Raw genomic sequence first — 57,480 nt, 5'->3', positions numbered from 1 at the left:
CGGAAGATATCGTTGGCAGCACTCACGCGACTGACCTGGCGGTTCTTGCGGAGCATGATGAACCACGACTGGAACATCATCCCCACCAGCACCAGGATGATCACCCAGGCATCCACCGGCACCGCCTTGAGCAGGAACCCCAGGCTGCCGAAGCCGAAGCCCGACTGTTCTTCATCCACGCCATAGGCCACCAGTTTCGACTCGGCGCCCTGGGCCGTGGCATCGGCCAGCAACAGGGCTGCCGGGCGCGCGACCTTGGACAAGCGCAGTTCGTCCATGGCCCCGGTAAACGGCAGGTGCCCGCCGGCGGCTTCCGGCAAATCGGCACCGATGGCCAGTTGCGAATTGAACGCCGGCATCGCCACTGCGAGGGTCGCGGTCTCACGGCCGTTGACGTACAGCGAGACCTTGTCGCCCTCGGCGGTGAACGCCAGGTGCTGCCATTGGCCGGGGTTCAGCGGCTGGGTCGAGACGGCGCGCTGGCCGTCGATTTCAATAAACGGCATGCCCTGGTTCAAGCCCAGCAACAGGCTGTGGGCGCCCTCGCGACGGGCCACCACCACTTGCTCGCCGCTGGCCTGGTCGACCCGCAACCAGGCGCTGAAAGTGAAGGCGCCGCCCGCTGCGTGTTGCAGCGACGGGCTGGCTGGCAGCAGCAACGGCTGGCCACTGAACTGCAAGGCCCGGCCGATCACGCCGTCGATGCTCGCACCGGTGGCGTTTACGGCAGTGTTGCCGTAGGCCGTGGTGTCCCGGGGCGGCGTGCCGTTGGCGCCGTCGAAGTGGTAGAGCGCGGTGTAGTTCGGGTCGAAGGTCAACTGGCCGTTGGCGGTGGCCGGCGCCTTCTGGTTGCCGTAGTACATCCACAGGTCCTGGCGCTGGCCGCCTTCGACCTTGGGCACATCGACCCAGATCAGCGCCATGCCCATCAGCGGGTCGAAGCTTTCGATCTGGTGGTTGAACACAGTCTTGTCATCGGCGCTGACAAAGCGCAGGTCGGCGCCGTCGTCCTTGACCCCGTCAAAGCTGAAGTTGCCGGTGTGCAGGCGCACCAGCAACGCAGTGCGGCCCAGGGCCTGGCTGATGGCTGCGCCCTGGGAGGTGGTGTCCACCGTGATCTGTTTACGGTAGTGCCAATCGTCCTGCCACCAGGCATGGGCGGTGGCCGGGAGCGCGAAGCCCAGGCAGATCAACAGGCTCAGAAATAGGCGTTGCATGTCAGGAGTCTCCGAAAAAAGGGGTCAGAAAGTCGCCTGCACACTGAAGTGCAGTCGCGAGTCCTGTTTCTGGGTATTTGGGCCTTCAAGCAGCGGGTAGCCCCAATCCAGGCTGCCGGACAACCACTTGCTCAAACTGGCGCGGGTGCCGAGGCCGACACTGGCCAGGCTGTATTCGTCTTCCTGCTCGGGCAGCGGGTCATGCAGGCGCAGGCGTGCGCCTTCGGCAAACGCGTAGAAGCGCCACTCCTGCACGTAGCTGCCGAGAAACTTGGCCAGGGACGGCGTGCGCAGCTCCTGGGACAACAGGTAGCCTTCGTCGCCGGTGCGCTCGGCGGCGAGATACCCGCGTACCGACGTAGCGCCGCCAGCGGAATATTGCTCGTTGGACACCAGCGGCCCCGAGGCCAGCTGGAAGCCGGCCTTGGACGCCGACTGCCAGTCGTTGCCGAAGGTGTAGGTGTAATTCAGGTCACCCTTGAGCACCGCAAAACTCGGGCTGGCCTTGTCACGCTTGTACTGGAACTCCTCGGCGTCGCTGCCGTAGCCGAAGAACGCGCGGGTACCCACCACCAGGCTCAAGCCCAGCCCCAATTGCGACTGCTCGGTGTAGCGGTAGCCGTTGTAGCCGAAGGTCAGCGGTGCGTACTTCAGCGGGATATCGTCCGTGCTGCCGCCAAACTTCATCTGCTCCTTGAAGTCCTTGAAGTCGACCCCGGCAGAGAACGAATTGGCCCAATTGCCACTGGCCGGCAGGCTGTAGATCGCCGACACGCCATAGGAATGGCCCTTGCCCAACACGTTGCTGCCGCCGATGGTGGCGATGTTGCTGTCGGACTGATAACCGGAGAACTGCAGGCTCCAGCGATCAGTCAGCGGCGCGGTGTAGGAGCCCGACCAGACCTTGGCGTTGTCGCTGTCCTGGGGCGCGGTGAAGTAGGTCAGGGAAATGCTGTGGCCCAGTTGCCAGAGGTTGTCGTAACCCAGGGTCGCGACGCTGCGCAGCTCCTTGGTGTCGGCGCTGTAGTCGTTGTTCAGGCCGAGGCTGGCGTGCCAGGGGTTCTGGTCTTCCACCTGCAGGTCGACGTCCATGGTGCCGGGGCGCTGGCCCTCGCGGACCAGCGGCGTGACCTGCCGCCCGGCGCTGCGATTGAGGCCGGCGAGTTGGGTTTGCACGCTGGTGAAATCCGGAACCGCGCCCTCCTTCAAGCCGGGTACTTCGTCGCGGATTTCCACCGGCGAATAGTGCTTGGCGCCGACCACGCGGACGCGCCCGACCTTGGTTTCGCTGACCTGCAGGTAAACGATTCCGTCATCGACCTTCTGCTCCGGCAGTTCGACGAACACCGACTGATAGCCGCGTGCCTGATAGATCTTCTGCAGGGCATCCCGGGCGCCTTCGATGTCGGCGAGGGTCTTTTGCGGGCCGAGAAACGGGTACACCGCCTCTTCGATCGCACGAGCGTCGAGCACGGTGTTGCCGCGCACGAAGTACTCGTTGACGTCCACCAGCCGTGCCGGAGGCTCGGGCTGGGTGCCCTGCTCTTCGGCCTGTAGCGGTTGCGCCAGTGCACCCAGCGTCAGCCAGCACAGCGCCAGCGTTGATTTGAACAGATGCTCCACACCGCCCCCTGGTCTACTAAGAATGATTGCCGTCGCCGTTTGCCCGGCGTTTGGCCTGTTCAATTGCTGGATATCGAGGTGCTGCCGTGCCGGGCGAGCCAGGTGTGCAGCAGGGCGAAGTTCAGGGAGAACTCCGGCATGTGCAGCAAGGCGCCACAGAACACTTCACCGATGATTTTCTGGATCAACTGCACCGCCTGCGGGTTGTTCAGGAACGTGGCGATGTCGCGTTGCAGGAGGTTGATGCCCCAGACTTTCTGGTTCAGGTCGAGGCCGACGAACCAGCGGAACAGCAGGTTGTAGTTGAGTTGTTCGTGCAGTTGCTGTTCGTTGGGGACTGAGTACAGGAGTTGCAGCAGCAGGATCTGCAAGACGGTCTGGGGGGCGATCTGGGTGCCGGGTTGGGCCTGGAGCAGGTCGCGGTGGAGGTCGAGGATGTCGTCGATCTGCGGGCGCAGCAAGACCAGTGAATGGCCTGCGGGGATGTAGCTGGAGACTTCCTTGAGCGCGCCTTGCCAGTCGTCCTGGGAGACGATCCATACCCACGGTGCGCCATAGCGGTAGACCGAGACCGGTTTTTTGCGTGCGGCTTCGACGATCTTTGACAGGCGCTGGTCGAGCTCCTGCATGCCGACTTTCGAGTAACGTTCCATAGTTCCCATTCGCCCCACTCCTGGCATCCTGCTTGCGGCTCTGACGTCGCCTTTTTTGGCGGTGTTGAGCGCGTTACATAGCCAAGACGGGGGTCGCTGGGGACTACCGAACTTTTGTCATAAAAGCTTCTTTTTTGGGGCGGGGTGAGGTGGGCATATCCGTTGCTGCGGTCAGGGCTGGTATTGGTTCCGCTCTTACAGCGGCTCACTTTTGGAGTGTTGTGAAGCAAAATCAAAAGCTAAAGCGGGCACGGTTCAAATGTGGGAGCTGGCTTGCCTGCGATGGCATCGCCTCGGTGTATCTGAAAAACCGAGGTGTCTGCATCGCAGGCAAGCCAGCTCCCACAGAAAAGCAGAACCACGGAGTGCGGGCATGCCGAGCCTAGGCGAGGCACCGAGTGGTGGGGCAGAGACCTTTTGGTTACTTTTGGCTGGGCCGGCATTCCGGGCGTTTGCCAAAAGTGACCCGCTGTAAGAGCGGAACCATAGGCGGCCGTTACCTAAATAATGGATATGTACCCCGAACAAAAACCTCAGCGCACCAAGCTAAAATCCAACCGCCCATCACGCACCGGCGGACACCAGTAATACCCCCCAGTCAACGGCTTGCTAATGCGATACAACCCATCAACAATCCCATCCTCAAGCCCACTCATCCGCCGCAGTTGGGCTTCAAACGCATCAAACGAATGCCCAAACGCCAGGAACATCAACCCCGCCTGACCATTCTCGGCCCATGGCATCGACCGCCGCACCACAAACGCCTCCGGGGTAAAACTCTCCTGAGCCGTACGCTTGGTGTGCGCCGACTCCGGCGCGTCCTCCAGCTCCTCATTATCGCCATGGCGCCGACCAATAATGTGGTCCCGCTCCAGAGCTGGCAACGCCGCAAACCCATCCAGATCATGCTGCCACTGCTGGATCGCCGCAAAACTCGCACCACCCTGCGCCACCGCAGCCTCCACCGCCGCATCATCATGCGGATTCTCAGTGCCATCCTCATAGTCGGTCAGATCAAACCCGGTCTTGTAGCGAAACCCCTCGGTCATCTGCACCAGACCAAACCCCGGCGCCAGGGCCTTCTCGAACGCCCGGCTGCGCAACAGCAACTCACCGCGATCCACACCGTGCAACCAGACCCACAGCGCCTGCTGGGTCGACGGATTCTCCGCCCCCGGCCCGCTCACATGAGGGAACGCCCGCAACCCGTCAATCCGGGCGCCAAGGGCATTGACCAGCGGCTCACCAAAACCGACCACCGCACTGGCGTCCACCAACTGCACCAGCGCATCCAGTGCGGCAGGCACGGCATCCAGCGACTCAATGGCAAAAAACAGATGGCGTGCCTGCAACGGCACCGGTGCGGCAAGAATGCCCGGCTGGTACTGACTCATGTGAACTCCTTCAAGAAAGCCGCGCAGTTTACCCGGCGAGCTCACGGTTGTGCTCAAGGTTTTCCAAGGTTCGCGGGTTAATGCGTCTAGCCCTTGCCACACGGGGCGTTGATGGGTGAATCTCTAGTCACGTTTTGCAACCACTCCAGGGGTAGCGACATGACCACCGACAACCTGCTCGCCCAGCTGTTTCCCACTGCCGCCGAGATTCCCGAGCAATTCCGGCTCGCGGCGCCCATCGAACAACGTGATTACCTGGTCGGCGGCCAGTTGCATGTGTGGAACGGCCCTTTGGCCGAAGTACGCAGCCCGGTGCAGTTGCGCGGCACCGACGGTGACACGCCGGTGATCATCGGCAGCACCCCGCTGCTGGACGCCGATACCGCCTTGACCGCCCTCGACGCTGCCGTGGCCGCCTACGACCGTGGCCAGGGGGCGTGGCCGACCATGCGCGTGGTGGATCGCATCCAGCATGTCGAAGCGTTTTTGCGGCGTATGCGCGAACAGCGTGACGCAGTGGTCAAGCTGCTGATGTGGGAGATCGGCAAGAACCTCAAGGACTCGCAGAAAGAGTTCGACCGCACTTGCGACTACATCACCGACACCATCAACGCCCTCAAGGAACTCGACCGCCGCTCCAGCCGCTTCGAGCTGGAACAGGACACCCTGGGGCAGATCCGCCGGGTGCCGCTGGGCGTGGCGCTGTGCATGGGCCCCTACAACTACCCGCTGAACGAGACCTTCACCACGCTGATCCCGGCGCTGATCATGGGCAACACCGTGGTGTTCAAGCCGGCCAAGCTCGGCGTGCTGCTGATTCGCCCGTTGCTGGAGGCGTTCCGCGACAGCTTCCCGGCCGGCGTGATCAACGTGATCTACGGCAGCGGCCGCGAAACCGTCAGCGCGCTGATGGCCAGCGGCAAGATCGATATCTTTGCGTTTATCGGCACCAACAAGGCCGCCAGCGATTTGAAGAAACTGCACCCGAAACCGCACCGGCTACGCGCGGCGTTGGGCCTGGATGCAAAGAATCCCGGGATCGTGCTGCCGCAGGTCGACCTGGACAATGCGGTCAACGAAGCTGTCACCGGTTCGCTCTCGTTCAACGGCCAGCGTTGCACCGCGTTGAAGATCCTGTTTGTGCATGAGGATGTGGTCGACAGCTTTATCGAGAAATTCAACCGCAAGCTGGCGACCCTCAAGCCTGGCATGCCGTGGGAAGACGGTGTGTCGCTGACGCCACTGCCCGAGCAGGGCAAGGTGGATTACCTCGGCGGCCTGGTGACCGACGCACTGGCCCATGGCGCCAAGGTGGTGAACGAGAATGGCGGCGCCAGCCGTGGCTCGTTTTTCTACCCGGCGGTGCTGTACCCGGTGAACCCGCAGATGCGCGTGTACCACGAGGAGCAGTTCGGTCCGGTGGTGCCGATCGTGCCTTACCGCGACCTGGAGACGGTGATCGACTACGTGCTGGAGTCGGACTTCGGCCAGCAACTGAGTATCTTCGGCACCAGCCCGAGGGAAGTCGGGCGCCTGGTGGACGCGTTCGCCAACCAGGTGGGCCGGATCAACATCAATGCCCAGTGCCAGCGCGGGCCGGACAGTTTCCCGTTCAACGGCCGCAAGAACTCGGCCGAGGGCACGCTGTCGGTACATGATGCGTTGCGGGTGTTTTCGATCCGTACCCTGGTGGCGACCAAGTTCCAGGCGAGCAACAAGGAACTGGTCAGTGACATCCTGCAGGAACGCACGTCGAGCTTTCTGACCACTGACTATATTTTCTGAGCCCGACACCGATCTAAAAATGTGGGAGCGGGCTTGCTCGCGAAAGCGGTGGTTCAGTCGCCGGATGTATTGACTGACACGCCGCCTTCGCGAGCAAGCCCGCTCCCACATTGGAACTGAGTGAAGCCTGAACAACGAGGTTACCCTGATACCAATGAATCTCCCTCTCTTCGCCCGCCGCTTGCTGCGTCCGTTGCTGGACCCGTACCGGCGCTACCGTCACGCCAAGTTGATCCACGCGGTGCGGGTTTCCATTGGGTTGCTCGCAACGATCCTGCTCACCACCGGCATCAACCTGCCCCATGGTGAGTGGGCCTCGGTGACGATGCTGATCGTGATCGGCGGTTTGCAGCACCACGGCAATATCGGCAAGAAAGCCGTCGAGCGCGCCTACGGCACGTTGATCGGCGCCAGCGTCGGTTTGCTGCTGGTGCTGCAACAGGCGTATCTGGGGCAACCGCTGTTGACGTATTTGCTGATGTCGGTGGTGTGCGGGTTCTTTTCCTATCACGCCATCGGCAAGGGCGGATACATCGCGTTGCTGTCGGCCATCACCGTATTTATCGTTGCGGGCCATGGCGATAATCCGATATCGGACGGGTTGTGGCGCACGGTCGACATCCTGATCGGCATCGTCCTGGCCCTGGCGTTTTCCTTCGCCCTGCCGCTGTATGCGGTGTATTCCTGGCGCTACAACCTGGCCAGTGCCTTGCGCGATTGCGCGGCGATTTATAGCCGGATCATCAGCGGCCAATCGGTCACCGATGATGAACACCTCAAGCTGCTGAATCGCCTGAACGCCGCGATGCTGCAACTACGCTCGCTGATGCCATCGGTCTCCAAGGAAGTGCGGATTTCCATGACCGAGCTGGACACCCTGCAGCGGCATTTGCGGATGTGCATCAGCACCCTGGAGATCCTCGGCAACACCCGCCCCGACCCACGGGACAAGGAAGCCCTGGCGCGCATGCAGGTGGCGTTGAAAGCCGAGCACCGGCAGATTCGGGTGCAGTTGATCGGGATGGCGCGGGCGTTGCAATCCGGGGCCACCGACCGGCTGGAACGTCCGAGCACCACGCCGACCCACGAACAGACCTTTGAAGTGCCGGTGGTCAACGCGTTGGACGGTTACCGGTTATTGACCCTGCAACTGGCAGCCAATATTGACGCCATGCGCCAGCGCCTGGCCAAGAGCGCCAGCCACTGGAAAATCTGATCAGCCCCGGTGCAGCGCCTGTATCAACAGCTGCTGCAACGCCTGTAACCGGGGCTCGGGGCTGTCCTCGGCAAAGCGCAACACGTTCGCCACTTCGGGCAGCGGCATCCGCTGGTCGAAGGGGCGATACACTTCCACGCGCTTGTCGAGATGGTCACTGCTGAGCAGGCCGATGCCCAACCCGGCGGCGATGGCCGATACCACACCCCCCACCGACCCACATTCCACCACCACCTGCCAGCGAATGCCCAAGGCGCTCAGGCGTTCCTGGGCCAGTTGCCGGTAAAAACAGCCGGGGCCGAAGGTGATCAGCCGCACGCATTCGTCAGGCGCAGGCTGCCAGCCGGGCCGGGCGCACCAGTGCACCTGTTCGGTCCACAGCAATTGGTCCCGCGCTTCGATACGCGGGATGAAATCCTGGTGCAGCGCCAGGTCCAGCTCACGGTCCACCAGGGCCTGGCGAAGCACGTGGCTCTGCTCCACCACAATTCGCACATCCAGTTGGCGGTGTTGCCGGGAAAACTGGCCGAGCAAGTTCGACAACTCGGCCATCGGCACCTGTTCGGTGGCGCCCAGGCGGATGGAACCTTGTAACTGCACCGGATTGAAATGCGTCAGCGCCGCGTCGTGGGCGCCTGCGCAACGACATCCGTGGGGCCGTGCTGCAGGTGGTGCAAAACGCCGGGCACTTTCTGATGGAGGATGCGCCGGAACGGGTGAGTGAGTACCTTGTAGACTTTATCGGCCAGGTTCACAGTAAACGCTGCCTGCCATTTGTCGGGATTACACAAGCCAATAGACTTCACACTTTCTCTTACATATTTTTCACGTTTTATTCACATCCAGAGACGTAGGGTAAAGCCTCATCCGTTACAAACGTTGTAGTTAAAAACCCGCCGCCCCAGCGGGTTTTTTTTGCCCGGGATTTGAGTGGGCACACGGTTTCTGGAGAGAGGAGTCGAAGCAAACCGGCTCATTGCGAGCCGGTCTTGATGGGTCAACGAGCCACCTTGTTGACAGGCGACGCCGCTTGCTCACGTATCGCGCGCTGGGTATCGAGCACCCGCGCCAGGGCCGTTTCGGCTTCAGGACTTTGCTGCGGCACACGAATCGCCGCCGACACCAGGGTAATCAGCTTGGCCATGACCTCGGCATCCGTGGCCGGGCGTCCCAGGCTCATGGAGTTCATCAGCAAACGCAGCTCGGTACCGGCCATCACCCCGGAGATCGCCTTGAGGGCAAATTGCAGGCGCACCCCCAGCTCGTTGCGCGGCAAGTCCGGAAGCGCCAGGGCGAAGGCTTCGAAGAAGCGCTGGAACACCGGCTGGTAATGCACCTTGAGGTATTCCTGGATAAACGGCGACGTGTCGCTGTACACCCGCCCCAGGAACCGGATGAATGAACGCCCTTCCCCGCTGGCCGGGTCGCTGCGTTCCAGGCCCATGGCCGGGGCGAACAGCACCCCGAGCAAGGTGTCGCAATCCAGCGGGCCGTCGGATTCGGCTTCGCACCGGGCGAGCAACTCCAGGCGCTGCTCGTTGAGCGGCTCCAGGCGCTGCATCAGCAGGGTTTTCATCAGGGAGTCCTTGTCCCCGAAGTGGTAATTCACCGCAGCGAGATTGACCTGGGCCCTCTCGGTTATCTGCCGCAACAAAACAGCGTCATAGCCGTATTTGATGAAAAGAGCCTCTGTCGCATCCAGCAATCGGGTCTTGGTAACGTTTGGAGCGCTGAGTTTCTTCGCGACCATAGGGATTGGGGTTCCACTGCGGAAATATTGTTTTAAAAATTAATTTGATTTTTTATACCGGGGCCGCTGCCTGAAAGCAAGTAGTGACACAGCGCCATACTATTCAAAGCCAACAGCAACGGGCTCATTGAGGGTAGCTGATGGATTTTTGCAGCGCCGGAAACGTCCCTTTGAAGAATCGTTTCAAAGGGTAAAACCGCTCTATATCCATGGCTGGCGGAACGGCTGGATCGCGGTTAGTATTCAAACAATATTTTAAAAACAAGAAATAAAACCAGTCCGTGACGTGTACCAGGCAGCTCCTGAACTTGTTACAAGGATTTTCGGGGGAAGCACGGCGCTGTCGAGGCTGCAGGCGTAGTCATGATGACAGATACCCCCGCGCACCCAGGCTTTATCTCCTTGCAAGGCATCGGCAAAAGCTATCAGCTGGCCGGTCAACACCTGTCGATTCTCAATGATGTATGCCTGGCCATCGAAACCGGTGACAGCTGCGGCATCCTCGGCGCCTCCGGCTCCGGCAAAAGTACCCTGCTCAATATTCTCGGCCTGCTGGATTTGCCCGACTACGGCCAGTACCGCTTTGCCGGCCATGACATCTTCAGCGCCAGCCCCGATCAACTGGCGGCGATCCGCAATCAGCAGATCGGTTTCGTCTTCCAGAGTTTCAACCTGCTGCCACGCCTCAGTGCCCTGGACAACGTCGCCCTGCCCCTGAGCTACCGCGGCGTGTCACGCCACGACTCGGTGGAACAGGCCCTGCGCATGCTCGACCAGGTGGGCCTGGCCGAGCGCGCCCACCATCGCCCGGCCGACCTTTCCGGCGGCCAGCGCCAACGGGTCGCCATCGCCCGGGCATTGGTCGGCAACCCGTCGGTGATCCTCGCCGACGAACCCACCGGCAACCTCGACAGCACCACCGCCCAGGAGATCATGGACCTGTTGCTGGCGCTCAATCGCGAGCAGCAGGTGACGCTGATCATCGTCACCCACGACCCGCACATTGCCGAACGCCTGAATCGCAAGATCCTGGTGCGCAATGGCGTGGTGCAAGAGGCCGGGCGCCTATGAGCCTGCGGGTCGAACAAAGCCTGAGCCAGTTGCTGTACGAGGCGTTTGTCAGCCTGCGCACCCTGGGCAAGCGCTCGATCCTGGCCTTGCTGGGCATCGTCATCGGCAGTTCCTCGGTGGTGGCGCTGATCAATATCGGGCACAACGCCGCCGAAGACGCGGCGATGATTTTCAAGGACATGGGCACCGACACCCTGGTGGCGCAATTCCCGCCCAGGGGTGCCAGCACTGCGCAAATGCCCGCCAGCCTGGACCTGGAAGCCGTGCGCCGCAGCGTTCCAGGCATTGCCCATATCGGTGCGGTCTCGCTGTTCAGCGGGCCAGTGGTGTTCCATGGCCGTACCTGGAACGCAAGCCTCGTCGGCAGTACGCCGGACCTCAAGGATGCCATGCGCCTGTCGGTGCGCGACGGGCGCTTCCTGTCGAGTTTCGATGCTGGGGAAACCTATGCGGTCGTCGGTGACCAGGTCGTCCAGGCCTTGAGCGTGCCCGGCGACCCGCTGCAACTGGGCGACCGGGTACGTATCAACGATTACCTGTTCCTGATCGTGGGCATTCTGCACAGCCAGCCCCGGGCAATGCTGATTCCCGTACAGGCCAACGAATCGCTGTTCGTCCCCGCCCCGGGCATGCGCCGGATCTACGCCAGCCCGCAAATCGGCAACGTGATCATCCGTGCCACCCCCGGCCAGGATATGGAACGCCTCGCCCAGGACTCAGCCGTGGCACTGCGAGCCCAGCTCACCGACCACGATGTCGACATTCAGGTGCCCCAGCAAATGATCGATGGCATGACCCGCCAAAGCCGGACCTTCGCCTACCTGCTGCTGGCCCTGGGCGCGATCTCCCTGGTGGGCGGCGGCGTCGGCGTGATGAACGTGATGCTGATGAACGTCTCGGAGCGGCGCCGGGAAATCGGGATTCGCATGGCCCTCGGGGCGCGCCAGCGCGACATTCGCAACCTGTTCCTGCTGGAAGCCGTGACCCTGACCGCCGTGGGTGCGGTATGCGGCGCGGTACTGGGCATGACCGCCGCGTACCTGTATGCCAGGCTGTCCGGCTGGCAGTTTTCCCTGGCGGTGGCCGCGCTGCCGCTCGGGGTCGGCAGCACGTTGCTGGTGGGGCTGTTTTTCGGGATCTATCCGGCGGTGTCGGCCTCGCGGCTGCAGCCGGTGGAGGCCCTGCGCGATGAATAAACGCCTGCTGTTGTTGACCACCTTGGTAAGCCTGCACAGCGTGGCCGCCGACGTGGTGATTCGCCCCTCCGCGCCCAGTACCACCCGCAGTGGCTATGAACGCAGCGTGTCGCTGAATGCCCAGTCCACCACCCTGACCCTGGGGGATGCGGTGTACCTGGGCCTGCGCAACAACCCGGCGATTCGCAGCGCGTACCTGCAACGGGTGGCGCAGAAATTCGACCTGCGGGTAGCTGAAGACACGTTCAACCCCAAGCTGACCCTGAACAGCTACTACCGCACGACTAAAGGCACTGAAGACAGCTCCCGCAACGCTAACCTCGCGCCCAATGCCACCTTGCTCGGTGAGTACGGCACGCGCCTGAGCATGAACTGGACCCAACAACTGAACAACGCCGATCGCGCCGGACGCTACCGCAGCGACGGCCTCGACCTGTCGCTGATCCAACCGCTGATGCGCGGTGCCGGCTGGGACGCCACCACCGCCCCGCTGCGCCTGTCACGCCTGTCGGAACAGGCCAACCGCCTGAACCTCAAGGCCAACGTGGCGCAAACCATCAGCAACATCATCGCCACCTACCGCGAGTTGCTGCGGGCCCAGGAACAACTGAGCATCGTGCAGGACGCCCTCAAGCGCTCCGGCATTTTGCTTGAAGTGAACAAGGCACTGATCAGTGCCGGGCGCATGGCCGAGTTCGAGATTGTGCAGACCGAAGCCGATATCGCCACCCAGCAACTGGGGGTGGAAGAAGCCCAGAACCAACTGGACACCAGCCGCCTGGCCCTGCTGCGCCTGCTGGCCCTCGACCTGTCGACACCGATCCGCGCCACCGAGGCCCTTGAAGCCAGGCCCATGGACATCGATAAACGCCAGGCTTTCGTGCTGGCGCAGAACCAGCAGCCGGAATACCTCGCCACCCTGCTCGGCAGCCAGCAGGCCGACCTCAACCTGGTGATCGCCAAGGACTCCGGCCGCTGGCAAGTGGACCTGGTGGCCGGTGCCAACCAGATTCGGGCCGCCACCAATGACGATAACGGCTACAACAGCAATCGGCGCTGGGACAGCTACGCGGGCGTGCAGGTGCAGATTCCCATCGGCGACATCAGCACTCGCCAGGCCGAGGTGCACGCGCGGGTCGATGTGGAAAACCAGGAGATCATCATCGCCGACGCCCGCCAGCAACTGGAGCGCGACGTCAACGATGTGGTGCGCGACCTGGGCACTCGCTGGCGCCAGTATGAAATTTCCCAGCGGGCGGTAGAGTTGTCCAAGCGCAAGATCGAAATCGAACGGGAAAAACTCAGCGCCGGGCGCTCCACGAACTTCCAGGTGTTGAGTTTCGAAACCGACCTGCGCAACGCCGAGAACTCGCGGCTCAATGCGCTGATTGCCTATTTGAACGCCCAGACTCAGCTCGACTTGACCTTGGGCATGACGCTGGAAAGTTGGGAAATCGCCCTCAATGACTACTAATAAGAAGCGCCTGTTGGGCGCCGTGTTGATTGTGCTGGTGGCTGGCGTCGGCATTTCGCTGCTCAGCCGTCAAAGCCCGGCCGCCAACCAGCCCGGCAACGCCGAGCAGTGGCTGGCGGTGAAGGTCGACCCGCTGGTGCATCAGATCGGCCTGGTGGGCAAGATCGAGCCTGACACCACCATCACCCTCACCGCGCCGTTCGACGGTAATGTGCAGGCCAACCTGGTGGAACAGGGCCAGCGGGTCGAGGCCGGGCAGGTGCTGCTGCGCATGGACCCGGCCACCCTCGAAGTGCAACTGCGCGACGCCCTCTCCGCCCAGCTCAAGGCCCGGCGCACGGTGCAGGAAATGCAGGACTGGGACAGCGGCCAGCAAGTCGGGCGCGCCCGCCGCACCCTGCGCACTGCCGAAATGACCGCCAGCAACACCCAGCGCAAACTCACCGAAAGCGAAAACCTGTTCAAGCGCGGCATCATCCCGCGTAACGAACTCGACGACCTGAAACAACAGGCCACCCAGCAACAACTCGACCTGACGGCCGCCCGCGCTGAGCTGCAACAGGCCGTTGAACAAGGCAAGGGCGAATACCGGCAGATCGCCGATATGGAGCTGACCAACGCCACCGTGAAATATGAAGCCCTGCGCACCCTGCTAGATGGCAAGGAAGTCAAGGCCCCGTTCTCCGGCATTGTGGTGCCGGCGCCGGGCAGTAATTCATCGACCCAGGGCGGCGGGGGCAATAACGCGCCGGTGCAGGCCGGGAGCAAGGTCAGCCAGGGCCAGGTGCTGTTTGGACTGGCGAATATCGAGAAACTGAAAATCGTCGCCAAGGTGTCGGAGCTGGACATCAACCAGTTGCACCAAGGGCAGGCGGTGGAGGTGATGGGCGACGGGTTTGATGGGGAACGGCTGACGGGATCGGTCAGCGTGGTCAGTGGCCTGGCGATTGCCAGCGACAGCCAGGGCAGCGCGCAGTTTCCGGTGACCCTGTCGATTCCCAAGCTGACCCCGCAACAGTTGCAACGGGTAAGGTTGGGGATGAGTGCGCGGTTGACCATTGTGACCTACAACAATGACCAGGCGATTGTCGTACCGGCCCAGGCGATCAGTCGCGGGGATGGGGTGATGACGGTGGAATATCGGGCAGCGATGGATAAACCGGTGGAGCGGGTGACGGTGACCACCGGGCAGTCGACGGCCCAGGGGGTTGAAGTGTTTGGGTTGAAGCCCGGGTTTGTGAAGGTCGGTCCATGAACCCGACCTGTAGGAGCTGGCTTGCCTGCGATAGCAATCTCTCAGTTGATAAAGATGCAGCTGACCCACCGCTATCGCAGGCAAGCCAGCTCCCACATTAGATTCAGAGGTGTGCCAACCTCGCGGCCAGCGCCTTGGCCTGAATCGCGACATCCGTCACTGCGGTACTTTCCCACCACATCCCGCGCAACGGCGGGCCCATGGCAAACAGCCGCCGGCTGACATTCCCGTGGGCATCCAGCACCGCCCCCGACACATCCGCCGCAATCCCCAACGCCAACGGCCCGGGCTGAATCAGCCCGCGCTTGAGCAACTGCCTGGGCAACGGCCGGGCCACGCGCCGCCAGTCATATTCAATCCCGCTGGAGTTGATCAGCGCTGCCCCCGACACCTGCACCACATCCTGCTCTCCACGATGACGCAGGCGGATCGTCACCTCACCTTGCGAAGGCACCAGCCCCTTGTACGAAGCCGCCCGGATCCGCAGCCGCCCTTCCCCATGCAACCGCGCCACCAACTCGGCACTCAACGGCGGCGAACGGTGGTGGTGGCTTTCCCACCAGGGCCGCACATGCCGCACGAACTGACGTTTCTCGCCCTCGCTGGCCTGGCTCCACAACCGCCCGATGTTGGCACGCACGGTGTCCAGCGGCGCTTGCCAGTCAATCCCCTGCTCCAGCGCGAGCCGGCATTGGCGCCGCACCTCCCGCAGCAATTGCCGGGGGCTGCGCAGGCTGTGGTCTTCTCCCAGGAAGTCGACCCAGGCCGGCGGCTGCCGACGGACATGGGGCAACAGGCCGTGGCGCGAAAAAATCTCGATGGGCCCGCGATGGCCGGCCTGTTCCAGGGACACCACGGCGTCCACCATGGTCAGCCCGGAACCGATGATCAGCACGGTGGATTGCGGGTCCAGTTGGGTCATGGCCGATACATCCCACGGGTCGACGGCAGCGGCATTCAAGCCGCTGGATTCGGTCTGTGGCGTGCGTGCCGCCGGGAACATGCCGGTGGCCAATACCGCACAGGCACCGCGCAGTTGCTGGCCGTCGCTCAAGGTCAGCCGTGTGGCGTGTTCATCCACCTCAAGGTCTGTCACCTCGGCGCGAATGTGCTCGACGGTCGACGCGGAAATCGCCTTGGCCTCGGCCAGCCGCTGCTGCGCGTACAGGCCAAAAATCCCGCGGGGCGGAAACAGTTCGCTGATGGGCACGTGTTGCTGGTCCGACTCGGGCCAGCCGCCGCCGGCGATGTAGGCGGTCAGCCACTGGGTCAGGTCATCGGCGTTGTCCGGGTCGACGCTCATGCGCGCGGCGTTGCCGTTCAAGGTGTGCCCAAGCTCTACCGCACTGTAGGCCTCGCCGCGCCCCAGTTCCTGGCGCGGCTCGATCACCAGGATCTGCCGCGTGCCCGGCAGGCGCAGCAACTGCACCGCCAGCATCGTCCCGCTCAGGCCGCCGCCGACAATCAGCACATCGGCGTTGCGAATGGCGCTCGTCGCCTGTCCGCGTTCGGTTTCACTCATGAAATTGCGCCCTTACTGTCTGCCTGAATGGTTGTGGTAAAAATCGCCCCGTGCAGTATCCAGCACATCGACCCGGGACGCCTAGTTCAGCCCGACTGCGGGAAGCCCAGGCTCTGGCCGCTAATCAGCCATTGCTCCAGCACCGTCGCCAGGCCGCCTTGCCAGTGGGTGCTTTCCCCGCTCCACAATTCGGTCTTGCCCGAAGGCTGCCACCAGCGACAGAGCCGTTGTGAGGTGTCCACAGGGTCGATCCGTCGCACCATCGCCAACGTCTGGAGCCCAGGGACATACGCGTGGGTAGGCCGGATGCGCCACACTTGTTGCTGCAGGGCAGCGGGCTCGAGGTCATCCGCCAGGGTCAGGATCTGGCCACCGATCACCTGGGCGGCCAGGGCCAGCAGCAATAGGCCGGGTTCGAAGGCACCGCTGAGGGCCAGCCGCGACTGCTCGGTAAAGCCCTGCTGACGCAAGCCATCAGCCAGGCGCTCGACATCCCGCAACGCATCGATCCAGCGCCAGGCATACCACTGGCCGTCACGCTTGTGGCGCAGGGCGCTGTGCAACGGGGTCACTTGTGCCCAATGGCGCAACTGCGCCAACGCCTCGGGCAACACCGTAACCCGTTCGGCGGGCCATTCCACATCCAGCGCAAGTTCAAGTTCATGCACGCTCATAGGGTGATGCTCCTATTGGTGAAACAAGCATGCGGTGGTCCGCTGGCCGGATTTATGTGGGCGGCGGTGGGACGGCTCGACTCGCTCGCGAAAACGGTGCGTCAGGCAACATCAATGCTGAATGTCAGTCCGCATTCGCGAGCAAGCCCGCTCCCACATTTGTTTTATGTACACCCGACAAATCACGATAGCTGGCCCCCGGATGGTTGTCCGCCAACCGCGCGCCGTCCCCAAACAATTTCTCCCGCAGGGTGCCCTGGGCATATTCGGTCTTGTACACGCCGCGCTTCTGCAACTCCGGCACCAGCAACTCGACCGCGTCGATAAAGGTCTCGTGGGTCAGTGCATAGGCCAGGTTGAAGCCGTCCACATCGGTCTCTTCAACCCATTCCTGCAACAGATCGGCCACGGTTTCCGGGCCGCCGACGAACAGCGGGCCGAAGCCGCCGATGCCGACCCAGTCTGCCAGTTCATTCGGGGTCCAGACCTTGTTCGGGTCGGCAGTGGAGAAGGCTTCCACCGCCGATTGAATGGCGTTGGTATGCACATGCTTGAGGGGTTCATCGGGCTTGAACTGGCTGAAGTCGATGCCGGTCCAGCCGGAGATCAGGGCCATCGCGCCTTCGTAGCTGACATAGGATTTGTATTCGTCGAACTTGGCCTTGGCCTTGGCATCGGTCTCGCCAACGATCACCGTCTGCAAGTTGAAGATCAGGATTTTCTTCGGGTCACGCCCCGCCTCGGCCGCACGGCGGCGGATATCGGCAACGGTTTTCTTCAGCAGCACTTTCGACGGTGCGGCAACGAACACGCATTCGGCCTGTTCGGCGGCGAACTGTTTGCCACGGCTCGACGCCCCGGCCTGGTACAGCACCGGCGTGCGTTGTGGCGACGGTTCGCACAGGTGAATGCCGGGCACCTGGAAGTGTTTGCCGACGTGGCGGATCTCGTGGATCTTGCTCGGGTCGCTGAAGATCCGCCGTTCGCGGTCGCGTAACACCGCGCCCTCTTCCCAGCTGCCTTCCCAGAGCTTGTAGCAAACCTCCAGGTATTCCTCGGCGTAGTCGTAGCGCGCATCGTGTTCGGTCTGGGCTTTCTGGCCGAGGTTCTTCGCGCCGCTTTCCAGGTACGAGGTGACGATGTTCCAGCCGACGCGGCCCTTGGTCAGGTGGTCGAGGGTGGAAAGGCGCCGGGCGAACGGGTACGGGTGTTCGAAGGACAGTGACGCGGTGAGGCCAAAACCCAGGTGTTCGGTGACCAGCGCCATGGGTGCGATCAGCGACAGCGGGTCGTTGACCGGCACCTGGGTCGCCTGGCGAATCGCTGCGTCACCGTTGCCGTTATAGACGTCGTAGATGCCCAGCACGTCGGCGATGAACAGGCCGTCGAACTTGCCGCGCTCGAGAATTTTTGCCAGGTCGGTCCAGTATTCCAGGTCCTTGTACTGCCATGAGCGGTCACGCGGGTGGGCCCACAGGCCCGGCGACTGGTGGCCGACACAGTTCATGTCGAAAGCATTCAAACGGATTTCACGAGGCATTAAACGTTACTCCGGGGGGCGACACCGTTGAGGTGGTAGTTGCCGACAATCTGGTATTTCCAGCGCAGGGGATCATCAAGGGTCGGCGGCAGCGCAGTACGCTGGCCAGTGAGTTCGAATTCGGCGTTGCTGACAGCGATGAGGGCCTCGGCAGCCGCTATCTGGGCTTCTGTGAGGGCCACCGGGCCTGGGTGGGTTTCGGCACGCTCAAACAAAGCAGCCGCTACCTCCACGCGAATCTGCAAATCGCCAAAGCGGCTGATCACGTAGGGGTCATCACTTTTCTCGACAAAGCGCCGGGTGCTTTCCAGCAGTTGGCGCGCCTGATTCAGTGCGGTCATGGATGCAGCTCCTCAGTTCCAGGCATGGCGTGCGGGCTTGACGCCGTTGAGCACGAAGTTGCCGATCAGGTGGTATTTCCAGCGGGCCGGGTCGTGCAGGGTGTGGGTACGTGCGTTGCGCCAGAAGCGGTCGAGGTTGTGCTTGCCGGACACCGAGCGGGTGCCGGCCAGTTCGAAGAGTTTGCTGCTGGCGAGCAAGGCGGTTTCCGCCGACAGCACTTTGGCCTGGGCGACGACCAACGAGGCATTGGCCACGGTGTCTTCGTTGGGGTTGGCCAGGGCCTGGTCGACGGCAATGCCGGCCTTGGCGAGGATCGCTTCGGTGCCGTGGACCCGCCATTCCAGGTCGCCGATGGCGGCGATGGTGAACGGGTCTTGCCAGCCGTGATCCTGCTGGCTGTCGATCCAGGGCCGGGCCTGGCGTGCATGAATCTTGGCTTGTTCCAGGGCCCCGAGGGCGATGCCGGTGTCGACGGCCGCCTGGATGATCTGCGAAATCGGGCCGTTGGCGGTGGGTTGGTCGAAGGCCTGGTGCGCGGGGATCACCGCACTCAGCGGCACCTTCACACCGTCGAGGGTCACGCCGCCGCTGGCGGTGGTGCGCTGGCCGAAGCCGTCCCAGCTGTCGATCACTTGCAGGCCCGGCGCGTCCCGTTCGACAAAGGCGATGAACGCCTGGTCTTTTTCGTTGACGCCCACCGTCGGCACGATATGGGCGAACAGTGCGCCGGTGCAGTAGAACTTCTCGCCGTTGATGTACGCACTGTCGCCGTCAAAGCGCACTTGTGTGTCAAACGTGCCGGCGTTCTTGCTCTTGGCTTCGGAGAAGGCATTGCCGAACCGATAGCCCAGCAGGACCTTGGCGAAGTAGTGCTGCTTTTGCTCCTCGCTGGCGGTTTGCAGGAGGATGTCGACGACGCCCAGGTGGTTCTGCGGAATCTGCCCCAGGGACGGGTCGGCGGCGGAGATCAGCTTGATCACCTCGGCCACCGTCACATAGGACACTCCCGCGCCGCCGTAGGCCTTGGGAATGGTGATGCCCCACAGGCCACTGGCAGAGAATTCGTCCAGCTCGGCCACCGGCAGGCGTCGCTCGCGGTCGCGCACGCCGGCGTCCACGGCAAAACGCTTGGCCAACTCGGTGGCAACCGCAATGGCCTCGGCGTCCGAACGGATGATGTGGGCAGGTTGTAGGGGTTGGGCTGACATGGGCCGACTCCAGGCTCCAGAGAGATACTGGAGTGATTGCAGGAGTCGTGCCCGAATGCAATGTGCAATGAAATCAGCGGGTTGCCGGTATATCAGGGAAGTCGTTGGCGGTTCAAAACAGCAAAGTGTCCAACCACTGTTGCGCTGCCAACAGTTAAATCACCACGTTGCGCACAAACCGCACCGCCACGTCGCCGTCATTGCGATAGGCGTGAAGGTAGCGGCTGGCGAACATCAGGAACTCACCGGTGGCGACGTTTTTTTCCTCATCCCCCAGCACCAGCGTCAGGGTGCCTTCGAACACAAACAACTGCACGCTCCAACCCTCGGGGTCCGGTTCAGGCATGTAGCGATCGCCGGGCTCCAGGCGCATCTCCCATAGTTCCACTTCGCGACGCGCGGTGGCCTTGGCCAGCAGCACGGCTTTGCTGCCGGGGATGTCACCGGCCCAGGCCAGTTCGTTGATACGGCTGTGATCAGCGGCATCCGGGGCCTGGATCAAGTCGCTGAAGGCCACGTCCAGGGCTTCGGCCACCCGGTCGAGGGTCGACAGGCTGACGTTTTTCTCCCCCGCCTCGATTGCCACCAGCATGCGCCGGCTGACGCCGGATTTTTCGGACAGCGCCGTCTGGCTCAACTCAGCCGCATGGCGCAGGCGCCGAACGTTCTGGCTGACGTGTTGCAGGACCGAGGCCCGTTGCGGATTTTCTTTGTGCACTATATTGCTCACAGGGTGGGGTTGCGCAGTATACTGCCCAGCTTGCGGCGCATTGTGCGGTCCGCGCCCTTCCTGTGCAAGACCGAGCCGCCATGACCACCTCCCCGTTGTTTTCCCGTTTCAGCAAAGCCGAATGTGTATTGGTGGTGATCACCATGTTTTGGGGCGGCACCTTTTTGCTGGTGCAGCACGCCATGGCGGTCAGCGGCCCGATGTTTTTCGTCGGCCTGCGTTTTGCTGCAGCGGCGCTCATCGTCGGGGCGTTCTCATTCCGCAGCCTGCGGAACCTGACGCTGTTTGAATTGAAGGCTGGCTGCTTTATCGGTGTGGCGATCATGTTCGGCTACGGTTTGCAGACCATTGGCTTGCAGACGATCCTGAGCAGCCAGTCGGCATTTATTACTGCGCTGTATGTGCCATTCGTGCCGCTGCTGCAATGGCTGGTACTGGGACGGCGGCCGGGGTTGATGCCGAGCATCGGCATCATGCTCGCGTTTACCGGGCTGATGCTGCTGACCGGCCCGGCCGGGGCATCATTGAATTTCAGCCCCGGTGAAATCGCCACGTTGATCGGTGCGGTAGCAATTGCCGCCGAGATCATCCTGATCAGCGCCTTTGCCGGGCAGGTGGATGTACGCCGGGTAACGGTGGTGCAACTGGCCACGGCGTCGGTGCTGTCGTTCCTGATGGTGGTGCCGATGGGCGAGGCGCTGCCGGGGTTTTCCTGGTTGCTGCTGTTCAGCGCGGTGGGCCTGGGGCTGACCAGCGCGGTGATTCAGGTGGCGATGAACTGGGCGCAGAAAAGCGTCTCGCCGACTCGCGCCACGCTGATTTATGCCGGGGAGCCGGTGTGGGCCGGCGTAGTCGGGCGGATTGCCGGGGAGCGCTTCCCGCCGATTGCCATGGTGGGCGCGGCGTTGATCGTGGCGGCGGTGATTGTCAGTGAGATGAAAACCCGCCGGCAGCGGCTCGCCGAGCCCCAGGCCGAACTGGAACATGAAAAACAGGGTTGAACGGCCTCAGAGGCGCAACTCACCGTCCAGGTTGATGGCCTGCAGGAACGCCTCGTCATGGGACACCACGATCAGCGCGCCCTGGTACTGATTGAGCATTTGCTCCAGGGCAATCCGGCTGGGCAAGTCCAGATGGTTGTCGGGTTCGTCCAGCAACAACAATTGCGGCGGATGCTCGGCGTAGAGCTGTGCGGCCAGGGCAATTTTCAGACGCTCGCCGCCGCTCAGTTGGCGCGTATCGAGGACCGCCCGGTCGGCATCGATGCCCATTTGCGCCAGCCGGGTACGCGCTTCGCTTTCCGCCAGTAGCGGATTACTTTCGTAAAGCCATTGCACCGCCGTGCGCTCGGGGTGCTCCAGCCCGGCGTGTTGGTCCAGCCAGCCGATATGGCAACTGCGCGCCAACTCACCGGCAGCCACCGGCAACTGGCCGGCAATCACCCGCAGCAGGGTCGACTTGCCACTGCCATTGGCTCCCAGGATCGCCATGCGCATCGGGCCGGTCAGGGTGAGATTGATCGGTGCGCGGCTGCCAAACGGCAGCACCACCTCGTTGAGTTGCAACACCAGCTTGCCCTGGGGCACCACGCTTTCCGGCGACAGCATCATGCGCTGGATCTCGGGCGCACACCGCGCACGCGCCTCGGCGATCCGCTGCTGTTGCTGCTCACGCGCCAGCTGCTGGTTGAGGCGCAACTTGCCCTGGCTGTTTTCACTGCGCTCTTTCTGGGCGTTGGTGATCAGTTTGGTCTGGTTGCCATCCCGGGCCTGGCGGTCGCCCCGGGCATTGCGGCGCTGCTGACGCTCCATCTGGATGACCGCTTCACGCTGCTCACGTTTGGCGTGCGCGCGCTCCCCCTGCAACGCCGACTGGAACGCCTGCTGCTCCTGCTCCCGTGTCGCCGCATAGTGGCTGTAATTACCGCCGTACACCGCCAAGCCCTTGGGCGACAGTTCGACAATCTCGTCCATGTGCTCCAGCAGCCCGCGATCATGGCTGATCAGCACCAGGCCGCCGGGCCAGCGATCAATCTGCTGGGCAAGCTTGTGCTGCTGATCAATGTCCAGGTGGTTGCTGGGCTCATCGAGGATCAACCAGTCTGCCCTCGACAACCAGGCGCCCAGCAAAGCGACGCGCTGGCGTTCGCCGCCACTGAGGGCCGCGGTTGGCGAGTCGGCAGTCAAGTGCCCCAGGCCGATTTGCTCCAGGGCCGCCGCCAGTCGAGGCGCGCAATCCCATTGATCAACGGCCAGTGCATGGTCGTGTTCGTCCACGCTGCCCTCGGCGATGCGCGCCAACGCCGCCAGCACTTGGTCGACACCCGCCAACGCCGCCACGCTGGGATAGTGTTCGGGCTCCAGCAGTTGCGTCACCGCGTACACACTGCCCTCACGGCGCACATGCCCGCGGGTGGGCTGCAGGGTGCCCGCGAGCATTGCGCCCAACAAGGACTTGCCAGTCCCGTTGGCCCCCACGAGGCCGGTCGCACGGGCGCTGAAGGCATGGTTCAGGTTGTCGAACAGGCTGCGTCCATCCGGCAGGCTGCAGGCGACATGGGCAAGGTGGAGCAATCGCTGGGTCATCACACGTCCTTATGCAACAGGCTGAAAAAAACCTTTGAACAGCATACCTGTCCTGGATACGGGCACTGAAACAATGCCAAACAGCCTTTTTCAGCCTACCTTGTAGGATCCTGCCACATCTTGCCGTTTGGTGATCAAGATTCCGGCACGTATGATGCATCCCAAACTCCCGCAGATTAGAAGCCTATGTCCCTGATAGTTCTACTGCTTCTGCCTTTTATCGGCAGCTGTCTGGCGGCCTTGCTGCCGCACAACGCACGCAACACAGAGTCCCTGCTGGCCGGCCTTGTGGCCCTGGTCGGGACGGTTCAAGTCGCCCTGCTCTACCCCCAGATCGCCCACGGTGGCGTGATACGTGAAGAATTCATGTGGTTGCCCAGCCTCGGGCTGAACTTCGTATTGCGCATGGACGGTTTTGCCTGGTTGTTCTCGATGCTGGTGCTGGGCATCGGGACCCTGGTGTCGCTGTACGCCCGGTATTACATGTCGCCGGAAGACCCGGTGCCGCGCTTCTTCGCGTTTTTCCTGGCCTTCATGGGTGCGATGCTCGGCCTGGTGATCTCCGGCAACCTGATCCAGATCGTGTTTTTCTGGGAGCTCACCAGCCTGTTCTCGTTCCTGCTGATCGGCTACTGGCACCACCGCGCCGATGCCCGGCGTGGCGCCTATATGGCGCTGATGGTCACCGGCGCGGGCGGTTTGTGCCTGCTGGCGGGGGTGATGCTGCTCGGGCATATCGTCGGCAGCTACGACCTGGACCAGGTCCTGGCTGCCGGTGATCAGATCCGTGCCCATTCGTTGTACCCGATCATGCTCGCCCTGGTGCTGATCGGCGCCCTGAGCAAAAGCGCGCAATTCCCCTTCCACTTCTGGCTGCCCCACGCCATGGCTGCACCGACGCCGGTGTCGGCCTACCTGCACTCGGCAACGATGGTGAAGGCCGGCGTGTTCCTGCTGGCCCGCCTGTGGCCGTCGCTGTCCGGCAGCGAAGAGTGGTTCTGGATTGTCGGCGGTGCCGGTGCCATTACCCTGCTGCTCGGCGCTTATTGCGCCATGTTCCAGAACGACCTCAAAGGCCTGCTGGCCTACTCCACCATCAGCCACCTCGGGCTGATCACCTTGCTGCTGGGCCTCAACAGCCCGCTGGCCGCTGTCGCCGCCGTATTCCATATCCTTAACCACGCCACTTTCAAGGCATCGCTGTTCATGGCGGCGGGGATCATCGACCACGAAAGCGGCACCCGTGACATCCGCAAGCTCAGCGGCCTGTTCAAGCTGATTCCGTTTACCGCCACCCTGGCGATGGTCGCCAGTGCGTCCATGGCCGGCGTGCCGCTGCTCAACGGTTTCCTGTCCAAGGAAATGTTCTTCGCCGAGACCGTATTTATCTCCGCCACCGCCTGGGTGGAAATCGCCCTGCCGGTCATCGCCACCATCGCCGGTACCTTCAGCGTGGCCTATGCCCTGCGCTTTACCGTGGATGTGTTCTTCGGCCCCAAGGCCACCAACCTGCCCCACACCCCGCACGAGCCGCCACGCTGGATGCGTGCGCCGGTGGAGTTGCTGGTGTTTACCTGCCTGCTGGTGGGGATTTTCCCGGCCCAGGTGGTCGGTTCGATCCTCGCCGCTGCCGCCTTGCCGGTGGTCGGCGGCGAGCTGCCGGAGTACAGCCTCGCCATCTGGCATGGCTGGAACGCGCCGATGATCATGAGCCTGGTGGCGATGTCCGGCGGCGTGGTGCTCTATCTGCTGCTGCGCAAGCAACTCAAGTTGGGCCGCTTCAAATACCCGCCGATCATCAGTTACTTCAACGGCAAGCGCGGCTTCGAGCGCTGCCTGGTGGTGATGATGCGCGGGGTGCGCAAGATCGAAAAACGCATCAGCACCAAACGCCTGCAAACCCAGCTGTTCCTGCTGGTGCTGGCGGCGGTGATCGCCGGGTTGATCCCGATGCTCTACAGCGGCATCAGTTGGGGCGACCGGCCGAAGATCCCGGGCTCCATCGTGTTCGTCACCCTGTGGCTGCTGGCAATCGCCTGCGCCCTGGGCGCCGCCTGGCAAGCCAAGTACCACCGGTTGGCAGCCCTGACCATGGTCAGCGTGTGCGGGATGGTGACCTGCGTGACCTTCGTCTGGTTCTCGGCGCCAGACCTGGCGCTGACGCAACTGGTGGTGGAAGTGGTCACCACCGTGCTGATCCTGCTGGGCCTGCGCTGGCTGCCACGGCGGATCGAAGAAGTTTCCCCACTGCCCAGCTCGCTGCGCAAGGCACGCATCCGCCGCCTGCGGGACTTCCTCCTGTCCACCGTGGTCGGTGGCGGCATGGCGCTGCTCTCCTACGCGATGCTGACCCGCCAGACCCCCAACGATATCTCGTCTTTCTACCTCAGCCGCGCCCTGCCAGAAGGCGGTGGCAGCAATGTGGTGAACGTGATGCTGGTGGACTTCCGGGGCTTCGACACCCTCGGTGAAATCACCGTGCTCGGCGCCGTGGCGCTGACCGTCTACGCCCTGCTGCGCCGCTTCCGCCCGTCGAAGGAAAGCATGGAACTGCCCGCGCAACAGCGCCAACTGGCACCCGACGTGGCCACCGACCTGATCAACCCGCGCCAGGCCAGCGACACCGCCCTGGGCTTCATGATGGTGCCGGCGGTGCTGGTGCGCCTGCTGCTGCCGATTGCGCTGGTTGTCTCGTTCTACCTGTTCATGCGTGGGCACAACCAACCGGGCGGCGGGTTTGTCGCCGGCCTGGTGATGTCCGTCGCGTTCATCCTGCAATACATGGTCGCCGGTACCCAGTGGGTCGAGGCGCAGATGAGCCTGCGGCCGATGCGCTGGATGGGTTTTGGCTTGTTGTCGGCAACCCTGACCGGGCTGGGCGCACTGCTCGCCGGCTACCCGTTCCTCACCACGCACACCTGGCACTTTAGCCTGCCGGTGCTGGGGGACATCCACGTCGCCAGCGCGCTGTTCTTCGACGTCGGTGTGTACGCCATGGTGGTCGGCTCGACCTTGCTGATGCTCACCGCCCTCGGCCACCAATCGGTGCGCGCCCATAAACCCAGTAACCAGGCGAAAGCCGTTGCCAGCCCAGGAGGAGCCGCCTGATGGAAGAAGTCATCGCAATTGCCATTGGGGTCCTGGCGGCCTCCGGCGTCTGGCTGATCCTGCGGCCACGGACGTTCCAGGTGGTGATGGGCCTGTGCCTGCTCTCCTACGGGGTCAACCTGTTCATCTTCAGCATGGGCAGCCTGTTCATCGGCAAGGAGCCGATCATCAAGGATGGCGTGCCGCAAGACTTGCTCAACTACACCGATCCGCTGCCCCAGGCCCTGGTGCTGACGGCAATCGTGATCAGCTTCGCCATGACCGCACTGTTCCTGGTGGTGCTGCTGGCATCCCGGGGCCTGACCGGCACTGACCATGTGGACGGCCGGGAGCCCAAGGAATGACCTGGATGAATCAACTGATCATCGCGCCGATCCTGCTGCCGTTGCTGACCGCCGCGCTGATGCTGATGCTCGGCGAGAAGCACCGCCCGCTCAAGGCGCGGATCAACCTGTTCTCCAGCATGGTGGGCCTGGGCATCGCCGTGCTGTTGCTGTACTGGACCCAGAAAGGCGGCCCCGGCTCCATCGGTGTGTACCTGCCGGGCAACTGGCAGGTGCCGTTCGGCATCGTGCTGGTGGTGGACCAACTCTCGGCGATGATGCTGGTGCTCACCGGGATCATTGGCGTCAGCGCCCTGCTGTTCGCCATGGCCCGTTGGGACCGCGCCGGCACCAGTTTCCATGCGCTGTTCCAGATTCAGCTGATGGGCCTGTATGGCGCCTTCCTGACCGCCGACCTGTTCAACCTGTTCGTGTTTTTCGAAGTGCTGCTGGCGGCGTCCTACGGCCTGATGCTCCACGGTTCCGGCCGGGCGCGGGTGTCGGCGGGGCTGCATTACATCTCGATCAACCTGCTGGCCTCGACCTTGTTCCTGATTGGCGCGGCGCTGATCTATGGCGTCACCGGTACCCTGAACTTTGCCGACCTGGCACTGAAAATCCCCCTGGTGCCGGAAGCCGATCGCGGCCTGCTGCATGCCGGTGCGGGCATCCTCGCCGTCGCCTTCCTGGCCAAGGCCGGGATGTGGCCGCTGAACTTCTGGCTGGCGCCTGCCTACTCCTCGGCCAGTGCGCCAGTGGCGGCGATGTTTGCGATCATGACCAAGGTCGGCGTGTACACCGTGCTGCGCCTGTGGAACCTGCTGTTCTCCGGCCAGGCGGGTGCCTCGGCACTGTTTGGCGGCGACTGGCTGATCTACGGCGGCATGGCGACCATCGTCTGCGCGGCGCTGGCGATGATCGCCGCGCAACGCCTGGAACGCATGGCCAGCCTGAGCATCCTGGTGTCCGCCGGGATCCTGCTGTCGGCGGTGGGTTTTGCCCAGCCAAGCCTGACCGCCGGGGCGCTGTTTTATCTGGTCAGCTCCACCCTGGCGCTGAGTGCGCTGTTCCTGCTGGCCGAATTGATCGAGCGTTCGCGCTCGGCCAACGACATGCCCCTGGACGACGAAATCGAAGCCCTGCCCAAGGCCATGGAATCCCTGCATCCACCGCCCGGCACCAACCTCGACGATGAACAGAAAGCCGTGGTCGGCCAGGTGATTCCCTGGACGGTGGCGTTCCTCGGCCTGAGTTTTATCGCCTGCGCCCTGCTGATCATCGGCATGCCGCCGCTGTCCGGGTTTATCGGCAAGCTCAGCCTGCTCAGCGCCTTGATCAACCCGTTGGGCCTGGGCAATGCCATCGACGAACCGGTGCGTCCGGCCGCCTGGGGCCTGGTGGCACTGCTGATCTTCTCCGGCCTGGCTTCGCTAATCGCCTTCGCCCGCCTCGGCATCCAGCGCTTCTGGACCCCGGAAGAACGTCCATCGCCGCTGCTGCGCCGCTTCGAATGCGTGCCGATTTTCTTCCTGCTGGGCCTGAGCATCGCCCTGACGTTCAAGGCCGAGCCGCTGATGCGCTATACCCAGGCGGCCGCCGAGAGCCTGAACAACCCGGAACACTATGTGATGGCGGTCATGGCGACGCGTCCGGTGCCGAGCCCTGAAGCCAAGGCCGCCGCCCTGGAGGTGCAGCCATGAAGCGCCTGTTCCCTGCCCCGTGGCTGTCATTGGCATTGTGGTTGTTGTGGCTGGTGCTGAACCTGTCCGTCAGCCCCGGCAACCTGCTGCTGGGGGCGATCCTCGGCTTTGCGGCACCGCTGATGATGGCGCCGTTGCGCCCGCTGCCGATCCGCATCCGCCGCCCGGGGGTGATCATCCGTTTGTTCTTCCTGGTGGGGCGTGACGTGATCATCTCCAACCTCGCCGTGGCCTGGGGCATCCTGACCTGCGGCTCTCGCCCACCGCGTTCGCGCTTTATCAAGATCCCCCTGGACCTGCGGGATGCCAACGGCCTGGCCGTGCTGGCGATGATCACCAGCGTGACGCCGGGCACCGTATGGTCGGAACTGGCCCTGGACCGCAGCGTCCTGCTGATCCACGTGTTCGACCTGGATGACGAAGCGCAGTTTATCGAGCACTTCAAACACGCCTACGAACGGCCCCTGATGGAGATCTTCGAATGAGCGCCCTGCTCTCCAATGCGATCCTGTTCAGCCTGTTCCTGTTCTCCCTGGCCATGGTGCTGACCCTGGTGCGCCTGTTCAAAGGCCCGTCGGCCCAGGACCGGGTCCTGGCGCTGGATTACCTGTACATCCTGGCCATGCTGATGATGCTGGTGCTGGGTATTCGGTATGCCAGTGACACCTATTTTGAAGCGGCGCTGTTGATTGCGCTGTTTGGCTTTGTGGGGTCGTTTGCCCTGGCGAAATTCCTGCTGCGCGGGGAGGTGATCGAATGATCAATGTCGATGTGTTGCCGCTGTGGGTTGAAGTGATCGTCGCGGTATTGTTGGTGCTTAGCAGCCTGTTTGCGCTGATTGGGGCGATTGGGTTGTTGCGGATGAAAGACTTCTTCCAGCGCATGCACCCGCCGGCGTTGGCCTCGACCTTGGGCGCCTGGTGCGTGGCGCTGGCCTCGATCATCTACTTTTCGGTGCTCAAGTCCGGGCCGGTGTTGCACGGTTGGTTGATCCCGATCCTGCTGTCGATCACAGTGCCGGTGACCACATTGCTGCTGGCACGCACCGCGTTGTTCCGCAAGCGCATGGCCGGGGATGATGTGCCGGCTGAAGTCAGCAGCCGTCGCACTGACAGCGGCAGCTGATCCCCACAGGCGCCGCAGTGGTGAAATTCGTTCTCCAATAGAATCCATAAAATAGAACCTCAATCGCTAATCCCGGTATCGGGATCACTTTATGAGGTTCTCCCCCATGGCATTCACTCCCCTTGTCCAGGCCCATCTCGACGCGTGGGTTGCCTGCGCCGCTGACTTCGGCCCATTTCTCACGGGCCAGGAAACCACCCTCACCCTCAATGAGCAGCGCAAGGCTTATGAGCAGGTGCTTTGTTCCCATCCGATTCCCGCCGGTGTCAGCTTTTGTGACGTCGATATGGGTGGCGTACCGGGCATGATGGTCGTGCCTGATGGGTTTGAGGGTGACCAGGTGCTGCTTTACATCCACGGCGGTGGTTATGTCGGCGGCAGCCCGCGGGGCTACCTGGGCCTTGCCGGCCACTTCGCAAAACTGCTGGGTGCAAAAGTCTACCTGCCCGACTACCGCCTGGCGCCCGAGCATCCGTTCCCCGTACCTATTGATGACACGTTGCAGGCTTATCACTGGCTGCTCGACCAGGGCAATGACCCCAGGTCCATCGTGTTCTCGGGCGATTCGGCCGGCGGCGCAATGGTGGTGTCGGTGATGGTCAAGGCCCGCAACGCAGGCCTGCCACTGCCCGCCGGGGGCGCCGCCTTGTCGCCGTGGGCCAACCTGGAACACACCGGCGCCTCCATCGACAACCGTGACGGCCTCGACCCGCAAGCCTCCCGCCTGGGGCTGACGCTGCTTGCAAAAGCGTTTCTCAACGGCGCGCTGCCGAATGATCCCGATGCATCGCCGGTGTTCGCGGACGTCCGGGGATTGCCGCCCATTCTGGTGCAGATCGGCGAAAACGAAGTCATGCTCAGCGACGCCATGCGCCTGGCCACCCACCTGGGGGAAAACCGGGTACGCGTGTCGCTGGAGGTTTGGCCCGGGATGTTTCATGTCTGGCATTTGTTTGCGGCAATCTTGCCCGAAGGCATGCAGGCCGTGGCGAATGCGGCGTTGTTTCTGGACCAGGCAATACGTGGCAGCCGTAGCGCTTGAGGGGTTGCCCAGAGCGCGGGAAAGGTAGCGCTCCTGCCGATAACTATCTGTCACCTGGGGCCCCACCGCTCCACCTACCTTTATCGGACAACGTATCCCGATACAGGTAATGATCATGTATACCCATTCCGATGCACTGACCACGCTGTTTGATTTGCTCAACTCGCTGAATGCGCTGATTTCACATTTGACGAGCCAGCAACAGGCAGCCAAGCAGCGGGGTCTCGAGTTGTATCAACTCGGTGAATTCGAAGAGTGCGAAATCCACCTGACCATCTCCGCCTCGGCCGGCGATGCGCCGTCCCAATACGCCCTGGGCGAAGCCATCCGGCGCCGGGTCGGCAGTGTCGACCCCGAGGCCCAGGCGTGGTACCGCCTGGCCGCTGCCCAGGATCATGTGTACGCCCTGATGCGCCTGGGTGGCGAAACCAACCTGGCCAAGGCCAAGGCCCTCGCCCAGGCAGGTGCCGATGCTGGCGACGGCGCAGCGATGCTGCAGCTGTATGAACTGACCAAAGATCGCTCGTGGCTGAGAAAGGCAGGTGATGCCGGCTGCGCCGAGGCCTATTACATTGCGGCGCTGTTGTACGACAAAAACCCGGAGGCCAGTGACAACCGCGACTCCATGCTCAGGTATGCGGCCTTCAAGGGCTTCCCGCCAGCGATGAAGTGGCTGGCCAACATGCAGACCTACTACCGCAACCTCTCCTACCAGCGCATACACCTGGAAAAACGGCTGGCGCTGAATGACCTTGATGGCGTCATGACCTATGCCGGTGCGCTCGGCGGGTTCGATATCGATGAAAGTGGCACCAACCGCTATCACTACCCCGAGAACAAAATCCACGCCTATGGGCTCTACTGGCTGGTCATGGACAGTACCCGGCAAAACCCACGGCACGCCGATGCCGCAGGCTACCTGCAACAACTGGCCAGCGCGCTGACTGCCGAAGAAATGGAAACAGCCAAGGCGTATGGCCGCCAGTGGAAAACCGAGCACCCGGCGCTGTCGGAGTTCAGGTTGACCTACAGCGACCTGAAATGACCGGCGTCTGATGACGGATTCGAGAGCACATCCGGCAGTTAAAGATTAATTAATCCAAAAACAGCTTGGCTAAGTATTTCCAGGCTGGTACGGTTTAGTGGATTATTTAATCCACTAAACCTCAGGCCTCCCCCATGACAGCTCACACCCCTCGCTTCAACCACAAAGTCGCCCTGGTCACCGGCGGTTCCCGCGGTATCGGCGAAGCGATTGTCCGCCGGCTTGCAGCTGAAGGTGCAGCGGTCGCGTTTACCTATTCCTCCTCTGCCGACAAGGCGCAAGCGCTGGTTGGCCTGATCGAAAGCAAGGGCGGAAAAGCCTTGGCGATTCAGGCCGACAGCGCCGATGTGGCGGCAATAGATCGGGCGGTCGCGGCCACTGTCGAGCATTTCGGCGCCTTGAATATCCTGGTCAACAACGCCGGGATCCTGCTGATGGGCACCGTCGACACCTTCAGCCTGGAAGACTTCGACCGAATGTTTGCGGTCAATGTGCGGGCCACGTTTGCGGCGGCCAAGGCCAGCTCGGCGGTGATGCGCACGGGTGACCGAATAATCACCGTCGGCAGCGTGGTCGCCCAACGTTCGGGCTTCCCGGGCTCCAGCGTCTATAGCATGACGAAGTCGGCGATCGCCGGTATGATCCGCGGCCTGGCGATTGATTTCGCGCCGCGCGGCATCACCGTCAACAACGTGCAGCCGGGCCCGACCAGCACCGACATGAACCCGGCAGACGGGCCCCATGCGGACATGATCAAAAGCCTGATCCCCTTGGGCCGCGTGGGCACCGCCGACGATGTTGCCGGCATGGTTGCTTATCTCGCGTCCGAAGAAGCGGCATTTGTCACCGGCGCAAGCATGACCATCGATGGCGGCTACCTGGCCTGAGCCTTCACCTGCATTTTCCCCCGAGGTAACCATGGCAAGACCCAGAGCATTCGACCGCGACCAGGTGCTGCGCGAGGCCATCCGGGTTTTCTGCGACAAGGGTTTTGCCGCGGCCTCGACTGAAGAACTGATGCAGGCCATGGGACTGAGCCGCCAGAGCATGTACAACACCTTTGGCGACAAACGTCAGTTGTACCTGCTGGCGATGGCCGAGTATCAGCGCACCGGCGTCGACGACTTGATCGAGCGCCTGAACCAGGGCCCGACCCCGCTGCAGGCACTGCACGACACCCTGCAATCCTTCGCCACCCGCGCCCTGCGGGAAGGAACGGCGGGTTGCATGGGCGTCAATGCCATCTGCGAGTTCGGCCTGGAAGATGATGAGATCAATCAACTCACCGCCCACAGCGCCGAACGCTTGCGCAATGCATTCGAACAGACGCTGGAGCGTGCGCAGGAACAAGGCGAATTGACCGTCGGCACCGATCTCTCGGGCGCGTGTGATTTTCTGATGGCCACCCTCAGCGGCATGAAAGTCGCCAGCAAGGGCGGCGCCACCACTGAGCAGCTGGAGCGCATTGCGGGGTTTGCACTGCGGGCGCTGAGCGCAAACGCGTGATCAGCCCACTACAGGATCGGCGCGCCAAATCGGCCCAGTCGTGGCATCCAGTGGTCCAGGATCTGCGCTGACGCCAGGATATGGTGCGCATGCCCGATCAACAGCCGACGCGGCACAAACCCGATATAACGGGAGTCATCGCTGTTATCGCGATTGTCGCCCAGCATGAAGTAACTGTCGGCAGGCACCACCACCGGGCCGAAATCGCGCAGCGCCCGTACTGTCGGCATGAACTGCACCGTGCGCTGGCTGCTGTTCGCACGCTCAGTCACCTTGATACCCGGAACTGTTTGGCCAGGCGCGATGGGCTCGCTGATGTCCTGCCCATTACTGTAGGTGGCCGGCGTACCGTTGACCCACAACACCTCGTCGCGCATTTCCAGGGTATCGCCGGGGATACCGACAATGCGTTTGATCAAGCGCGTGCCGTCCTTGGGCGAAGAGAACGTGACGACATCTCCGCGCTGGGGGTTATCCAGTCTCGCCAGGGAAATATCGGTGAGGGGCAATTTGAGGTCGTACGCGACGCGGTTGACCAGCACCACATCGCCCTCAAGTAACGTCGGGCGCATGGAACCGGACGGGATGGGATTCCAGTCAGCCAGGGAGGTGCGGAAAACCCCGAAGCACAGCCAGAAAATGATCGCGTAACGGTAGCGGATTAACCAACGGCGCATAGATCCTCGCAATACGAAAAGGGACACCGGCCTGCGCCGGGTACCCACGGTGATTTTTGGCAATGCTCGCTTATTGCATCGGAAGATTAAATTAACATTAGCGTTGCCGACCCATGACAGTCGATATTTTCAAGCACACAGAAAAGGAGTTTCACGCCCCATGGATAGCAAATGTTCGGTCTTTATCGCAGCCAGCGTCGACGGCTTTATTGCCCGGCCAGACGGTGATATCGAGTGGCTTCATCGCCCTGAGTACGAAGGCGCCGAATTGAACGGCGTGACCTATGAACACTTCATCGCCACCGTGGATTCGCTGGTGATGGGCCGCAAGACCCTGGAAAAAGTGTTGTCCTTTCCGGAGTGGCCCTATGAGGGCACGCCGGTCATAGCACTCTCTCACCAATCGGTTGAGCTACCTGCAGCTTTGAAGGGCAAGGTTGAGGTGGTGAGCCAGGATGTCACCAGCCTCGTGGCAGCGTTGGCCGAGCGCGGGATGAAACACCTGTATATCGACGGAGGCCAGACGATTCAGGCGTTTCTTGAGGCGGGTTTGATCGACGAGATGATCATCACGCGTATTCCGGTTGTGCTGGGCCAGGGGATCCCCTTGTTCAGCCAGTTGGGTGGCGAGCATGAGCTTCGGCATATCGGCACGTATGCGTCGGATAATGGGTTTGTTCAAAGCCGGTATGAGGTCGGTGGCAAGCGCTGATGCTCATTGAGTAATTGGGTTAAATCGAGGTGTCTGTATCGCAGGCAAGCCAGCTCCCACATTAAGCAGCTATGCGCTTGATCCTGAACCGGCCTGATCTGTCCTTGAATGTGTCAACTATGTCCCCGCACAAGCGTCCGGCCCGTGGTCCGCTGCAAGCGCGGTCGCCATAGCCGCCAATACCCGAATAACGGATAGACAGGCCAAAAAAAACGCCCCGAACCAGTCGGGGCGTTTTTCATTCAGCAATCACCAATCAAGCCTGATCAGCCAACCGCCACGTCGTCCCGCCCTTCCCGTCTTCCAACACCACACCCATCGCGGTCAGTTGGTCACGGATACGGTCAGACTCCGCCCAGTCCTTGTTGGCCCGGGCAGTCAAACGTGCCTGGATCAGCGCATCAACTTCAGCGGCATCCACACGCCCTTCAGCGCCCGCCTGCAGGAAGTCATCGGCTTCCATCTGCAATACGCCCAGCACGCTCGCCAGCTCTTTCAAACGTGCGGCAAGCCCCGCCGCTGCGTCGAGATCGTTCTCGCGCAGGCGGTTGATCTCGCGCACCATTTCAAACAGCACCGCGCAGGCTTCAGGCGTACCGAAGTCGTCGTTCATCACTTCGGTGAACCGCGCGACAAACGCTTCGCCGCCCGCAGGCGCCACGGAGGGCAGGCCTTTCAACGCGTGGTAGAAACGCTCCAGGGCGCCCTTGGCGTCCTTGAGGTTGTCTTCCGAGTAGTTGATCGCGCTGCGGTAATGGCTCGACACCAACAGGTAGCGCACCACTTCCGGGTGGTACTTTTCCAGCACGTCGCGAATGGTGAAGAAGTTGTTCAAGGACTTGGACATCTTCTCGCCATTGATGCGAATCATGCCGCAGTGCATCCACGCGTTGGCGTAGGTCTTGCCGGTGGCCGCTTCGCTTTGGGCGATTTCGTTTTCGTGGTGCGGGAACTCAAGGTCGCTGCCGCCGCCATGAATGTCGAAGGTCTCCCCCAGGCAGCAGGTGGACATCACCGAGCATTCGATGTGCCAGCCCGGGCGCCCGGCGCCCCATGGCGACTCCCAGCTCGGCTCGCCGGGCTTGGTGCCTTTCCACAGCACGAAGTCCAGCGGGTCTTGCTTGGCTTCGTCGACTTCGATCCGCGCACCGATGCGCAGGTCTTCGATTTTCTTGCGCGACAGCTTGCCGTAGCCCATGAACTTGGCGACGCGGTAGTACACGTCGCCATTGCCCGGGGCGTAGGCGTAACCCTTGTCGATCAGGGTCTGGATCATCGCGTGCATGCCCGGGATATGGTCCGTGGCGCGCGGTTCCATGTCCGGCTTGAGGATGTTGAGGCGTGCCTCGTCCTCGTGCATCGCAGCAATCATGCGCTCGGTCAGCGCGTCGAACGACTCGCCGTTTTCGTTGGCGCGATTGATGATCTTGTCGTCGATGTCGGTGATGTTGCGCACATACGTCAGGTCATAACCGCTGAAACGCAACCAGCGGGTCACCAGGTCGAAGGCAACCATGCTGCGGCCGTGGCCGATGTGGCAGTAGTCATACACGGTCATGCCGCACACGTACATGCGCACCTTGTTGCCATCCAGCGGCTTGAAGACTTCTTTGGTCTTGCTGAGTGTGTTGTAGATCGTTAGCACGACAGTTCCTTAAAACAGAATCACTGGCCCCACGAATCACGCAAGGTCACGGTACGGTTGAATACCGGAGCACCGGGTTTCGAGTCCTTGATATCCGCGCAGAAGTAACCTTCGCGCTCGAACTGGAAACGGTCTTCCGGCTGTGCGTCGCCAAGCGATGGCTCGGCACGACAACCCGTGAGAACTTGCAGCGAGTCAGGGTTGATGTTGTCCAGGAAACTGGCGCTGTCTTCGGCCTTCTCGGGATTCGGCGAGCGGAACAGGCGATCGTACAGGCGCACTTCGCACTCGACGCTGGCCGCCGCCGGCACCCAGTGCACCACACCTTTGACCTTGCGGCCTTCCGGGTTCTTGCCCAGGGTGTCCGGGTCGTAGGAGCAACGCAGTTCGACGATGTTGCCATCGGCGTCCTTGATCGCTTCGTCGGCACGGATCACGTAGCTGCCGCGCAGGCGCACTTCGCCGTTCGGCTCCAGGCGCTTGTAGCCTTTTGGCGGCTCTTCCATGAAGTCATCGCGGTCGATGTAGATTTCACGGGCGAACGGCAGCTTGCGCACGCCGAGTTCTTCTTTCTGCGGATGACGTGGCAGTTCGAGGTTTTCGACCTGGCCTTCCGGGTAGTTGGTGATCACCACCTTCAACGGACGCAGCACGCACATGGCGCGCGGGGCGTTCGCGTCGAGGTCCTGACGGATGCTGAATTCGAGCATGCCGTAGTCGACCACGCCGTCGGAGCGGTTGGTGCCGACCATCTCGCAGAAATTGCGGATCGATGCCGGGGTGTAGCCACGGCGGCGGAAGCCCGACAGCGTCGACATGCGCGGGTCGTCCCAGCCAAACACGTGCTTTTCATCGACCAGTTGCTTGAGCTTGCGCTTGCTGGTGATGGTGTAGTTCAGGTTCAGGCGGCTGAACTCGTACTGACGCGGGTGCGCCGGTACCGGCAGGCTGTCGAGGAACCATTCGTACAGAGGACGGTGGCTTTCGAACTCCAGGGTGCAGATGGAGTGGGTGATGCCTTCGATGGCGTCCGACTGACCGTGGGTGAAGTCGTAGTTCGGGTAGATGCACCACTTGTCACCGGTCTGGTGGTGATGGGCGTGGCGGATGCGGTACATGATCGGGTCGCGCAGGTTCATGTTCGGCGAGGCCATGTCGATCTTGGCACGCAGTACGCGGGCGCCGTCCGGGAACTCGCCGGCGCGCATGCGGTTGAACCAGTCCAGGTTTTCTTCCACCGAACGGTCGCGGAACGGGCTGTTCTTGCCCGGCTCGGTCAGGGTGCCACGGTATTCCTTGGCTTGCTCCGGGGTCAGGTCGTCTACGTAGGCCTTGCCGGCCTTGATCAACTCGACGGCCCAGTCGAACAACTGGTCGAAATACTTGGAGGCATAGCGCACTTCACCGGACCATTCGAAGCCCAGCCACTTGATGTCGCTCTCGATGGCGTCGATGTATTCCTGGTCTTCCTTGGCCGGGTTGGTGTCGTCGAAACGCAGGTGCGTGACGCCACCGAACTCCTGGGCCAGGCCGAAGTTCACACAGATCGACTTGGCGTGGCCGATGTGCAGGTAACCGTTGGGCTCAGGCGGGAAGCGGGTGACGATCTGCGTGTGCTTGCCCGAATCCAGGTCCGCCTGGATGATCGGGCGCAGGAAATTGACCGGGACGGCAGGTCCGGCCTTGGAATTCGAGGTAGGGTCGACAGTGGGCTTGCTCATAGGATCCTTGAACAGACGAAGTACTTGGCCGGGTGAGGCCGACAAACAAAGGGCTTATCATAGCCGATGCTGTCAAGGCCCTGACAGAGCGTGGCCAAAAACTGCTGCATTTATTGCATGGGCGGTAAAAAACCACCTCGAAATTCCCGCAGGTCACGCTAAACTGCGCGCCTTGGCTGCCGTTTTTGCCAAGCAGGTAAGGCGCAAAACGCCCAAACCCACGAATTCCTTGAAAGAGTAGTGAACATGACTCAAGTCAAACTGACCACCAACCACGGTGACATCGTCATCGAGCTGAACGCCGAGAAAGCGCCGATCACCGTCGCCAACTTCATCGAGTACGTTAAAGCCGGCCACTACGAAAACACTGTTTTCCACCGTGTCATCGGCAACTTCATGGTCCAGGGCGGCGGTTTCGAGCCTGGCATGAAAGAAAAGAAAGACAAGCGTCCAAGCATCCAGAACGAAGCGGACAACGGCCTTTCCAACGACAAGTACACCGTCGCCATGGCCCGTACCATGGAGCCGCATTCGGCCTCCGCGCAGTTCTTCATCAACGTCGCCGACAACACCTTCCTGAACCACAGCGGCAAGAACGTGCAGGGCTGGGGCTACGCGGTATTCGGTAAAGTCACCGAAGGCCAGGACGTTGTCGACAAGATCAAGGGTGTGCAAACCACCGGCAAGGCAGGTCACCAGGACGTACCGGTAGAAGACGTTATCGTCGAGAAAGCCGAGATCGTTGAGTGATATTGCTGATTTCAGATTTGCATCTGGAAGAGGAGCGCCCGGACATAACCCGGGCGTTTCTGGATTTACTGCACGGCCGCGCCCGTTCCGCCCAGGCGTTGTACATTCTGGGGGACTTCTTCGAAGCCTGGATTGGCGACGATGGGATGACGCCCTTCCAGCGTTCGATTTGCCTGGCCCTGCGCGAGCTGAGCGACAGCGGCACCCAGATATTCATCATGCATGGCAACCGGGATTTCCTGATCGGCAAGGCGTTCTGCAAAGCCGCAGGCGCAACCTTGCTCAAGGACCCGAGTGTGGTGCAACTCGCAGGCGAGCCCGTGCTGTTGATGCACGGCGACAGCCTGTGTACCCGCGACCTTGGCTATATGAAGCTGCGGCGCATCCTGCGTAACCCCATCACGCTGTTCATCCTGCGCCACCTGCCCTTGCGCACGCGGCACAAGCTGGCGCGCAAGCTGCGCAGTGAAAGCCGCGCGCAGACGCGAATGAAGACCAACGACATTGTCGATGTAACGCCCGAGGAAGTGCCGAGGGTGATGCAGCAGTTCGGCGTGCGTACGTTGGTGCATGGCCACACCCACCGCCCGGCGATTCACAAGTTGCAGATTGGCGAGCAAGCGGCCAAGCGCATTGTGCTGGGGGATTGGGACAAGCAAGGGTGGGCGTTGCAGGTGGATGAGCAAGGGTTTCAACTGGCGGCGTTTGACTTCGTCAATCCGCAGTTGGCCTTGCCTGGCGCCTGATCCTCAGACACAACACCCATCAAATGTGGGAGCTGGCTTGCCTGCGATAGCATCACCTCGATGCATCTGATGTACCGAGGTGCCTGCATCGCAGGCAAGCCAGCTCCCACATTGACCGAGTTCGGTCTTTCGATCAGTGGCCAGAAGCCTCCGGCCCCGCCTTCGCTGCAAACGGCGGTTTCGCCAGCCATACAATCACGATCAACGCCATGAACATCCACCCCAGCAACGTGAAGTAATCCACGGTGGACATCATGTACGCCTGGCTCGTCAGTATCTGGTCCAACTGCGCATACGCCTTGTGCCCTGCCCCGCCGAGCGCCTGCAAGGCGTCCCGGGTGGCCGAGTCGTAGGTGGTCATGTTTTCGCTCATGTAGGCATGGTGCTGGTCCGCCCGGCGAATCCAGATCCAGGTGGTCAACGAGGCCGCGAAGCTGCCGCCCAAGGTTCGCAGGAAGGTCGCCAGGCCAGCGCCGTCGGCGATTTGCGCCGGCGGCAGGTCGGACATCAGGATGCTTAAGGTCGGCATGAAGAACAGCGCTACGCCGATCCCCATGAACAACTGCACCAGGGCGATGTGCGTGAAGTCCACTTCATTGGTAAACCCGGCGCGCATGAAGCAACTCAAGCCAATCGCCAGGAACGCCAGCCCCGCCAGCAGCCGCAGGTCGAACTTGTGCGCATATTTGCCCACGAACGGCGACATCAACACCGGCAGGATCCCGATCGGCGCCACCGCCAGGCCCGCCCAGGTGGCGGTGTAGCCCATCTGGGTTTGCAGCCATTGCGGCAGGATCAGGTTGATCCCGAAGAAACCCGCGTACCCGAGTACCAACACAATCGTGCCGATGCGAAAGTTGCGATAGGCGAACAGCCGCAGGTTGACCACCGGGTGCTCGTCGGTCATTTCCCAGATCACGAACACCGCCAGGGCGACAGCCGAGATCACCGCGCCGATGATGATGAAATTCGACTCGAACCAGTCCAGGTCGTTGCCCTTGTCGAGGATGATCTGCAAGGCGCCGACGCCGACGATCAGGCTGAGCAAGCCGACGTAGTCCATCGGCTGGTAGCTGGTGACCACCGGGCGTTTCTTCAGTTGCGAGCGCACCACCATCACGGCAAAGATGCCGATGGGTACGTTGATAAAGAAGATCCACGGCCAGCTGTAGCTGTCGGTAATCCAGCCGCCGAGGATCGGCCCGGCAATCGGCGCCACCACCGTGACCATCGCCAGCAACGCCAGGGCCATACCACGCCTGGCGGGGGGATAGACCGCGATCAGCAGCGTCTGAGTCATCGGGTACAACGGGCCGGCAACCAGGCCTTGCAATACCCGAAAGCCGATCAGCTCGGGCATCGAGGTGGAAATACCGCAGAGAAACGAGGCCAGCACAAACAGGATGGTGGCCCACAGAAACAGCTTCACCTCGCCGAAGCGACGGCTCAGCCAGCCGGTCAGCGGCAGCGCGATGGCGTTGCTCACGGCAAACGAGGTGATGACCCAGGTGCCCTGCTCCGAACTCACGCCGAGGTTGCCGGAAATCGTCGGCAGCGCCACGTTGGCGATGGTGGTGTCGAGCACCTGCATGAAGGTCGCCAGGGACAGGCCGATGGTGGCCATCAGCAAGCTGGGCGGCGTGAAGGAGGCGTTAGCGTTACTCATCGCGAATCCTGTGCAACATGATTGGCGCTACGGCCGCCGGGGCCGCAGCTGATGGATTGGCGAATCAGCGCTGGGCAGCCTTGGGAGCGGCGACGCTGTTGTCATGGATCAATTGGGTGATCATCGCGTCGGCTTCGGCCAACTGGCGGTCGTAAACGTTGGTGGTGAACGACGCCTTCTGCGGCGCCTGCTGGGCCAGTACCGGGCCGCTCTGGTCGTGCAGGTCGACGTCGACCACGGTAGACAGGCCCACCCGCAGCGGGTGCTTGGCCAACTCATCGGCGTTCACATGGATACGCACCGGCACCCGTTGCACGATCTTGATCCAGTTACCGGTGGCGTTCTGCGCCGGCAGCAAGGCAAACGCGCTGCCCGTGCCCGCGCCGAGGCTGTCGACGGTGCCGCTGAATTTCACGTCGCTGCCGTAGATGTCGGATTCGATATCCACCGGCTGGCCGATACGCATATTGCGCAGCTGGGTTTCCTTGAAGTTGGCGTCGATCCACAGTTGATCCAGCGGGATCACCGCCATCAGTGCAGTACCCGGCTGGACCCGCTGGCCCAGTTGCACGGTACGCTTGGCCACATAACCGGTCACCGGTGCGATCAGGGTGCTGCGGGCGTTGGTCAGGTAAGCCTGGCGCAACTGTGCGGCGGCAGCCTGCACGTCCGGGTGGGACGAAATCACCGTGTCATCCACCAGGGCGCTGCTGGTCTTGAACTGTTGCTGCACGTTGGCCAAGGCGTTTTGCGCCGAGGTCAGGTCGTCACGGGCGTGGGACAGTTCTTCCTGGGAAATCGCCCCGCCGGCAGCGAGGTTCTTGCGTCGGTTGTAGTTGTCCTGGGCCTTTTGCACGTTGGCTTGTTGCGCCAGCACCTGGGCTTTCATGCCATCGACGTTGCTGTACAAGCCACGCACCTGGCGCACGGTGCGGGCCAGGTTGGCCTGGGCACTTTGCAGGCCGACGGCCGCGTCGTTGGGGTCGAAGTTGATCAGCACCTGGCCTTCATGCACCAGGTCGCCGTCGTCAGCGCCGATGCTCACCACGGTGCCGGTCACCAGCGGGGTGATTTCCACCACGTTGCCGTTGACGTAGGCGTCGTCGGTGCTTTCGCTGAAGCGACCATACAATTCGTACCAACCCCACACGCCCAAGGCGCCGAGGATGACGATCAGCGCCAGCACAAACAGCATGACTTTGCGTTTGCGCGGATTGCTGGTGTTGGGTTGTTCAGCCTTGTTTGTTTCAGGAGCGTTGTTGCTGGTTTCGGCAGTGGCCATGACAAGTACCTTGAATTATTCAGTGCGCGTGGCTGGGGTGGTCGAGGCCACGTTATCGGCGTGGAAACCGCCGCCCAGGGCCTGCATCAGTTGAATCGAAAGATCGATTTGCTCGGCATTCAGGGTGGCCAACTGACGCTGGGCCTGGAGCAGTTGCTGTTCGATGCTGAGCACGTCCAGGTAATTGCCGATACCTGAGCTGTAACGCTGGACGCCGGTGTCGTAGGACTGCTGGGCAATGTCAGCGGCGTGTTGCTGGGCCTGGATCTGCCGGCCGGTCTCGCGCAATTGCGAGAGTGTGTTGCCGATATCGCCCAAGGCTTGCACCAGGGTTTTGTTGTACTGGGCCACGGCCAGGTCGTAGTCGGCGTCGCGAGCGTCGAGGTCGGCGCGCAGGCGGCCGCCGTCGAAGATCGGCAGCGAGACGGTCGGCGCAATGCTGAAGAAGCGGCTGGCCGAACCAAACATCGCATCCCCCAGCAACGACTCGGCCCCGGCGCTCGCGCTCAGGTTGAGGTTGGGGTAGAAACGGGTCTTGCTGGCCGCGATGTTCTTGCTCGCCGCCTCCACCCGCCAGCGTGCGGCGATCAGGTCCGGGCGACGGCCCACCAGCTCGGCAGGCAACACCGAAGGCACCGCAACCGCGCTCGGCTTGAGCACGTTGGGGCGTACCAGTTCGCTGCCACGGTCCGGGCCTTTGCCGAGCAACACCGCGAGGGCGATCTTCGCGCTCTGCAGTTGTTTTTCCGCATCGATCAGTTGCGACTGGGAGCTGGCTTCCAGGCTTTCGGTTTGCTGGTACTGGTACTGGCTGTCGATCCCGGAGTTCAGGCGACGCTGGCCCAGGTCGAGCATCTGCCGGGTGCGCTTGAGGTCATCATTGGCCAGGTCACGCACGATATGGGCCTGGCCCAGGTCGCTGTAGGCCTTGGCGACGTTGGCTGCCAGGGTCAGGCGCGCGGCCTGTTGGTCGACTTCGGCAGCGCGGGCCTGGCCCAGCGCGGCTTCCCAGGCGGCGCGCTGGCCACCCCACAGGTCGAAGTTGTAATTGAAGCTGGCACCGATGTTACGCACGGTGGCGTAGGCATCGCCCTGGCCCAACGGGTCCTGGTCCTTGGCCAGGCGCGAACGGCTGACACCGGCGCTGGCATCCAGGGTCGGCATGCGCTCGGCGTCGGCGGCATAGGCAGCGGCTTCGGCCTGGTGGGCACGGGCGCTGGCCACTTGCATGTCGGGGCTGTTCTGCAGGGCTTCCTGGATCAGGCTGTCGAGCTGTGGATCGCCAAGGCCTTTCCACCAGTCGGCGGTGGGCCAGGCAGCGGTGGACAGGGTCACGCCGCTGAGGGATTTGCCGGTTTGCAGGTTATTGGCTTCGAGGCGTTTGCCTTCTGTGTCCAAGCCGCTGAAATTGGCACAACCGGCCATAGTCATGGCCACCAGCACAAGGCTGAGGCCGGCACGCAAGGAGCGATTGTTCATGCACTACCTACCCGCTGGATGGTGATGGGGTCACCCGCAGCTATCAGAATTTTCTTCAGGATTTTTTCCAGGGTTTGCAATTCACCCGGCTCCAGCGCGCCCGCCAACTGGTTCAAGGCCTGGGCACCGATGTGCGGCAGCATGTCGGCCACGCGCTGGCCTTCGGCGGTCAGCACCAACTGCACCTGGCGCCGGTCCTGCTCGGAACGCTTGCGCGCCAGCAGGTCCTTTTGTTCCAGGCGGTCGAGCATGCGGGTCATGGAGCCGCTGTCCAACGACAGGTTGCGGCACAGCTCGGCCGGGGTGTCGACGCCGTACTGGGCCATGATGATCAACACCTTGAACTGCGCGGCCGTGATGCCGTGGGGTTCCATGTGGGTGTCGATGATCTTGTCTTTGAGCAGCGCAGCCCGGCCCAGCAGCAGGCCGAGGTGGCAGTTGTGGAAGTTTTCGGGGGTGAAGTGCTTCATCGTGACCAGCCTATTAACTGCCTAAGCAGTGAATGTGTGACACGATGTTACTGCCTAGGCAGCGAATGTCAAACGAATAGTTAGGTTGCTTGCTAATTAGCGGATAAATGGTGGGAGCCAGACTCCCACCATTACCGTGGACGGATCAGAAATCGCGCTTGTAGAAAATATCCAGGGAGCTGGCCACGCCGCTGGCCACTTCCAGGTACACCTTCTTGCTCAGCAAATAGCGCAAGGCGATGGTGTTGGCCGGCTCGAACACCCCCACGCCATAACGCAGGCTGAGCTTCTCGGAGATCTTGCCGCTGGCCACCACGGCGGTGTTGTTGCCACTGCCCTGGGTGTCCAGTTCAAAGTCCTGGATGCCCAGGTTCTTGGCGATGTCCGACGTGACCCCGGCACTGCCCATCAACCCAAGACCCAGTGCCGCTTCGGCCAGCATGTTGTTGTCCTCACCGTTGGTGGTGCGCGAACGCCCCAACACCAGGTACGACAATGCATCCTCTTGGGCCATGGCCGGCTCCGAGAAAATTTGCGTAGTCGGCTGCTCGGCACTGCCGCTCAGACGAATACCGGCGGTGACGGTCCGGGACGGCTCGGTGGTGATCCGCACCGCTTCGATATCCAGGAACGGCTGGTCAATCGGCCCGGCAAACAACAATCGCGCGCGGCGCACAGTCAGGCGTTGGCCGTAGGCCCGGTAGCGGCCGTCGTTGAGCCACAGTTCGCCACGGGTGTCCATGTTGTCGCCGATGTGCACATGGCCTTGCAGGTTGGCGGTGAGGCCAAACCCGGCGAAGCTCAGCTTGTCCTTGCCTACCTCCACATCGATGTCCATCGCCATGGCCATCGGCGGCTTGCCCTCTTCGGTCTGGCTGCCGACGATCACCGTGTCATCCGAGACCTTGACCGTCGATGGCGGCAATTCCCGCACGGTGATCTCGCCCTTGGGAATCTGCACCTTGCCGGAGATCGCCAGCTTGTCGTTCTTCATGCTGATCTTCAGGTCGGGCGCCACCTCCAGGGCCGCGTACGGTTCCACGGTGACCGGCAGTTGCGTGCCTTGCAGCGCGATATCCACCGCCAGGGCCTGGCCCCAGTCGATCTGCCCCTTGATAGTGCCCTGCCCGGCCTTGCCGCTGCGCCAGCCGCCATTGAGCTGCACGCTTTCGCCGGCAATCAACGCCTGGATATTCAGGCCTTCAATGCTGGTGGGCAGTTCCGGGCCGGAGATTTCGCCTCCCACCAGGTTGACGCTGCCGTTGACCTGAGGCGCCAGCAGGCTGCCGCCGATTCGCCCGTTACCGTTGAGCTTGCCGTTGAGCTTTTCGACCATCGGCACAAACGGCCGGGCGACCGCAAGGTCGAGGCCGGTCAGGGTGAAGTTGCCGGTGATCGGTTTATTCTTCGCCAGCGGATTGAGCTGCGCCTGCAACAGCAATTCGCCGAGCTTGCCGCCACGGAAATTGAGCTGGGTGTCGATGCGCGTGGGGTTGAGGGTGGTTTCCAGCTTCAGCGTGTCGTAGGGGAAATCCAGCCACTGGTCTTTGTCCTTGACCCGCAGGGTGCCACCGCTGGCGTCCACCGAGACCACGCCTTTGGGGCCGCTGGCAGGCAGGTCGAGCTGCACGTCGGCATTGAGCTTGCCCTGCCAGGCGAAATCCTTGGGCAACCACTGCGCCAGGCTGTCGATGGGGAACTGCTTGAGGTGGTAACGCAGCTTCGGCTCGGGCATCAGGCGCTGGTCTTCGCCGCACAGGCTCGCCGGGCCGGAGACCCAGCAATGGGCAGCAAAGGTCAGCTTGCCGTCGGCCAGGCGTTCGATTTTCGCCGGCGCTTGCAGCTTCCAGTCCTGGCCACCGGCTTGCACATCACCGCTGGCCAGGCGCCCGCGCCAGTTGCCTTTGTCGAGGTTGCCGTCCAGGGCCAGGGCCAGCTTGAGCAACGGGCCGGCCAGCTCGAGCTGGACTTTCTGGCTTTTGATATCGCCCTGGGCGCTGGCAGTGAAGGTGCCGAGCTGGGTTTCACCGGCCTGGATGCCACTGCCTTTCAGGTCGACTTTGGCGCGCTGGGCATTATCCAGGTTCGCGTCCAGGGTCAGGTTTTGCAGGCGGTTATCTTCAAACGCCAGTTGCTGGCCAACCAGGTTGAGCTTGCCTTGCGGCGCTTTCAGGGTGCCGGCGACGTCGAGGCGACCATTCATCTGCCCGCGCAGTTGCGGCCAGAGCTGGGCGAGGCGCGTCAGCTTGATGTCGATCTGCCCGGCAAGGCGCTGTTGCAGGCTGCCGCTGCCATAGATGCGGTTGTCGCCGAGGCGAATGTCGAGGGTGCCGAGGGTCCATTGCTCGCCAGCGCCTTCCGCCTTGGCCTGGAGCACGGCAGGTTGGCCACGCAGACGGCCCTTGAGGTCGAGGTCGGCATTGAGCTTGAGTTGCTCGTTCTTCATTTCGCCCTTGCTGCGCAACGGGCCCGCGAGGGTGCCGGGCAACTCCGCGACCCAATACGCCGGGTTGATTGCCGACAAGTCCAGCGCCGTGTCCCAGGCGATGCCATCGGCAAATTGCAGGTTCAGGTGGCCTTCGGCCTTGCCCTGACCAGCCGCGAGTTTCAACTCGGGGAGGAACACTTGCTTGAGGTCGCCACTGAACGGGCTGGCCAGGCTGAACTTGCCCGCAGGGCCGTCGAGGTCGGCCTTGAAGTTGCCCAGGTAGTTGCCGTCCTTGTAGGAAACTTCACCATTGAAGGTACGCAAGGCCACCTGGGGTTCGTCGATCACCGGGTACAGGCGATGCCACGGGAAATCCAGCCAGTCGATTTTTGCGTCGGCGCTGAAGCCTTGCTGCCAGTCCAGGTTGGCACTGAGCTTGAGGCTTTGCTTGTCACCGGCATTCAAATCCAGCCCGGCGATCTGCGCGCCCTTGGCGTCGACCTTGCCTCGCAGCAGCAGGTCCACCGGGCCTTTTTCCGCGGGCAGTACGGCTTTGCCCAGCAACTGGTAACCGTTGCTCAGGTCGCCCTTGGCGGTCAGGTCCAGCTGATTGAGTTGCAGGGTATCGGGCAAATCGGCGCTGGGTTTGAAGCCGTCGGCGGTGATGTGCAACTGCGCCGGCAGGTTTTCCACCAGCGGTTGCAATTCGCCGCTGAGCTTGGCCGGCAGGTAGCCGCTGCTGTCGGCGTCGAGCTTGAGGGTCTTGAGCAAATCGCCATCGACCTTGAGCGCCAGCGTCCAGGGCGCACCGCCCGGCGCGTAAGGCAGGCTCAGGTTGCCGCTGGCGGCCAGCGGCCAATTGCCGGTGGGTTGCAGCAGGCCGGACAGGTCAAGGACCAAACCGTCCCGTTGCAGGTGCACCGAATCGATCTGCATCCCGGCGGCAGTCCAGTGCGCCGCCAGCTGCAGGCCCTGGAGCTCTTCGCTGCCATTGAACAGCAGGCTGCCAACGCGGATGTCACCCAACTGAAGGGCGACCGGCAGTTTCAGGTCCGGCAGGGTAATCGGGCCGCTGCTTTCTTCGGTGCCGGGTGGAAATTGCAGGCTCACCTGCTCCACATCCAGTTGGTTGATGCACAAGGTCATGCGCATCAAACACGCGGGCGACCAGTCGAACTTCGGCGACTGAAGCTCCACGCGGCTGCTGTCCTGCTGCCATAACAGATGGTCGGCACTCCACTGCCCGCCCAGGCGACCCTGGAAATTCTCCACGGTCAAACCCGGCACCTGGCCCAGCACCCACCGGCTGCCGGCTTGGGTACCCAGCACCGTCCACAGTGCCAGCACTATCGCTGCGAGGACCGCCAGCACGGCCAGCCCCGCTATTTTCAAACCACGCATCACAGCTCAGGCCCCATGGAAAAGTGCAAACGAATGCCGCCCGGATCTTCGAGGGCATGGGCCAGGTCGAGGCGGATCGGGCCGACCGGCGACACCCAGCGCACGCCAACACCCACACCGGTTTTCAGGCTCGGCATTTCCAGGGTGTTGAACGAGTTGCCTTGGTCGATAAAGGTCGCGATCCGCCATTTTTCGGCGATGGAATATTGGTACTCGGCGCTCAGGGCCACCATGTAGCGGCCGCCGATGCGGTCGCCACGATCGTTTTCCGGGGACAGGGTCTGGTACTCGTAACCCCGTACGCTCTGGTCGCCACCGGCAAAAAAGCGCAACGACGGCGGCACGGATTTGTAGCCGTTGGTGGCACTGCCGCCAAACTGCGCCCGGGCCAGGAAACGGTGGTTGTCCCACAGGGTGGTCAAGCCCTTGATGGTCGCCGTGCCGTAAAGCAGGTTGGTGTCGGAACCCAGGCCTTCCTTGGCGACCTTGGCGTCGAACAGCAGGCGATAGCCATTGTGCGGGTCGATGCGGTTGTCGCTGCGCAGGTAGGAATAACTGATGCCCGGCATCAGCAGCGTACTCAGGCCCGAGTCGTTGCCCAGGCGATACTCTTCGCGCTGCCATTTGAGCGAGATCACCCGCGTCCAGCCGCTGGGCAACTTGCTGTGCCACTCGGGGCCGAGGGTGAGCAGTTTACTCAGGGTGTCGGTGTTGGCGATTTCTTCATTCTGGTAACCGCCGGCAAAGCGAAGTTTGTCGGTCAGTGGCGGGTCCATGGGAATGTCGTACCACAACCCGACGTTCTGCCGAGGCGCGGAAAGCTCGGCTTCCCAGCCATAACTGTGGCCCTGGGGGTTGACCCAGTGGCGCGTCCAGTTGGCCTTGCCCCGCGGGCCGACGTCGGTCGAGTAACCGAGGCCCAGGCCCATGGTGCGCGGCTTGCGGGTTTCCAGTTGCACGGCCACCGGGATCACGTCATTGGTCGAGGCCGCCGGGGCGGCGTCCACGCGCACGCCCTCGAAAAAGCCGCTGGATTGCAGGTTCTGGTTGAGTTCGGCGATCAGTTCGGAGTCGTAAGGCGCGCCGCTCTTGAACGGCACCATGCGTTGCAGCAGGTCGTCATCAAACGGCGTGTCGCCGGCAAAGCTGACCTTGCCCAAGGTGTAGCGTGGGCCACTGTCGTAAATGAGTTCGATATCGGCCACCCCCGCCTTGGGGTCGACCGAGAGTTTCTGGCTGGTGAAGCGCCCGCTGAAAAAGCCGTAGCGTGACGCCTGGTTCTGGATGACGCGCTTGGCGTCTTCGTAGTTGCCGTGGTTGAGCACGGCGCCGGATTTGAGTTGGTCGCTGGCGGGCACGCGAAAGGCCTTGAGGTCGGCGGCCTGGCCGTCGACCCGAATGGTCACATTGCGCAAATGCACCGGTTCGCCGGGGTCGATGGTGAGGATCAGGCGCGGGTTCTTGCCGCCCTTCACATCGCTGGCAATCTGCGGTTGGTAGTAGCCCAGCGCCTGGGCGGCCTTGCGGGCCTGCTCCTCGGCGCCACGGCTGAACCGCAGCAGGGCTTCTTCGTCACGATCGCCGACCCCGCCGATATAGCCTTCGATGTTGGCTTTCAACGCGTCGTTTGAAGGCTTGATGCGCACATCCAATTCGCTTTGCGCCAAGGCGCCGCAGCTCGTGAACAGCAGAATCAAGCCGCTGGTAAATCTTCCTGGAAACTTCATAGGCCGGGATGCTACACGAGCTTGGGAGCGAGTTAGAACCCGGATTTGTCTGAATAATTCTGTCTTAAACCGTTGCAGCCTGTAACACCTGCGGATTTGCGTGAAAGAACACGTGTTCCAGTACCGGTCCTACAGCGACCTCGCCGATCTCTTCATAGCCCTGGCGCTTATAGAATTCCAGATAGCGAGAATTCCCCGTGTCCAGCACCACGCCTGAGGAATGCGGGTCTTCGGCGCACCAGTTGTGCACCGCTTCCAGCAGTTGCTCACCGTAGTGCTTGCCCTGGAATTGCGGGTGAATCCCCAGCAACGGCAGCACATGCACCGAATCCGAGGGCAGGCACGCCAGCACTGCCTGATGGTATTCCAGGTAACGCCGGGTACCGCGCACACCGGTACTCAGCCACATGCGCAACTGCCAGGCCCAGCTTTCGGTGATGCCCAGGCGGCGGGTCGGTGGCGCGATCAGGGCGATGCCGATCAGCCGGTCGTTGACCAACAGGCCAATCGCCGGGAGTTTCTGGAAGAAGTGCTGCTTGACCAGCTCACGCACCGTGGCGCGCACCCGCTGTTCGTAGCCGGGACGTTCGGCTTCGAAGATGTAGGCGAACGTCGGCTCATGGCGATAGGCCTGGTACAACAGCGAACGGGCTTCGCGGGAGTAGCCGCTGTCGAGCATGTGGATCTGGGCGATGGCAGTCGAGGTGTCAGGCATAACAGTGAATCTCCCCTGGGCGCTGACTCAAAAGGTTGCGCTCTTGTTATTACGAACGTCTGCGGCACTGTTTCGTTCAGTGTAGCCACCGGGCGTCGCTTCGCAGCCCAACGCAGCCTTGTGCCTCGGCAGCGGCTACAAGACTGGCTCCCGTCCTACATTGTCGGCTAGCATCGCCCTTTTGCCAGACTGGACCGCCGACCATGAAAATCGTGTCTTTCAATATCAACGGGCTGCGTGCCCGCCCTCATCAGCTGGCGGCACTGATCGAGAAACATCAGCCGGACGTGATCGGCCTGCAGGAAACCAAGGTCCACGACGACCAGTTCCCGCTGGATGAGATCAAGGCCCTCGGCTATCACGTGTATTACCACGGGCAGAAAGGCCACTACGGTGTTGCCCTGCTCTCGCGCCAGGAACCGCTGGCGCTGCACAAAGGCTTTGCCAGTGACGAAGAAGACGCCCAGCGCCGGTTTATCTGGGGCACCTTCGCCGACGCCAACGGCAACCCGATTACCATCATGAACGGCTATTTCCCACAGGGCGAAAGCCGCGACCACCCCACCAAGTTCCCGGCCAAGCAGCGCTTCTACGAGGACCTGCAAACCCTCCTGGAGTCGCAGTTCAGCAATGAACAGGCCGTGGTGGTAATGGGGGATGTGAATATTTCCCCGGAAGACTGCGACATCGGCATCGGTGCCGACAACGCCAAGCGCTGGCTGAAGACCGGCAAGTGCAGCTTCCTGCCGGAAGAACGCGAGTGGATGGCCCGCCTGAAGAACTGGGGCCTGGTGGACAGCTTCCGCCACCTCAACCCGGATGTGGCAGACCGCTTCAGCTGGTTCGATTACCGCAGCCGTGGTTTTGAAGACGAGCCAAAGCGCGGGCTGCGAATCGACGTGATCCTGGCGTCCCAAGGCTTGTTGCCCCGGGTGAAGGATGCCGGTGTGGATTACGACCTGCGCGGCATGGAAAAACCCTCCGATCATGCACCGATCTGGCTGGAATTGAGCTGATTTCTTAACAGCAGCGCCGTTAAATGTGGGAGCGGGCTTGCTCGCGAATACGGTGTGTCAGTCACCGGATACGTCGACTGACACACCGTATTCGCGAGCAAGCCCGCTCCCACACTTTTTGACGGCGTGATGCCGGTCATATTGCTGAAACCTCTCTGACTTAATCTCGCGGCACTCCCTTTGGCTTGAGAAGGTGCCGGCATGATGCTGCGCGTTCTATCCCTGCTGGCACTGTTCAGCGCATTTCCCCTCGCCGCTTTTTCCACCCCTCTGCCCTTCCCCGAACATGGCCCGGCCTTGCGCATCCAGGGTTCCAACACCATCGGCGCGGCGCTTGGCCCGGCGCTGGTCAAGGGGCTGATGGAGCAACAGGGGTTGCAAGCGGTGCACAGCGAGCCATCTGACCAGGCCAACGAACAGCACATCGTCGGCAAGACTCGCCAGGGTCAGAAGGTGACGGTGGAAGTGGCGGCCCATGGTTCCAGCACCGGGTTCGCAGCCCTGAAAAACGCCAGCGCCGACCTCGCGGCGTCTTCCCGGCCGATCAAGGACAGCGAACTGGTGGACCTCGAAGCCCTCGGCGACCTGAAAAGCCCCGACGCCGAACAGGTCATCGCCATTGACGGGCTGGCGATCATCCTCAACCCACGCAACCCGTTGGGGACGTTGAATACCGCGCAACTGGCGCAAATCTTCAGCGGCGAAGTCTCGACCTGGGAACAACTGGGCGGCATCGGTGGCCAGATTCACCTGTACGCGCGGGATGATCAATCCGGCACCTATGACACCTTCAAGGAACTGGTGCTCAGCCGGCGCGGCAAGTCGTTGGATGGCAGCGCCAAGCGCTTCGAATCCAGCGAGCAGTTGTCGGATGCTGTCAGCCATGACCCCCAGGGCATCGGTTTTATCGGATTGCCCTATGTGCGCCAGGCCAAGGCGGTGGCCATCGTCGATGGCGACTCGCAGCCGATGCTGCCGCTGAACAGCTTGATCGCCACCGAGGACTACCCGCTGTCACGCCGGTTGTTCTTCTACCTGCCACCTGTTGCACAAAACCCCTGGGCCAAGGCCCTGGTGGACTTTGCACAAAGCAGCAAGGGCCAGGCGATCGTCGCCGCCAACGGTTTTATCGCACAGCAGGTGCAGGCCATGGCGGTGGAGCCACGGGCGCCGATGCCCGGGGATTACCAGGCGATTGCCCGACAAGCGCAGCGCCTGACGGTGAATTTCCGGTTTGAGGAAGGCAGTGCCAGCCTCGACAACAAGGCGCGCCAGGACCTGATGCGGGTAGTGGCTTATATAAAGAGCCACGGCAAGCTGGACAAGCAGGTGACGCTGGTGGGGTTTGGGGATGCCAAGAGTGATGCGCAACGGGCGGCGCTATTGTCGAAGTTGCGGGCGATGGCGGTGCGCCGGGAACTGGTTAAAAGCGGCGTGGTGCTGAGGGACATTCAGGGGTTCGGTGCCGAGATGCCGGTGGCGGCAAATACGGCGGATGAGGGACGGATCAAGAACCGGCGGGTGGAGGTCTGGGTGTATTGAGGACGCGGAGCGTCCGGGGCAGCATTCCCACGCAGAGCGTGGGAACGATCAACTGGCCTCATCGCGGCAAGCCCGGCTCCCACAGTTGACTGCATTCCCCTGTGGGAGCTGGCTTGCCTGCGATGAAGACACCTCGGTTTTACTGCCCGCTGCGCATCATTTCCCGCGGCACATACTTGCCGATCTCGAACTTGCCGATTGCTGCGCGGTGCACTTCGTCCGGGCCATCGGCCAGGCGCAGGGTGCGCTGCATGGCGTACATGTAGGCCAGCGGGAAGTCATTGGATACGCCGGCGCCACCGTGGATCTGGATGGCGCGGTCGATCACCCTCAACGCCACGTTCGGCGCCACCACCTTGATCTGGGCGATTTCGCTTTTCGCGACCTTGTTACCCACGGTGTCCATCATGTAGGCAGCTTTCAGGGTCAGCAGGCGCGCCATGTCGATTTCCATCCGCGAGTCGGCGATCTTGTCGATATTGCCACCCAGGCGGGCCAGCGGCTTGCCGAAGGCGGTACGGCTGACGGAACGCTTGCACATCAGTTCCAGCGCGCGCTCGGCCATGCCGATGGAACGCATGCAGTGGTGAATACGGCCCGGACCAAGGCGCCCCTGGGCAATTTCAAAGCCCCGGCCTTCGCCCAGCAGGACGTTTTCGTACGGCACGCGGACGTTTTCAAACAGCACTTCGGCGTGGCCATGGGGTGCGTCGTCGTAGCCGAACACCGGCAGCGGGCGCACGATCTTCACACCGGGCGCATCCACTGGTACCAGGATCATCGAGTGCTGCTGGTGACGCGGCGCATCCGGGTTGCTCAGGCCCATGAAGATCAGGATCTTGCAGCGCGGGTCACAGGCGCCGGAGGTCCACCATTTTTTACCGTTGATCACCCACTCGTCGCCGTCGCGTTCTGCACGGGCGGCCATGTTGGTGGCGTCGGAGGAAGCCACGTCCGGCTCGGTCATGGCAAATGCCGAGCGGATTTCGCCGCGCAGCAGCGGTTCGAGCCAGCGCTGTTTTTGCTCTTCGTTGGCGTAGCGCACCAGCACTTCCATGTTGCCGGTATCCGGTGCCGAGCAGTTGAACGGCTCCGGCCCCAGCAAGGAGCGGCCCATGATTTCGGCCAGGGGTGCGTATTCCAGGTTGGTGAGGCCGGCGCCCAATTCGGATTCCGGCAGGAACAGGTTCCACAGGCCTTCGGCTTTAGCCTTGAGCTTCAACTCTTCCATGATGGCGGTGGGCTGCCAGCGGTCACCTTCGGCAACCTGGCGTTCGAACACAGGCTCGGCCGGGTAAACGTAGGCATCCATGAACGCGGTGACGCGTTCACGCAGTTCCTGAACCTTGGGCGAATAGGCGAAATCCATGGGCAGCACCTTCTCAATGGAGGTTGTTGAGGTCATGAATCGATGCTAGAACAGCGTTGATAATTTACCTAGCCTATTCTCGGCGTGTATTAACATTCATCACCGATATATGATCGGCGTATGGACACCTAACAATAAGAGCGCAGCGAAATGAATCTGAGCAAGGTCGACCTCAACCTCTTCATCGTCTTTGACGCGATCTACACCGAAGCCAACCTGACCCGCGCCGGGCAGATTGTCGGGATTACTCAACCTGCGGTGTCGAACGCTCTGGCCCGCCTGCGGGAGACCTTCAACGACCCGCTGTTCGTGCGCACAGCCCAAGGCATGGTGCCCACGCCCATGGCCCAGAACATCATTGGCCCGGTGCGTAACGCGCTGTCGCTGCTGCGGGTGTCGGTACAGGAAAGCCGGATCTTCAACCCGCAACAGGCGGCCAAGACCTACCGCATCAGCATGACCGATCTCACCGAAGCAGTGATTCTGCCGCCGCTGTTCCAGCGCCTGCGCCGCCTGGCACCGACGGTGGTAATCGAGAGCTTCCTGTCCAAGCGCCGGGAAACCACCAAGGAACTGGCGGCCGGTCGCCTGGACTTTGCCGTGGATGCGCCGCTCAACACCGACCCGCAAGTGCGCCACGTCAAGCTCATGGAGGACCGCTACGTGTGCGCCATGCGCAAGGGCCATCCGATGGCGGGCAAGGACAAACTGACGCTGGATGACTACCTGTCGCTGACCCACATTCATATCTCCAGCCGGCGCAACGGCCTGGGCCATGTCGACCTGGCGCTGGGCAAGATGGGCCTGCAACGCAAGATCGCCCTGCGCTCCCAGCACTACCTGATGGCCTCGCAGGTGCTGCAGCAAACCGACATGGTAATGACCGTGCCGGAGCGCTTCGCACGGCGCCATGAACTGCACTGGTTCAACCTGCCGGTGAATGATGTGCCGATGGTGGAAACCCATCTGTACTGGCATGAAAGCACCGACCAGGATCCGGCCAACCGCTGGATGCGCGAGCAGATGATCGAGTTGTGCCAGCAGGTGACGGCCCATGAGAAGAAGCTGGACAAACTGTAGGAGCGAGCTTGACGTTAACGTCAACCAGCCATTAGCTTAACGCTCAAGACACTCCTTGAGCGCCCTCATGAGCACGACCTACAGCATCTCCGACCTCGCCCGCGAGCTCGACATCACCACCCGCGCCATTCGTTTCTATGAAGAACAAGGCCTGCTGTCCCCGGAACGCCGGGGCCAGGAGCGCATTTATTCGCCCCGCGACAAGGTCAGCCTGAAGCTGATCCTGCGGGGCAAGCGCATCGGTTTTTCCCTGGCCGAGTGCCGGGAACTGATCGAACTCTACGACCCTACCAGCGGCAACCAGAAACAGCTGCACAGCATGCTGGCGAAAATCGCCGAGCGCCGCGAGCAGCTGGAACAACAGTTGCTCGACATCGAACAGATGAAGCTCGAACTGGACACCGCCGAAGAGCGTTGCACCCAGGCGCTGGAACAGACCATTCAGGGCCAGGTTGGCCATTCATAAAAGGTAGCTGCCATGTCCCTCCCCTCTCATGTGCGCCTGGTGGAAGTGGGCCCCCGCGACGGCCTGCAGAATGAAGCGCAACCCATCAGCGTCGCCGACAAGGTGCAATTGGTGGACGCCCTGAGTGCCGCCGGCCTGGGTTACATCGAAGTCGGCAGTTTTGTGTCGCCCAAATGGGTACCGCAGATGGCCGGGTCGGCCGAGGTGTTTGCGCAGATCCAGCGCAAGCCGGGCGTGACCTATGGCGCGCTGGCGCCAAACCTGCGGGGTTTTGAAGATGCACTGGCGGCGGGCGTAAAAGAAGTGGCCGTATTTGCGGCGGCTTCCGAGGCGTTTTCCCAGCGCAATATCAACTGCTCCATCAGCGAAAGCCTGGAACGCTTCGTGCCGATCATGGACGCGGCCAGGCAGCACGGTGTGAGTGTGCGGGGTTATGTGTCGTGTGTGTTGGGTTGCCCTTATGAAGGTCAGGTCGCGCCGGAACAGGTCGCGGCAGTCGCTCGCGAGCTGTTCGCCATGGGCTGCTATGAGGTGTCCCTGGGCGACACGATTGGCACCGGCACTGCAGGCGCAACACGCCGGATGTTCGCGGTGGTCGGCGCGCAGGTGCCACGGGACAAGCTGGCCGGGCACTTCCATGACACCTATGGCCAGGCCATCGCCAATATCTACGCCAGCCTTGAGGAAGGTATCCAGGTGTTCGACAGCTCTATTGCGGGCCTCGGCGGGTGCCCCTATGCCAAGGGGGCCAGCGGTAACGTTGCCACTGAAGATGTGTTGTACCTGCTCAATGGCTTGGGCATCGAGACGGGTATCGACATGGACAAGCTGATTCTGGCGGGTCAGCAGATTTGTACGGTACTCGGCCGCCCCACCGGTTCGCGCGTGGCGAAGGCTCGCAGCGCCGGTTGAGTAGTGCGCTTGTGACGATGTGTTACCTCGCGGCTACACATCGGGTAACACGGGAACATATTTTGTCGCATTTCCTGAAGGAAATTTCTCGCCCAAAAATCAAGGCATTGATTTTAAAGGACTTTAAAAAGTTGGCACGGCTTCTGCTATCTCTATTGCATAACAAGAATAAAAAGCACCAAACCTAATAAAAATAAGACGTAACGACTCTGACATAACAAAAACAACACGGCAGAGACGCAGCTAACAGATTTTTTTGGAGAAGATGTGCTTCGCAGGGTACGGCTTGCCGAAACCCGCAACCGGATAGAGAAGAACAAAAAACTACCTCAAGGTAGCTACCCACTGGTTGGATCGCGTGCGAAGAAGCAGATCAGCGCTCAAAAAAATACGTTTGCTCTTGACCCCGGATGGGGGTCGCCAAAAACAGCGGTAAAGGGCCACGGTTGCCAAAAACAACAATAGACCGCCCCTCAATAATAAAAAAAGAGCACGCAACGACAAATTAAAGGGGACCTTCGGGTCCCCTTTGTGCTTTCTCGGGGAAGGTGATTTGCGTGTATGTCCGTTTTTTGGGTGATGGCTGAGATTG

At 62.1% G+C, this 57,480-nt stretch carries 48 protein-coding genes and 1 pseudogene (1 of these 49 only partly in view); 25 read left to right on the top strand and 24 right to left on the bottom strand.

The window, feature by feature from the left end; genetic code table 11:
• From HYE77_RS14115 to HYE77_RS14100, 4 genes are all read right to left on the bottom strand, one after another.
• Positions 1–1,217: the 5' portion of a DUF2341 domain-containing protein gene (locus HYE77_RS14115; protein WP_177009738.1), read on the bottom strand. It extends 583 nt beyond the left edge of the window; the window shows 1,217 of its 1,800 coding nt (coding positions 1–1,217); the start codon lies at positions 1,215–1,217; the stop codon falls past the left edge of the window.
• A 24-nt stretch (positions 1,218–1,241) separates the two neighbouring features.
• Positions 1,242–2,840, bottom strand: a complete 1,599-nt coding sequence (locus HYE77_RS14110; RefSeq protein ID WP_008430334.1) for a ShlB/FhaC/HecB family hemolysin secretion/activation protein — start codon at positions 2,838–2,840, stop codon at positions 1,242–1,244.
• 59 nt (positions 2,841–2,899) lie between these two features.
• Entirely contained in the window at positions 2,900–3,493 is a 594-nt protein-coding gene (locus tag HYE77_RS14105; RefSeq protein ID WP_003211546.1) for a transposase, read from the bottom strand.
• 533 nt (positions 3,494–4,026) lie between these two features.
• Positions 4,027–4,887, bottom strand: coding sequence for a Dyp-type peroxidase (locus HYE77_RS14100; protein WP_177068900.1), 861 nt, complete (start codon positions 4,885–4,887; stop codon positions 4,027–4,029).
• Positions 4,888–5,046: 159 nt separating this feature from the next.
• On the opposite strand from HYE77_RS14100, the gene HYE77_RS14095 reads away from it, so the two are divergent.
• Together HYE77_RS14095 and HYE77_RS14090 are read left to right on the top strand one after the other, a co-directional pair.
• Positions 5,047–6,672: an NADP-dependent glyceraldehyde-3-phosphate dehydrogenase gene (locus HYE77_RS14095; protein ID WP_102369501.1), complete on the top strand. Its 1,626-nt coding sequence runs from the start codon at positions 5,047–5,049 to the stop codon at positions 6,670–6,672.
• Positions 6,673–6,826: 154 nt separating this feature from the next.
• A complete protein-coding gene (locus HYE77_RS14090) occupies positions 6,827–7,888 on the top strand; it encodes an FUSC family protein (RefSeq protein WP_003211716.1) in 1,062 nt (353 codons plus the stop codon).
• Here HYE77_RS14090 and HYE77_RS14085 read toward each other — a convergent pair whose 3' ends face one another.
• On the bottom strand, positions 7,889–8,488 hold the full coding sequence (locus tag HYE77_RS14085; protein WP_371318533.1) for a LysR substrate-binding domain-containing protein: 600 nt from the start codon (positions 8,486–8,488) through the stop codon (positions 7,889–7,891).
• A gap of 397 nt (positions 8,489–8,885) precedes the next feature.
• The gene (locus tag HYE77_RS14080) at positions 8,886–9,638 is read right to left on the bottom strand and encodes a TetR/AcrR family transcriptional regulator (RefSeq protein WP_003211721.1); all 753 of its coding nucleotides are present in this window, start codon (positions 9,636–9,638) and stop codon (positions 8,886–8,888) included.
• 363 nt (positions 9,639–10,001) lie between these two features.
• Between HYE77_RS14080 and HYE77_RS14075 the strand changes: the two genes are divergently transcribed.
• Genes HYE77_RS14075 through HYE77_RS14060 form a run of 4 tightly spaced genes read left to right on the top strand, consistent with a single transcriptional unit; the run spans position 10,002 to position 14,634 of the window.
• A complete protein-coding gene (locus HYE77_RS14075) occupies positions 10,002–10,709 on the top strand; it encodes an ABC transporter ATP-binding protein (RefSeq protein ID WP_177068899.1) in 708 nt (235 codons plus the stop codon).
• Positions 10,706–11,905 carry an ABC transporter permease gene (locus HYE77_RS14070; RefSeq protein ID WP_177020717.1) on the top strand — a complete coding sequence of 400 codons (1,200 nt, stop codon included), beginning with the start codon at positions 10,706–10,708 and terminating at the stop codon, positions 11,903–11,905. Before HYE77_RS14075 ends, HYE77_RS14070 begins: the two co-directional genes overlap by 4 nt.
• Positions 11,898–13,379, top strand: coding sequence for a TolC family protein (locus HYE77_RS14065; protein WP_177068898.1), 1,482 nt, complete (start codon positions 11,898–11,900; stop codon positions 13,377–13,379). Before HYE77_RS14070 ends, HYE77_RS14065 begins: the two co-directional genes overlap by 8 nt.
• Positions 13,369–14,634, top strand: a complete 1,266-nt coding sequence (locus HYE77_RS14060; protein WP_177068897.1) for an efflux RND transporter periplasmic adaptor subunit — start codon at positions 13,369–13,371, stop codon at positions 14,632–14,634. The genes HYE77_RS14065 and HYE77_RS14060 overlap by 11 nt, the downstream gene beginning before the upstream one ends.
• A gap of 103 nt (positions 14,635–14,737) precedes the next feature.
• Here the strand turns inward: HYE77_RS14060 and HYE77_RS14055 are convergent, their stop codons facing one another.
• The 6 genes and pseudogenes from HYE77_RS14055 to HYE77_RS14030 all read right to left on the bottom strand — a co-directional run bounded on the left by HYE77_RS14055 (position 14,738) and on the right by HYE77_RS14030 (position 20,638).
• Complete coding sequence (locus tag HYE77_RS14055; protein ID WP_102605522.1) at positions 14,738–16,156, bottom strand: FAD/NAD(P)-binding protein; 1,419 nt, start codon at positions 16,154–16,156, stop codon at positions 14,738–14,740.
• Positions 16,157–16,248: 92 nt separating this feature from the next.
• Positions 16,249–16,830, bottom strand: a pseudogene (locus tag HYE77_RS14050) (AMP-binding protein); the annotation flags it as partial.
• Positions 16,831–16,954: 124 nt separating this feature from the next.
• Complete coding sequence (locus tag HYE77_RS14045) at positions 16,955–18,370, bottom strand: LLM class flavin-dependent oxidoreductase (RefSeq protein ID WP_003211735.1); 1,416 nt, start codon at positions 18,368–18,370, stop codon at positions 16,955–16,957.
• A complete protein-coding gene (locus tag HYE77_RS14040) occupies positions 18,370–18,711 on the bottom strand; it encodes a hypothetical protein (protein WP_003211737.1) in 342 nt (113 codons plus the stop codon). The genes HYE77_RS14045 and HYE77_RS14040 overlap by 1 nt, the downstream gene beginning before the upstream one ends.
• 12 nt (positions 18,712–18,723) lie before the next feature.
• On the bottom strand, positions 18,724–19,920 hold the full coding sequence (locus tag HYE77_RS14035) for an SfnB family sulfur acquisition oxidoreductase (RefSeq protein ID WP_003211739.1): 1,197 nt from the start codon (positions 19,918–19,920) through the stop codon (positions 18,724–18,726).
• Between the two features lie 154 nt (positions 19,921–20,074).
• Entirely contained in the window at positions 20,075–20,638 is a 564-nt protein-coding gene (locus HYE77_RS14030; protein ID WP_003211741.1) for a helix-turn-helix domain-containing protein, read from the bottom strand.
• A 92-nt stretch (positions 20,639–20,730) separates the two neighbouring features.
• Here HYE77_RS14030 and HYE77_RS14025 point away from each other — a divergent pair, with 92 nt between their 5' ends.
• On the top strand, positions 20,731–21,651 hold the full coding sequence (locus HYE77_RS14025; protein WP_003211743.1) for a DMT family transporter: 921 nt from the start codon (positions 20,731–20,733) through the stop codon (positions 21,649–21,651).
• Positions 21,652–21,657: 6 nt separating this feature from the next.
• Here the strand turns inward: HYE77_RS14025 and HYE77_RS14020 are convergent, their stop codons facing one another.
• A complete protein-coding gene (locus HYE77_RS14020) occupies positions 21,658–23,235 on the bottom strand; it encodes an ABC-F family ATP-binding cassette domain-containing protein (protein WP_177028455.1) in 1,578 nt (525 codons plus the stop codon).
• A gap of 186 nt (positions 23,236–23,421) precedes the next feature.
• On the opposite strand from HYE77_RS14020, the gene HYE77_RS14015 reads away from it, so the two are divergent.
• The 10 genes from HYE77_RS14015 (at position 23,422) to HYE77_RS13970 (ending at position 33,084) form a co-directional block, all read left to right on the top strand.
• Complete coding sequence (locus HYE77_RS14015) at positions 23,422–26,343, top strand: monovalent cation/H+ antiporter subunit A (protein ID WP_003211746.1); 2,922 nt, start codon at positions 23,422–23,424, stop codon at positions 26,341–26,343.
• Entirely contained in the window at positions 26,343–26,687 is a 345-nt protein-coding gene (locus HYE77_RS14010; protein ID WP_003192163.1) for a Na+/H+ antiporter subunit C, read from the top strand. The genes HYE77_RS14015 and HYE77_RS14010 overlap by 1 nt, the downstream gene beginning before the upstream one ends.
• Positions 26,684–28,366, top strand: coding sequence for a monovalent cation/H+ antiporter subunit D (locus HYE77_RS14005; protein WP_177045383.1), 1,683 nt, complete (start codon positions 26,684–26,686; stop codon positions 28,364–28,366). The genes HYE77_RS14010 and HYE77_RS14005 overlap by 4 nt, the downstream gene beginning before the upstream one ends.
• Positions 28,363–28,851 carry a Na+/H+ antiporter subunit E gene (locus tag HYE77_RS14000; protein WP_003211750.1) on the top strand — a complete coding sequence of 163 codons (489 nt, stop codon included), beginning with the start codon at positions 28,363–28,365 and terminating at the stop codon, positions 28,849–28,851. Before HYE77_RS14005 ends, HYE77_RS14000 begins: the two co-directional genes overlap by 4 nt.
• Entirely contained in the window at positions 28,848–29,126 is a 279-nt protein-coding gene (locus HYE77_RS13995) for a K+/H+ antiporter subunit F (protein ID WP_003211751.1), read from the top strand. The genes HYE77_RS14000 and HYE77_RS13995 overlap by 4 nt, the downstream gene beginning before the upstream one ends.
• Positions 29,123–29,491 carry a Na+/H+ antiporter subunit G gene (locus HYE77_RS13990; protein WP_003211753.1) on the top strand — a complete coding sequence of 123 codons (369 nt, stop codon included), beginning with the start codon at positions 29,123–29,125 and terminating at the stop codon, positions 29,489–29,491. Before HYE77_RS13995 ends, HYE77_RS13990 begins: the two co-directional genes overlap by 4 nt.
• 106 nt (positions 29,492–29,597) lie before the next feature.
• The gene (locus tag HYE77_RS13985; protein ID WP_177068896.1) at positions 29,598–30,533 is read left to right on the top strand and encodes an alpha/beta hydrolase; all 936 of its coding nucleotides are present in this window, start codon (positions 29,598–29,600) and stop codon (positions 30,531–30,533) included.
• A 115-nt stretch (positions 30,534–30,648) separates the two neighbouring features.
• Positions 30,649–31,578, top strand: coding sequence for a hypothetical protein (locus HYE77_RS13980; protein ID WP_008432438.1), 930 nt, complete (start codon positions 30,649–30,651; stop codon positions 31,576–31,578).
• Between the two features lie 134 nt (positions 31,579–31,712).
• A complete protein-coding gene (locus HYE77_RS13975; RefSeq protein ID WP_177068895.1) occupies positions 31,713–32,465 on the top strand; it encodes a 3-oxoacyl-ACP reductase family protein in 753 nt (250 codons plus the stop codon).
• A 31-nt stretch (positions 32,466–32,496) separates the two neighbouring features.
• Positions 32,497–33,084, top strand: a complete 588-nt coding sequence (locus tag HYE77_RS13970; protein ID WP_102369509.1) for a TetR/AcrR family transcriptional regulator — start codon at positions 32,497–32,499, stop codon at positions 33,082–33,084.
• Between the two features lie 8 nt (positions 33,085–33,092).
• On the opposite strand, the gene lepB is transcribed toward HYE77_RS13970, so the two are convergent.
• Positions 33,093–33,761, bottom strand: coding sequence for a signal peptidase I (gene lepB, locus HYE77_RS13965; RefSeq protein WP_008432435.1), 669 nt, complete (start codon positions 33,759–33,761; stop codon positions 33,093–33,095).
• 160 nt (positions 33,762–33,921) lie between these two features.
• Here lepB and HYE77_RS13960 point away from each other — a divergent pair, with 160 nt between their 5' ends.
• Positions 33,922–34,473 (top strand): dihydrofolate reductase family protein, encoded by a 552-nt coding sequence (locus HYE77_RS13960; RefSeq protein WP_177068894.1) that lies wholly within the window; start codon positions 33,922–33,924, stop codon positions 34,471–34,473.
• Between the two features lie 256 nt (positions 34,474–34,729).
• On the opposite strand, the gene cysS is transcribed toward HYE77_RS13960, so the two are convergent.
• Entirely contained in the window at positions 34,730–36,118 is a 1,389-nt protein-coding gene (gene cysS, locus HYE77_RS13955) for a cysteine--tRNA ligase (RefSeq protein ID WP_177028449.1), read from the bottom strand.
• Positions 36,119–36,138: 20 nt separating this feature from the next.
• Positions 36,139–37,839: a glutamine--tRNA ligase/YqeY domain fusion protein gene (locus HYE77_RS13950; RefSeq protein ID WP_008432425.1), complete on the bottom strand. Its 1,701-nt coding sequence runs from the start codon at positions 37,837–37,839 to the stop codon at positions 36,139–36,141.
• A gap of 246 nt (positions 37,840–38,085) precedes the next feature.
• Between HYE77_RS13950 and HYE77_RS13945 the strand changes: the two genes are divergently transcribed.
• Entirely contained in the window at positions 38,086–38,589 is a 504-nt protein-coding gene (locus HYE77_RS13945) for a peptidylprolyl isomerase (RefSeq protein ID WP_003211783.1), read from the top strand.
• A complete protein-coding gene (lpxH, locus tag HYE77_RS13940; RefSeq protein ID WP_177028448.1) occupies positions 38,586–39,335 on the top strand; it encodes a UDP-2,3-diacylglucosamine diphosphatase in 750 nt (249 codons plus the stop codon). The genes HYE77_RS13945 and lpxH overlap by 4 nt, the downstream gene beginning before the upstream one ends.
• 133 nt (positions 39,336–39,468) lie before the next feature.
• Here lpxH and HYE77_RS13935 read toward each other — a convergent pair whose 3' ends face one another.
• The 7 genes from HYE77_RS13935 to HYE77_RS13905 all read right to left on the bottom strand — a co-directional run bounded on the left by HYE77_RS13935 (position 39,469) and on the right by HYE77_RS13905 (position 50,503).
• Positions 39,469–41,001, bottom strand: a complete 1,533-nt coding sequence (locus HYE77_RS13935; RefSeq protein ID WP_003211786.1) for a DHA2 family efflux MFS transporter permease subunit — start codon at positions 40,999–41,001, stop codon at positions 39,469–39,471.
• Between the two features lie 64 nt (positions 41,002–41,065).
• The gene (locus tag HYE77_RS13930; protein WP_003211788.1) at positions 41,066–42,283 is read right to left on the bottom strand and encodes an efflux RND transporter periplasmic adaptor subunit; all 1,218 of its coding nucleotides are present in this window, start codon (positions 42,281–42,283) and stop codon (positions 41,066–41,068) included.
• 15 nt (positions 42,284–42,298) lie between these two features.
• Positions 42,299–43,762, bottom strand: a complete 1,464-nt coding sequence (locus tag HYE77_RS13925) for an efflux transporter outer membrane subunit (protein ID WP_177068893.1) — start codon at positions 43,760–43,762, stop codon at positions 42,299–42,301.
• A complete protein-coding gene (locus HYE77_RS13920; RefSeq protein WP_003211792.1) occupies positions 43,759–44,232 on the bottom strand; it encodes a MarR family winged helix-turn-helix transcriptional regulator in 474 nt (157 codons plus the stop codon). The genes HYE77_RS13925 and HYE77_RS13920 overlap by 4 nt, the downstream gene beginning before the upstream one ends.
• Before the next feature lie 145 nt (positions 44,233–44,377).
• Positions 44,378–48,061 (bottom strand): translocation/assembly module TamB domain-containing protein, encoded by a 3,684-nt coding sequence (locus tag HYE77_RS13915; protein ID WP_177068892.1) that lies wholly within the window; start codon positions 48,059–48,061, stop codon positions 44,378–44,380.
• Positions 48,061–49,788: an autotransporter assembly complex family protein gene (locus HYE77_RS13910; RefSeq protein ID WP_102369513.1), complete on the bottom strand. Its 1,728-nt coding sequence runs from the start codon at positions 49,786–49,788 to the stop codon at positions 48,061–48,063. The genes HYE77_RS13915 and HYE77_RS13910 overlap by 1 nt, the downstream gene beginning before the upstream one ends.
• A 64-nt stretch (positions 49,789–49,852) precedes the next feature.
• The gene (locus tag HYE77_RS13905) at positions 49,853–50,503 is read right to left on the bottom strand and encodes an N-acetyltransferase (protein ID WP_003211798.1); all 651 of its coding nucleotides are present in this window, start codon (positions 50,501–50,503) and stop codon (positions 49,853–49,855) included.
• A gap of 203 nt (positions 50,504–50,706) precedes the next feature.
• Between HYE77_RS13905 and xthA the strand changes: the two genes are divergently transcribed.
• Positions 50,707–51,519 carry an exodeoxyribonuclease III gene (xthA, locus tag HYE77_RS13900; protein WP_102369515.1) on the top strand — a complete coding sequence of 271 codons (813 nt, stop codon included), beginning with the start codon at positions 50,707–50,709 and terminating at the stop codon, positions 51,517–51,519.
• A 201-nt stretch (positions 51,520–51,720) separates the two neighbouring features.
• Positions 51,721–53,061, top strand: coding sequence for a substrate-binding domain-containing protein (locus HYE77_RS13895; protein WP_177068891.1), 1,341 nt, complete (start codon positions 51,721–51,723; stop codon positions 53,059–53,061).
• Between the two features lie 139 nt (positions 53,062–53,200).
• Here HYE77_RS13895 and HYE77_RS13890 read toward each other — a convergent pair whose 3' ends face one another.
• A complete protein-coding gene (locus tag HYE77_RS13890; protein ID WP_003211803.1) occupies positions 53,201–54,430 on the bottom strand; it encodes an acyl-CoA dehydrogenase in 1,230 nt (409 codons plus the stop codon).
• A gap of 150 nt (positions 54,431–54,580) precedes the next feature.
• Here HYE77_RS13890 and HYE77_RS13885 point away from each other — a divergent pair, with 150 nt between their 5' ends.
• The 3 genes from HYE77_RS13885 (at position 54,581) to HYE77_RS13875 (ending at position 56,888) form a co-directional block, all read left to right on the top strand.
• On the top strand, positions 54,581–55,510 hold the full coding sequence (locus tag HYE77_RS13885) for a LysR family transcriptional regulator (RefSeq protein ID WP_003211805.1): 930 nt from the start codon (positions 54,581–54,583) through the stop codon (positions 55,508–55,510).
• A 67-nt stretch (positions 55,511–55,577) separates the two neighbouring features.
• A complete protein-coding gene (locus tag HYE77_RS13880; protein WP_003211806.1) occupies positions 55,578–55,976 on the top strand; it encodes a MerR family DNA-binding transcriptional regulator in 399 nt (132 codons plus the stop codon).
• Positions 55,977–55,988: 12 nt separating this feature from the next.
• Positions 55,989–56,888, top strand: coding sequence for a hydroxymethylglutaryl-CoA lyase (locus tag HYE77_RS13875; RefSeq protein ID WP_177068890.1), 900 nt, complete (start codon positions 55,989–55,991; stop codon positions 56,886–56,888).
• Positions 56,889–57,480 lie beyond the last annotated feature (592 nt).

Source organism: Pseudomonas sp. IPO3774 (assembly GCF_013386835.1).
Lineage (GTDB): Bacteria > Pseudomonadota > Gammaproteobacteria > Pseudomonadales > Pseudomonadaceae > Aquipseudomonas.
Note: the sequence above shows the minus strand (reverse complement) of the source record. Positions and strands in the feature narration are given on the sequence as shown.

What these genes read in the sequence shown, in the direction of transcription:
- HYE77_RS13880 (WP_003211806.1), top strand. Translation starts at nt 55,578, where the DNA reads ATGAGCACGACCTACAGCATCTCCGACCTCGCCCGCGAGCTCGACATC.
- HYE77_RS13975 (WP_177068895.1), top strand. Translation starts at nt 31,713, where the DNA reads ATGACAGCTCACACCCCTCGCTTCAACCACAAAGTCGCCCTGGTCACC.
- HYE77_RS13970 (WP_102369509.1), top strand. Translation starts at nt 32,497, where the DNA reads ATGGCAAGACCCAGAGCATTCGACCGCGACCAGGTGCTGCGCGAGGCC.
- HYE77_RS13995 (WP_003211751.1), top strand. Translation starts at nt 28,848, where the DNA reads ATGAGCGCCCTGCTCTCCAATGCGATCCTGTTCAGCCTGTTCCTGTTC.
- xthA (WP_102369515.1), top strand. Translation starts at nt 50,707, where the DNA reads ATGAAAATCGTGTCTTTCAATATCAACGGGCTGCGTGCCCGCCCTCAT.
- HYE77_RS13935 (WP_003211786.1), bottom strand. Translation starts at nt 41,001, where the DNA reads ATGAGTAACGCTAACGCCTCCTTCACGCCGCCCAGCTTGCTGATGGCC.
- HYE77_RS14035 (WP_003211739.1), bottom strand. Translation starts at nt 19,920, where the DNA reads ATGTCAGCCCAACCCCTACAACCTGCCCACATCATCCGTTCGGACGCC.
- HYE77_RS13910 (WP_102369513.1), bottom strand. Translation starts at nt 49,788, where the DNA reads ATGAAGTTTCCAGGAAGATTTACCAGCGGCTTGATTCTGCTGTTCACG.
- HYE77_RS13875 (WP_177068890.1), top strand. Translation starts at nt 55,989, where the DNA reads ATGTCCCTCCCCTCTCATGTGCGCCTGGTGGAAGTGGGCCCCCGCGAC.
- HYE77_RS14070 (WP_177020717.1), top strand. Translation starts at nt 10,706, where the DNA reads ATGAGCCTGCGGGTCGAACAAAGCCTGAGCCAGTTGCTGTACGAGGCG.
- HYE77_RS14005 (WP_177045383.1), top strand. Translation starts at nt 26,684, where the DNA reads ATGACCTGGATGAATCAACTGATCATCGCGCCGATCCTGCTGCCGTTG.
- HYE77_RS13905 (WP_003211798.1), bottom strand. Translation starts at nt 50,503, where the DNA reads ATGCCTGACACCTCGACTGCCATCGCCCAGATCCACATGCTCGACAGC.
- HYE77_RS13885 (WP_003211805.1), top strand. Translation starts at nt 54,581, where the DNA reads ATGAATCTGAGCAAGGTCGACCTCAACCTCTTCATCGTCTTTGACGCG.
- HYE77_RS13925 (WP_177068893.1), bottom strand. Translation starts at nt 43,762, where the DNA reads ATGAACAATCGCTCCTTGCGTGCCGGCCTCAGCCTTGTGCTGGTGGCC.
- HYE77_RS14040 (WP_003211737.1), bottom strand. Translation starts at nt 18,711, where the DNA reads ATGACCGCACTGAATCAGGCGCGCCAACTGCTGGAAAGCACCCGGCGC.
- HYE77_RS14105 (WP_003211546.1), bottom strand. Translation starts at nt 3,493, where the DNA reads ATGGAACGTTACTCGAAAGTCGGCATGCAGGAGCTCGACCAGCGCCTG.
- HYE77_RS13990 (WP_003211753.1), top strand. Translation starts at nt 29,123, where the DNA reads ATGATCAATGTCGATGTGTTGCCGCTGTGGGTTGAAGTGATCGTCGCG.
- lepB (WP_008432435.1), bottom strand. Translation starts at nt 33,761, where the DNA reads ATGCGCCGTTGGTTAATCCGCTACCGTTACGCGATCATTTTCTGGCTG.
- HYE77_RS14010 (WP_003192163.1), top strand. Translation starts at nt 26,343, where the DNA reads ATGGAAGAAGTCATCGCAATTGCCATTGGGGTCCTGGCGGCCTCCGGC.
- HYE77_RS13915 (WP_177068892.1), bottom strand. Translation starts at nt 48,061, where the DNA reads ATGCGTGGTTTGAAAATAGCGGGGCTGGCCGTGCTGGCGGTCCTCGCA.
- HYE77_RS14020 (WP_177028455.1), bottom strand. Translation starts at nt 23,235, where the DNA reads ATGACCCAGCGATTGCTCCACCTTGCCCATGTCGCCTGCAGCCTGCCG.
- HYE77_RS13920 (WP_003211792.1), bottom strand. Translation starts at nt 44,232, where the DNA reads ATGAAGCACTTCACCCCCGAAAACTTCCACAACTGCCACCTCGGCCTG.
- HYE77_RS14090 (WP_003211716.1), top strand. Translation starts at nt 6,827, where the DNA reads ATGAATCTCCCTCTCTTCGCCCGCCGCTTGCTGCGTCCGTTGCTGGAC.
- HYE77_RS13960 (WP_177068894.1), top strand. Translation starts at nt 33,922, where the DNA reads ATGGATAGCAAATGTTCGGTCTTTATCGCAGCCAGCGTCGACGGCTTT.
- HYE77_RS14060 (WP_177068897.1), top strand. Translation starts at nt 13,369, where the DNA reads ATGACTACTAATAAGAAGCGCCTGTTGGGCGCCGTGTTGATTGTGCTG.
- HYE77_RS13895 (WP_177068891.1), top strand. Translation starts at nt 51,721, where the DNA reads ATGATGCTGCGCGTTCTATCCCTGCTGGCACTGTTCAGCGCATTTCCC.
- HYE77_RS13890 (WP_003211803.1), bottom strand. Translation starts at nt 54,430, where the DNA reads ATGGATTTCGCCTATTCGCCCAAGGTTCAGGAACTGCGTGAACGCGTC.
- HYE77_RS13930 (WP_003211788.1), bottom strand. Translation starts at nt 42,283, where the DNA reads ATGGCCACTGCCGAAACCAGCAACAACGCTCCTGAAACAAACAAGGCT.
- HYE77_RS14100 (WP_177068900.1), bottom strand. Translation starts at nt 4,887, where the DNA reads ATGAGTCAGTACCAGCCGGGCATTCTTGCCGCACCGGTGCCGTTGCAG.
- HYE77_RS14095 (WP_102369501.1), top strand. Translation starts at nt 5,047, where the DNA reads ATGACCACCGACAACCTGCTCGCCCAGCTGTTTCCCACTGCCGCCGAG.
- HYE77_RS14025 (WP_003211743.1), top strand. Translation starts at nt 20,731, where the DNA reads ATGACCACCTCCCCGTTGTTTTCCCGTTTCAGCAAAGCCGAATGTGTA.
- HYE77_RS14055 (WP_102605522.1), bottom strand. Translation starts at nt 16,156, where the DNA reads ATGAGTGAAACCGAACGCGGACAGGCGACGAGCGCCATTCGCAACGCC.
- HYE77_RS13950 (WP_008432425.1), bottom strand. Translation starts at nt 37,839, where the DNA reads ATGAGCAAGCCCACTGTCGACCCTACCTCGAATTCCAAGGCCGGACCT.
- HYE77_RS14000 (WP_003211750.1), top strand. Translation starts at nt 28,363, where the DNA reads ATGAAGCGCCTGTTCCCTGCCCCGTGGCTGTCATTGGCATTGTGGTTG.
- HYE77_RS14015 (WP_003211746.1), top strand. Translation starts at nt 23,422, where the DNA reads ATGTCCCTGATAGTTCTACTGCTTCTGCCTTTTATCGGCAGCTGTCTG.
- HYE77_RS14075 (WP_177068899.1), top strand. Translation starts at nt 10,002, where the DNA reads ATGATGACAGATACCCCCGCGCACCCAGGCTTTATCTCCTTGCAAGGC.
- HYE77_RS14045 (WP_003211735.1), bottom strand. Translation starts at nt 18,370, where the DNA reads ATGCCTCGTGAAATCCGTTTGAATGCTTTCGACATGAACTGTGTCGGC.
- HYE77_RS14065 (WP_177068898.1), top strand. Translation starts at nt 11,898, where the DNA reads ATGAATAAACGCCTGCTGTTGTTGACCACCTTGGTAAGCCTGCACAGC.
- HYE77_RS13985 (WP_177068896.1), top strand. Translation starts at nt 29,598, where the DNA reads ATGGCATTCACTCCCCTTGTCCAGGCCCATCTCGACGCGTGGGTTGCC.
- HYE77_RS14080 (WP_003211721.1), bottom strand. Translation starts at nt 9,638, where the DNA reads ATGGTCGCGAAGAAACTCAGCGCTCCAAACGTTACCAAGACCCGATTG.
- HYE77_RS13945 (WP_003211783.1), top strand. Translation starts at nt 38,086, where the DNA reads ATGACTCAAGTCAAACTGACCACCAACCACGGTGACATCGTCATCGAG.
- HYE77_RS13980 (WP_008432438.1), top strand. Translation starts at nt 30,649, where the DNA reads ATGTATACCCATTCCGATGCACTGACCACGCTGTTTGATTTGCTCAAC.